Consider the following 57,671-nt stretch of genomic DNA (forward strand, 5'->3'; position numbering starts at 1 on the left):
CGTTCGGCGTCAGGCCGCGCCAACTGCGGACCGGGATGCCGTCGATCACGATCTCACCGCCGGACGGCGTCTCCAGGCCCACCAGCATGCGGGCGAGCGTGGTCTTCCCGGACCCGGATTCCCCGACGATCCCGACGCTCTCGCCTGCTCGGACGGAGATCGACACGTCATCGACGGCCCGGACGGTGCGGCCGCCGCTCTTGAAGACCTTCTGGATGTTCACAACGTCGATCAGCGCGTCGTCGGAGCGGCCGTCGGCCGGCCTGACTCCGCGCTCCTCGGCCTTGCTGAGCAGCGCGGCCATCTCGGCCTCGATCTCCGGCAGCCGGATGCAGCGGGATCGCCGATCGTCGCCGACCTCGGCCAGCGGCGGCTCCCCGTCCCGGCACACCTGCTGGGCCCAGCGGCAACGGGCGGCGAAGGAGCAGCTGCCCCGCACCTCGTTGGCAGACGGGACCGAGCCCGGGATGGCGACGAGCTGTCGCACCCGGCGGTCGGCCGGAGGCTCGGACAACAGCAGTCCCTGCGAATACGGGTGCAAGGGTCGCTCGCGCACGTCGTTCGCCCGGCCCACCTCGACCAGCGATCCGGCGTAGAGGACCTGGATACGGTCGCAGGTGGCGAAGGCGACGCGCAGGTCGTGGGTGATGAGGATCAGCGCCATCCCGCGCGCCTCCTGGATCCTCTTGATCAGGGCCAGTACCTCGCGCTGGGTGACCACGTCCAGCGCTGTCGAGGGTTCGTCCGCGATCAGCACCCGGGGGTCCCGCGCCAGCGCCGCGGCGATCGCGACGCGCTGCCGCATGCCGCCCGAGAGCTGGAACGGATACCGGTCGACGACCGTCTCGTCGGTGATGCCGACCTCGGCGAGACGCCGTATCGCTTCGGCACGCCGTTCGGCGCGGCTCAGGCGCCGCTCCGCGAGCAGGGACTCCTCCAGGATGCGTCCGCACCGCATCACCGGGTTCAGCATGGTGAACGGGTCCTGCATGACCATGCCGATCTGGCGGCCGCGGATCGTTCGCCATTGCCGTTCGGGCAGGTCGAGCAGGTTCTCGCCGTCGAACCGGGCGCTGCCCTTCGCGACGACCCCTTCGGGGAGGAGCCCGATGAGGGCCTTCGCGCTCATCGACTTGCCGCTGCCGGACTCGCCGACGATTCCGACGCTCTGGCCCGCGGCCAGTTGCAGGTCGAGCGCGGTGACGATCGGGTCGCCGGTGCCGGCCCGCTCGATCCGCATGCCCTCGACGTCGAGGACCAGGCGCTCGGAGGTGAGCGTTCGCTCGGTGGGTGAACTCAACGGCCTGCTCCTCGCCTCGACATCTTCTCGTAGATCCAGTCACCGATCAGGTTCACCGACGTGGCGGTGAGGGCGATGGCGATGCCCGGCGCGATGCTCGCCACCGGGTTCGTGAACAGCAGGGGTTGGTTCTCCGACAACATCTGGCCCCAGTCAGGGGTCCCGGGCGCGGCGCCCAGACCGAGGAAGGACAGGCCGGCGATGGAGACGAGGGATCCGGCGAAGATGATGACCGAGTTGGCGACGGCGGCCGCGGCGATGTTCGGCCAGATGTGCTGCACCATGATCCGGCCGTCCGAGACGCCCAGTGTCTTCGCCGCCTCGACGTACGGGCGAGGCACCTGCTCGAGCGTGGCGGCACGCATGACCCGGGCGTCCGTCGGGATCGTGAGAACGATCAGCAACCCGACCGCCAGCCAGTAACCTCCGCCCAGCGTGCCCGCCACCACGATGATGATGAGCAGCGACGGGATCGCCACCATCAGGTCGACCCAGCGCATCACCAACGAGTCGATGATCCCACCCCGGTACCCGGCGAGGAGCCCGAGCAGGTTGCCGCACACCATCGAGGCGAGGGCGATGACCAGCGGACCCAGGATCGCGGACTGGGCGCCGGCCAGCATCCGGGAGAAGACGTCTCGCCCCAGCCCGTCGGTGCCGAGCCAGTGTTCGGCGCTCGGGGGCGCCAGGCTGCCCAGCACGTCCTGCAGGGTTGGATCATGGGGCGCCAGCATCGGGCCGACGATCGCCGTGAGCAGGACGAAGGCCATGAATCCGAAGCACAGTCCGATCAGGACGGGAGGGCGGCGCCGCACGCGGCGCCTGGTCAAGAGCTGCGGCGTCGTGACGGCTGCTTCGGTCATGCGGACCGCCCTCCGAATCGGATACGTGGGTCGATCACCATGTAGGCGAGATCCGCGAGCAGGTTGGCGAGCACGATGAGCACCGCGATGAGGATGGCCAGAGCTTGGATCATCGGCATGTCGCTCGACTCGGCCGCCTGCACCAGCAGCTCACCGATGCCGCCCAGCGAGAACGTCGTCTCGACGAAGACGGCACCGGCGAAGAAGAATGCGAGCAGGGCGCCGGAGACCGTCACCACGGGTATCAGCGCATTCCGGAACGCGTAGCGGACCAGGACGCGCCGCCAGCTGAGTCCCCTGGCCCGGGCGAACATGATGTAGTCCTGATCCAGCACATTGATCATCGAGGCTCGGCTGTGCCGCAGGAGGAACGCCGCGACGCACAGGGCGAGTCCCAACGCCGGCAACGTCAGATGCCACAACTGGTCCAGGAACCCTTCGCCGAGACCCGCCGCCGGGAAGATCGGCACCAGGACCGCGAAGATGTACAGGAGCAGGATCCCCATGACGAACGGCGGCGTGCTCAGCGCTACGACCGCTCCCGCCACCAGTCCACGGTCGAGCATCTTCCGCTGGCGCAGCGCGGCGATGATGCCGGGGACCACCCCGAGGATGAGCGTCAGGAGATAGGCGTACACCGCCAGGAACGCCGAGGGCCCGAGGCGGGCAGCGATCTCGTCCGTCACCGGCAGCGTCGTCAGCGTGGACTCGCCGAAGTCGAAGACCAGCGCGCCTTGCAACCACAGCCAGTACTGGGTGAGGAACGGCTCGTCGAGGTGGTACCGCTCCGTCAGCGCCTGAACCAGCTCCGGGGTGGCCGGTTTACCGCCCAGGTAGGCGTCGACCGCCGTACCGGGCGCGATGTGAACGAGGGAGAACACGAGGAACGACAGGATCGCGATCAGCACCACCAACGCGACCAGACGCTTGCCGATCATCAGCAGGATCGCGCGGGCGCTCACGGGCGCGTCCTCATGGCGCCGCACCATACGGGGTTGGTCATGATTACCTCTCGAATCGTGTCACGCATCGCGGAAGCCTCGTCTCTCGCCACGACGTTCGACCAGCACCGGACCCTCTTTACCTGGGGACGACGTCGAGCACCCACGGCATGTTCGACCAGAAGCTGCTGAACTCGACGATGTCGTACTTGGTCGAGGCGTAGGTGTTGCCCTCGGCGTAGAGCGGCACGTAGGGAACGTCCTCACCCAGGTGCTTCAGCACCTTCGCGTAGATCGTCAAGCGCTGTTTCGGATCCTGCTCCAGCAGGCCGTCGGCCAGGAGCTTCTTCACCTCCGGCGAGGTGTACTCGGCAAAGTTCAGACCGATCGGCTTCCCGGCCTTGTCGGTGTTCAGGAACAATGCGGCCCAGCTGGGATCCGGCGCGCAGGGACCGGTCTCGAAATGCGTCAACGGCTTGTTCTTCGCACCGAGTTCGGAGAACCACGCGGTATCCGTGAGTACCTTGATCTCGATATTGATGCCGATTTTCTTCAGCTGAGCGGCGATCACCTGGGCGATGGACGCAGAGGAGGCGACCGTCTTGAACGGGAAGCTGAACCCGTTCGGGACCGACGACCGGGCCAGCTCGGCCTTGGCCGCGTTCAGGTCGTACGGATACCGCTCGACCCCGTCCAGCGCGGCCTGGACCTCCTTCTCGGAGCCCAGCGTCCGCAGCAGCAACGGAGACATGAGAGTGTCCACTGGACCGCCGGCCCGCCCCTGAGTCGCCGCGACGATGTCCTTGCGGTTGATCGCGTGCGCGACCGCCCGGCGTACATGGACGTCGTCCCAGGGCGCCTGCTGGACCGGCAGGCTGAGCAGGGATGTGGCGCAGGTCCCCACCGTGGTCACCGTGCCACCACCGGCGGCGGCGTCGAAGCCGGTCGGGCCGCCGACCGTGGGGGTGATGTCGATCTGACCGGCCCGCAGCGCCAGCGCCATGCTGTTGTCCTCGGCGAACGTCTTGACCGAGACCCGGTCGACCCGGGGCTTACCACCCCAGTAGCCTGCGTGTGCCGACAGCTCCATCCCAGTGGCCGGGTTGAGGCTGTCGAACTTCCACGGACCGGTGGCCACCAGCAACGTCCCCGGCCGGCCGAACTTGTCCCCGGCCGCTTCCGCGAACTTCTTCTGGAAGACGACCGAGTACCACATCGCCGGCGTGTACCGCCACGACGCGTCCGGCTGCTTCAGCGTCACCCGGACCGAGTACTTGCCGACGGCCTCGACGGTGTCGACCGGGGCGAAGTAGGCAGAGCGCCTGGAGTCGGTGGCACGGAGATAGTCCCAGGAGTACTTCACGTCCTCCGACGTCAGCTCCGTGCCGTCCCAGAACCTCACACCCTCGCGCAGCGTGTACTCGTAGACCGTGTCGCCGACCTGCTTCCACTCCGTCGCCAACCACGGCTGGAGCTTCCCCTCCGCGTTGATCCGCAGCAGCGGCTCCAGACCGAGCTGATTGACGAAGAGACCGCCGGCACCGATGTTCTCCGCCGGATCCACGACGGTCACCTGGCCTGCGATACCCACATTGAGGCGCGGGATGTGCTGGTCCGAGACCGGCTTGCCCGGGTCCACGGTTCGAGCCGTGGCGGCCTGCGGCGAACCCTTACCGGCCGGATCCTTCCGACCGGCCGGGCCGTTGCCGGCACACGCCGTGAGCAGCGTCACGGCAAGAGCGGCCAGAGTCAGGGCAAGGCGCCGCCGCCCTCGCCTCGGAACACTGTTCGTCTCGGACATCTCAACACCATTCGGTTGTCGTGGCAGGGGGGTCCGCGGCCCTCACGAGACTCCGAAGAGCCTGGTTCTCCGTTGAACCATGCCGCCTGTCGCAGCGACCTGACCTCCGGCTTCGGGGCCGTGTCCGACGGTCTATGTCTTGACGTGTGGCACAGCATTGTCTGGTTGCTTATGCGTGTCAAGGCCTAATCAAGTGGTTTAACTTAGCAACGAGGCGTGTGGTCGATTGCCCCGTCCCAGTACGGCAATCGGGCCGACCGAGCAACGGTCTCACCTGTTCAGCGCCTCTGTACCTCCGCCTCACGCGCGAGCTCGGTGAGCGCGGACGTCGACCGATGGGGGCGATACAGGTCAGGGAGCGACCGCGGCCTGCTCGCGGGTCCGGTGCACTCGCATCCACGACGGGCATGGTGCGCACCCAGCAGTTGGGGTAATATTCGCCCATTCAACTAGGTCAATAGGTGCGCCATGGCAACCAGGTACGGCGGTGCCTCGCTACGGCGGTGACCCGCCGTCCGCACTCGAGGAGTCGAGACGTTGAGCGACATCGACATTCTTCCCCTTCTGGCCGGCATAGAGGCCGATGCCGAGGAGTACCTGTCCACCCGGCCCGAGGGGACCCTCATGGTCGGGTTGTCCGTGCGCGGCGAGCGTCACGTCCGGAGCTTCCGGGCACCGGGGGCCGAGCACGCCCGGCTCCCCGACGCGGAGACGATCTACGAGATCGGCTCCGTCTCCAAGGTGTTCCTGACCACGGTCCTGGCCGTGCTGGAGGGTCAGGGTCTGATCAATCTCGAGGACCCGATCGCCGTGCACCTGCCAAAGGGCCTGCGGCTGCCACCTGAGATCGCCTCGATCACGATCCGGCAACTCGCCACACACAGCTCCGGTTTGGGCTCGGTCGGGAAGATCCACCAGCGGTTCATCGACGAGGAGCTCCGCGGAACCGAGCCGCCGTTCGGTACGTACACCCACTACCTGCGCTACAACAAGGAACATCTGTACGCCGACCTCGCGAACGCCGAGCTGACCTACCTCACCGGGCAGGGCTGGACCTACTCGGTCATCGGCATGGGCACGCTCGGCCACATCCTGGAGCTGGTGGCGGCGAAGCCGTACGAAGAACTCCTCAAGGAGACGGTCTGCGAGCCACTGGGCCTGTCGGACACCTGCTACTCGCTCTCCGAGGAGCAGCAGGGCCGGATGATGTACGCCTACGACAGAGCGGGGCAGCCGTGCCCGAACTGGTACCACGACGTCATGCTTCCGCAGGGCGGCCTGCGGTCGACGATGACCGACCTGCTCGCTTTCGTCGAGGCGAACCTGGAGGCCGGTGCCCACCAGGACGGGCCGAACCTGCTCCGGGCCATGCGCCGGGCCCGCGAGCAGTACTTCGCCGTGCCCGACGGGTTCACCATGCCCGACGACAGCGAGCTGCCCGACTTCGTCCAGGGCCTGGGCTGGAGAGGCCTGGACCGGCCCCAGGGCCTGGCCTGGTGGCACCCCGGGACGACGTTGTTCTACCTGGCGGGCGCCGGCGTCGATGACCGCGCCCGGGTCGGGCTCGTCGTCCTGTGCTCCTACCGCGCATGCCTGACGGACCGGGAGGTCCTGCACCCCCTCCAGCGGGAGTGGTTCCGCCGAGCCTGTCAGTAGCCGCCGCACGTCCCGCCGCTGCCCACGTCCTCGCGAGGAGCGATTGTCATGAGCGCCAGCCTGGCCGCCCGCTACGCCAAAGCAGAGGCACTGCTGCCCCACAATCAGAAGAAACTGGTCCACTCCGCGCAGGTGCGGCCGAACTGGATCCGCGACACCGAGACGTTCTGGTACCGGATCACGACGGCCGACGGCGTCCGGTTCGTGTTCGTCGACGCCGCGGCCGGCACCAAGCGGCCGGTGTTCGACCACGAGCGACTGGCCCGCGCGCTGGGCGGCGTCCTGGCCGAGGAAGTCGATCCGGCGGCCCTGCCTTTCCACAGGTTCGAGCCGGTCGACGGCGCGGTCCGGGTGGTCGTCGGGGAGCAGCGGATCGAGATCTCGCTCGACACCTACGTCGTGACGATCCTGGGATCGGCCCACCCCGCGGAGACGCCGTCGCCGGATGGCCGCTGGTCGGTGGGGCTGCGTGACCACAACCTCTACCTGCGCGACACCGCCACCGACGAGGTACGGCAGCTCACTACCGACGGCGTCGAGGCGTACGACTACGCGACGATGGCGGACTCCTGCGCCGAGCTGGTGATGCAGGAGAACCTCGGCTTCACCATGCCGCCGCTGGTGGCGTGGTCGCCGGACTCGACCAGGTTCGTCACCCACCGGCTCGACCAGCGCCAGGTCGGGCTCATGCACTTGCTGCGGTCGGCGCCGTCCGACGGCGGCCGCCCGGTTCCGATGACCTACCGCTACGCCGTCGTGGGCGACGCGAACCTCGCCACGTCGGAGTTCTTCGTGTTCGAGGCCGCGACGGGCCGGATGACGCGGGCCTTGGGCGAGCCGGTCCTCACCCCGCTCGTCCCCACCATCGCCAACGACTTCCTGTGGTGGAGCGTGGACGGGTCGAAGGTCTATTTCCTCTCCGGCGACCGCGCCGACCACACCGCCCGGCTGCACGAGCTGGACCCCACGAGCGGCGAGGTCACCCAACTCGTCGAGGAGACCAGCACGTCGTACATCACCCACGGCCCGCAGTACCTGAACCGCAACGTCGAGGTGCTGTCCACGGGCGAGACGCTGTGGTGGTCAGAGCGCAGCGGGCACGGCCACCTCTACCGGTACGGCCGCGACGGCTCGGTGACGGCGCTGACGTCGGGCGACTGGCTGTTCCGCGACATCGTGTCGATCGACGAGGACGCCCGCCGACTCGTGTTCACCGGCGCCGGTCGCCGGACGGGTTCCGATCCGTACCTGCGGGAGCTGTACTCGGTGTCGCTCGACGGCGGCGAGGTCACCACGATCACGTCCGACGGCCTCGACCACGACTGCGTCCCCTCGGAGTCGGGTCGGTTCTTTGTCGACGTCACCTCGCGGTACGACGTGCCGACCGTGTCCGTGCTCCGCGACGCCACCGGCGCGGTCGTGCTCGAGCTGGAACGGGCGGACGCGTCCGGTCTCCTCGCGGCCGGCTGGTCACCGCCTGAGCGCATCGTGGTGAAGGCGGCCGACGGCGTGACCGACCTCTACTGCGCCGTGTACAAGCCGCACGACTTCGATCCGTCGATGACGTACCCCGTGGTCGAGGAGATCTACCCCGGGCCGCACATCTCCACCGCCCCGCTGCGGTTTCCGCAGTCCGGCGGCGTCGTGACCCTGGAACGCTCCGGCGCGGTGTTCGCCGCGCTCGGCTTCGTCGTCGTGGTGGTCGACGGCCGCGGGTCGGCGCTGCGCAGCAAGGCCTTCCAGGACCACGCCCGCCGTGGCGGTGACGGCGAGTTCGTCGACGACCACGTCGCCGCGATCACACAGCTCGCGCGCACCCGCCCGTGGATGGACCTGGACCGGGTCGGCATTTTCGGGCACTCGGCGGGCGGCTACGCCTCGACCCGGAGCATGCTCCGGGCGCCGGACTTCTACAAGGTCGCGGTGTCCTCGGCCGGCAACCACGACAACCGCCTGAACCACGCCTGGTGGGCTGAGAAGTTCTTCGGCCTGCCCGGCGACTTCGACTTCGCCGACCAGTCCAACGGCGCGCACGTCGAGAAGCTGGCAGGCAAGTTGCTGCTGGTGCACGGCGAGATGGACGACAACGCCACGCCGCACGGCACGATGCGCCTGGTCGAAGCGCTCATCAAGGCGAACAAGGACTTCGACCTGCTCGTCGTCCCCAATGCGGACCACCGCCTGCTGATCGGCACCGGGTACTGGCTCCGGCGCCGCTGGGACTACTTCGTGAGGCACCTCATGGGCGAGACGCCACCCGGGTACCAGATCGCCGACATCCCGATCGACCCCGAACTGCTCCCGTCGTAACCCGTCATAACCCGTCGTCCACCGGAGGAGTGATTGCTTTGAACATCGACCTGGCCGCCCGTTACGCCAAGGCCGAGGCGCTGCTGGCCCACAATCTGAGGAACCTGGTCCGCTCTCCGCAGGTGCAGCCGAACTGGATCCACGACACCGAGACGTTCTGGTACCGGAATCGGACCGCCGAGGGCGTGCGGTTCGTCCTCGTCGACGCCGAGGCGGGCACCAGGCGGCCGGCGTTCGACCACGAGCGACTCGCCGGTGCGCTGGGCGCCGTCCTGGACGAGGACGTCGACGCCGCGAAGCTGCCGTTCTTCGGGATCGAGCTCGTCGACGACGTGGTGCGGGTGGTCGTCGGCGAGCAGCGTATCGAGGTCTCCCTCGACTCCTACGTCGCCACCATTCTGGGCCCCGCCCACGCGTCGGAGACGCGGTCGCCCGACGGGCGCTGGTCGGTGGGAGTTCGCGACCACAACCTCTACCTCCGGGACACCGCAACGGACGAGGAGCGGCAGCTCACTACAGACGGGGCGGAGGCGTACTCGTACGGGACACCGCCGGACTCCAGCGCGAACCGCGTGATGCAGGAGAACCTCGGCTTCACCGCGCCGCCGCTGGTCGTGTGGTCGCCGGACTCGACCCGGTTCGTGACGCACCGACTCGACCAACGCGATCTCGAGCTCATGCACCTGGTGCGGTCCGCGCCGACGGACGGCGGGCGGCCGACTGCGATGACCTACCGGTATGCGATGGTCGGCGACGAGAACGTCGCGACGGCGGACTTCTTCGTCTTCGAGGCGGAGACGGGCCAGGCGACCCAGGCGAAGTACGAGCCGGTTTCGATGGACTACCTCTCGGTGATCGCCTTGAACCATGTCTGGTGGAACGACGACGCCACGAAGGCCTACTGGCTGTCAGCCGACCGGGGCGGACGCACGGCCCGGCTGCACGAACTCGACCCGGCCACCGGCGAGGTCACCGTGCTCGTGGCGGAGACGAGCACGTCGAACACCCTGCACGGCCCGCAGTACCACGACCGCAACGTGACGGTCCTGAACTCCGGTGAGGTGCTGTGGTGGTCCGAGCGCAGCGGCTGGGGTCACCTCTACCGGTACGCCCCGGACGGCACCGTCGGCACGGTGACGTCCGGCGACTGGCTGGTGCGCCGGATCGTCGGCGTCGACGAAGCGGCGCGCCGGGTCGTGTTCACCGCCGCCGGTCGTGAGCCGGGCTCGGACCTGTCCGTGCAAGAGCTGTGCTCGGTGTCGCTCGACGGCGGCGAGATCACCACCATCACCTCCGACGGCCTCGACCACGACCCGCGGCCGTCGCGGTCCGGACGGTACTTCGTCGACGTTACGTCACGGGTCGACGTCCCGGCCGTCTCGGTGCTGCGCGACGCCACCGGCGAGGTCGTGCTCGAACTGGAGCGGGCGGACGCCTCCGCTCTCTACGCGACCGGCTGGTCGCCCCCGGAGCGTGTCGTGGTGAAGGCGGCCGACGGCGTGACGGACATCTCCTGCGCGATCTACCGGCCGCACGACTTCGATCCCGCCGCGACGTATCCCGTCCTCGACGAGATCTACCCCGGCCCGCAGGTCTCCACCACTCCGGTCCGCTTCCCGCTGTCCGGCGGGCCGCTGACCGCCGAGCGGCACGCGGCGACGTTCGCCGCCCTGGGATTCGTCGTCGTCGCGGTCGACGCACGGGGGACGGCGATGCGGGAGCGGACGTTCCGGAACCACGCCCGCCTCGGCGGCGACGGCGACTTCGTCGACGACCACGTCGCCGCGATCAGGCAGCTGGCGCGGACCCGTCCGTGGATGGACCTGGACCGGGTCGGCATTTACGGCCATTCCGGCGGCGGCTACGCCTCGACCCGGTGCCTGCTGCAGGCCCCCGGCTTCTACAAGGTCGCGGTGTCGTCCGCCGGTGACCACGACGACCGGATCTACCACGCCTGGTGGGGTGAGCGGTTCTTCGGCCTGGCCGACGAGTTCGACTTCGACACGCACGCCAACGTCGCGCTCGCTGACAACCTCGAGGGCAAGCTCCTGCTGGCGCACGGCGGCATGGACGACAACGTCACGCCGCACCTGACGATGCGCCTGGCGGACGCTCTGATCGACGCCAACAAGGACTTCGACCTGTTCATCGTCCCGAATGCCGATCACAGCATGTTCCACCAGCAGGCGTATTGGTTCCGGCGGCGCTGGGACTACTTCGTGCGGCACCTCATGGGCCAGACGCCACCTGCCTACCGCATCGCCGACATCCCGGCCGACCCCGAACTGATCGCCGCGTACACGGGAGGCTGAGCAGCGATGACGGAGGACACCGGGGAGCGCGGTGGCGACTTTGACGCCGCGCCACGGTTTGGTCGATTTGCTCAAATGGCTGAATCGCCCGATTTGGCCATGGGTCTTGGCTGGCCGTAATGTGGTGTTACGAATGGGCTGATGATTGTGCTGCAGTAATATGCTCAACAATGATCCCGAGCACCCTGAACAAATGGTGTACTTGACCTAAGACACGACGATTCTTCCGCCGATGGGAGCGAGCAGTGGTCGACAAGATCCAGGTGAGCCTGCATTCCGACGTGCCCATCTACCGACAGATCGTCACCCAGATGTCGTTCATGATCGAGACCGGCGACCTCGAGCCCGGCCAAGCCCTGCCCAGTGCCCGCCTGCTGGCCGACAACCTCCACATCAACCGCAACACCGTGGCACGTGCCTATGCCGACCTCAGTGAGCTGGGCCTGGTCGAGGGACGTGGGCGCAGCGGGACGATCGTCGTCGGCCCGAGCCTCGAACGTGACGGCTCGCTGGCCCGCGACCAGGCACGGCAGGTGCTGGAGAGGGCCACCCGTGAGTGCATCGAGCTCGGCCTGTCCGCGGCCGAGATCCAGTCCCTGGTGATGAGCCTGGCGGTACGGGCGGAGGACGACCTGCTCAAGGTCTCGTTCGTCGAGTGCAATGTCGATCGTGCCAAGTACTTCGCCAGCGAGTTGGAGGACAAGGTCGGGGTCAAGGTGAAGCCCCTGGTGCTCGGCACGTTCGAGCCCGACGAAGAGCGCGCCGACCTCGTCCTCACGACGTTCTTCCACCTCGCGGAGGTTCGCGCCCTCATGCGCCGGCCGAAGACGGAGGTCGTCGCCATCGTCGTCGCACCGCATATCCAGACACTCGTGCAGATCGCATCCGTCGCCAAGAACGGCACCGTGGGCATCTGGTACCGCACCGACGATCAGGCGATCACCGTTCGCGACTCGCTGCGGGACTCCGGGATCAAGAACATCGAGGTGCTCGACGGCATCGAGGACGCGGACATCGAGGGCATCGACCTGGTGGTGATCCCGGACGAAATGACCGGGATAAAGGCGCAACTCGAGGAAAAGGTCAAGGTCATCCAGTTCGGAAACGTCCTCGACGCCGCCTCGATCCGCATGGTCAACGACGTCGTCCGGGACATGCAGGCCGCCAAGAGAGGCGATCGGAGCCTCCTGGAGGTCTGACGGATCCCCCAGGGCGCCACGTTGGGCCGGCCGGTCGCCCTGGTGCGGCGACAGCGGCGCGTCCGGCGCCGTCGAGGCGGTGGAAGCGCGCGAAGACCGGCGACCGCCAGACCGCGAGTTCGCACCCGTTCCGTCCCCTCGCGGCCCGCCGGCCCGGGCGATGTCGAGGCGCTCGGCGTCACGTCAACCGCACGCGCCGGGCGTGCTGGGAGATGTACTCGACGAGCCGCGCCGTGGGTGTGCCGGGACCGAACACCTCGTGGACGCCGAAGCCCTTGAGCGTCTCGGTGTCCTCGGGCGGGACGGTGCCGCCTACCACGAACAGGACGTCGTCACGGCCGTTCTCGCGCAGAAGCTCGCACAGTTCCTCGGCATATTCCAGGTGAGCGCCGGACAGGCTGGACAGGCCGAGCACGTCGGCATCCTCCTGGACGACCGCACGCAGGATCGACTCCGGCGTCTGGTAGATACCGGTGTAGACGACCTCCATGCCCGAGTCGCGCAGCGCTCGTGCGACGATCTTGGCGCCGCGGTCGTGCCCGTCCAGGCCGGGTTTGGCGATCACCACCTTGAGCGGCGTCCGGCGATCACTGGCGGATGTCATTGTCGGTTGTCCTTCCCTCTAGAACACGGTCCCCCTAAACAGAGGTCCCTCTAAAACACGGTGGACGGCTGGTGGTGACCCCACACACCGCGCAGCACATCGCAGATCTCTCCCACCGTGGCGCGCGCCCGCACGGCATCCTCGATCAACGGCATGAGGTTGTGACGCAGATCGGGCGCGGCCTTCTCGATCGCACGAAGCGTCGCCGTCACCTGCCGGTCCGCACGCGCCCGCTTCACCTCGGCGAGCCGCTCCAACTGGCGCTCCATCACGCCCGGCACCGGCCGGTCGATCTCGATGTCCTGGGTCTCGTTCTCGTCGACGTAGTCGTTCACGCCTACGGTGATCGTTTCGTCACTTTCGGACTTGACCTGCTGCTCCCACGCCGAGTCGGAGATGAGCTGGACCGCGTAGCCGGACTGGACGGCCTCGATCATTCCGCCCATCGCGTCGATACGCTCGATCAGCGCCAACGCGTCCGCCTCGATCTGGGACGTGAGCGACTCCACGTAGTACGAGCCGGCCAATGGATCGACGACGTCGGCGACGCCCGTCTCGTGCAGGATGATGGCCTGCGTCCGCACGGCGATCTTGATCGCGCTCTCCGACGGGATGGACAACGCCTCGTCCAGCGAGTTCGTGTGCAGCGACTGGGTGCCACCCAGGACGGCGGCCAGGGCCTGGATCGCAGTCCGGGCAACGTTGTTGTACGGCTGCTGCGCGGTGAGCGAGACGCCGGCGGTCTGACAGTGCGCCCGCATCAGCCACGATCGTGGGTCCTTGGCACCCAGCCGCTCCCGCGTGAGCCGTGCCCACAGCCGGCGCGCCGCGCGGAGCTTGGCCGCCTCTTCGAAGAAGTTGTTGTGCACGTCCCAGAAGAACGACACCCGCGGCGCCAGCCGGTCGACGTCGATCCCCCGCTCGATCGCGTGCTCCAGATAGCACAGGGCATTGCTGAGAGTGAGCCCGAGCTCTTCGACCGCTGTCGCCCCCGCGTCGCGGATGTGGTACCCGCAGACGTTGAGCGGATTGAAGCGCGGCATGACATTCGCGCCGTACTCCATCGTGTCGACCACGAGTTGCACGGAGGGCAGCGGCGGGAAAATGAACTCGTTCTGGGCGATGTACTCCTTCAGGATGTCGTTCTGGGTGGTCCCCGTGAGGACATGGCCCGGGATGCCCCGCTCGTCGGCCACCACCCGATACATGGCGAGGAGCACGGCCGCCGACGGGTTGATCGTCATCGACGTGGAGATCTGGTCGAGCGGGATGCCGTCGAAGAGAGCGTGCATGTCGACGACCGTGTCGATCGCGACACCGATTCGCCCGACCTCTCGCCGGTAGACCTCATGGTCGGAGTCGTAACCCAGCAACGTCGGCAGGTCGAAGTCCGTGGAGAGTCCGGTCTGGCCGGTCTTGAGCAGGTACTTGTACCGGTTGTTGGTGTCCTCCGCCTGGCCGAAGCCGGCCACCTGCCGGATGGTCCACGGTCGTCCGCGGTACATCGTGGCGTGCACACCGCGTGTGTACGGATACTCGCCTGGGAGCCCGATGTCCTCGCTGGGACTCAGGTGCCGGATGTCCGCGCTGGTGTAGATGTCCTTGATGGGAGCGCCCGACATGGTCGTGTACTCGGGGCGCCGCGGCGGGATCCGCTCGTAGTCGGCAGCCACCCGCTCCCGTCGCCACGCCTCGACACGCTCATCCCAGCGCTGGTCCTCCTCTGTCATCGGGTCGTCCATCGGCTCGACGCCTCCTTCAAGATCTGGTCGACGGAGTTCTGCATGGTCGCGTGGGGATCCAGGGTCATCGAGCCGGCACAGTCGGCGACCCAGGCCTCCGCCACCAGGGCCGCGTCCGAGCCCCACTTCTCCAGACGCCGCGCCTCGAGCCGGCCGTCGTCGAGCAGCGATCGCCACCGCTCGTACAGTCCGTCGCGCACCTTGTCCACGCCCGTGCCGTCGATGGCGACCGTCTTGTAGACGGCGTCGACCCGCCCGGCGGCCAGCCGCAGGTGGCGCGCCGTCTCGGCCGCGCCGGGCCGGTCGGCCATGTTCACGATGAAGGCGTCCGCGACTTCCATGAGACCTGCCTTGATCGTCTGCACCGCGTCCCCGAGACCCGGAACGGTGACGAGCAGGACGGTGTCGGCGACCTCGACGATCGCGACCTCCGTCTGCCCCGCGCCGACCGTCTCGATGAGCACGACGTCGAACAGCCCTGACAGTTCCAGCAGCCGGGCGATGTTCCGCGTGGACCCGGCCACCGCGCCATGGGAGCCGCGGCTGGCCAGGCTCCGGACGAACACGCCAGGCCGGCCGTTCAGGTAGGTCTCCATCCGCACCCGGTCGCCGAGGACGGCGCCGCCGCTGAGCGGGCTCGACGGGTCGATGGCGAGGACCGCCACGCGTTGCCCGCCGTCGGCGAGGGACTCGATCAGCCGCCCCGTGAGGGTGCTCTTGCCGGCGCCGGGTGGTCCGGTGATCCCCACGAGGTGGCATGGCCGCGCCGCCCGCGGGATCGACACCTCCCACGGTGGGCAGTTCTCGACGACCGTCACCGCCCGGGCCAGCGGCGCCCAGTGCCCCTGGCGTGCTTTCTCGACCAGCGCAGCGATCTCGTCAGATTCGAACAAGGGTGATCTCCCCGTCCGCGATCATCTTCCTCACCGCATCCTTGGCGGCCTTGCCGATACCGGTGGTCGGGAGGATGTCGATCAGGCCCGCCCCGGTCGGTCGCTTGTAGGAGGTCAGCAGTGACCGGCAATGGGCCAGCAGATCGTCCGCGGTCAATGCGCTGCCACGACGCGGGACGGCGACCACGACGGGGGTCTCCCCCCACCGATCGCTGGGCACGCCGACCACGATCGCCCGCTCGACCGCCGGGTGCTGCGCGGCGACGGCCTCGATCTCCACGGGTGCGATGTTGATGCCCCCGGAGATGATGATGTCCTTGCTACGCCCGGTCAGGAAGACCATTCCGCGCTCGTCGATCCGGCCGAGATCGCCCGTCCGCATGGCGCCGTCGGCGTCGAGTGCCGCCTTGGTGGCGATCTCGTCCTTGTAGTAGCCCTTCATCAGGGACGGGCTGGCGCCGAGGAGTTCCCGCCCGCCGTCGGGTCCGACGGGATGCCCCGGATCGACACCGAGCCGGGTGGTCGGGAAGGCCCGCCCGACGCTGGACGGCTCCTGACGCAGCAGGCGGTGCGGCGCCGCTGTCAGCGGCAGGACCTCCGTCATTCCGTATAACTGGTGCATCTCCACCCCGGGCAACTCGTCCCACCAGCGGCGAAGGAGTGGCTCCGGCATGGGCTCGGACGCGAACAGCACCCATCTCAGATGCGCGAGCTTGTCCAGCGGAGCGTGCTCGATGAGCCGGCTCAGGATCGTCGGCACCGCGTCGAACGTCGTCGCGTGCGCACAGGCATCGGCGACCCGGTCCACGTCGAACCGGGGCAGGATCTCCAGTGCGCCTCCCGTGCACAACACCGGGAGCACCTGCTCGGGTATGCACGCGTAGAGCGGGAGGAACACCACCGACCGGTCGTCGGGACGGAACGGGAACGCCGAGGTCAGTTGCAGGCAGGCGTGCAGCATCGTGTGCTGGGTGTGGACGACGCCCTTCGGATGGCCGGTGGAGCCGCTGGTCAGCATGATCGCGGCGGGCGAGTCGGGCCTGACCACGGGGAGCCGGCCGCGACGTGGCACCGATTCGACCGGGTCCATGGAAAAGATCTGGAAGGACTCGGCCAGTTGGTCTCGGACGCCGGCGGCCACCCGGCCCACGAACACGCGCGCGGCGTCGACCGAGGCCAGCAGGCGACTCGCGGACGTCCCGTCGAGCATGCCGTTGACCGGAACCGCGGTTCCGCCCGCGCGCATGATCCCGAGGTAGTTCACCACGTACGCCGGCTCGTTCGTACCTATGAGACCGACGGCGTCCCCGGGACGCAGGCCCGTGGTCAGCAGGTGGCGGGCGACGACCTCGGCACGAGACCACAGGTCGCGGTAGCTCCAGGTGACGCCCTCGTGGATCAGAGCCGGCCGCGCACCCTGGGCACGCGTGACCGCGTCGATCCAGGTGACGACCGAGTAAGGGTTGAGGGCCACGTCACGTGCCCCCGGCCTCGCCGCCGGCGCCCACGACGATCGTGGCCACGGCCGTGGCCGCGAGGACCGGCTCGGCCTTGTCGAGCCTGCCGCGTTCGTCGACACCGATGACCTTGAAGATCCGGGCCTCGATCGTGCGGCTGCGCCTTCCCCGCCGGACGACGCGCGCAATGCCCTCGACGTAGTCGCCCACACGCAACGGAGCGAGGAACTCGACCGACTCGTACGCGGCGCACAGTCCCTCGTCGCCGCCTTCTCGGAGGGCGAGTTCGGTCTCGAGATCGGCGAAGATCTCCATCGCCTTCGACCCAGGAACGAGGTTCCCGGCGTACCGCGCGTCGCCGGGTGCCAGGCGAAGGCGGATCATCGCTTGGTCGTCGAACGGCCTCGGCTCCACCATCAGACTCCTCCCTGATCGGGCCATGGGCCCAGTGCAGACAGAGTAGAACATTTCTACCTATACGAATAGGTCATATATGCGATGGATCCGACAAGCCGTATCCCGCGCTGGGCGCAGGAAGCACCGCCCATAGTCTGATGGCGATGAGCGACGGCAACGTCCTACCGCGCGCCGGAAGCGCCTCGATTCGCCTAAGGCACGGCTGTTAGTGCCCATCCAACTAGATAGAACAAGGTGTAGGCCACCAGCCATCCGGCGGGCCGGGCGGAGGACCTCTGGTGGATGCGGCATCGGCATCGCAACGGCTCGCAGATCCGCCGCCCCGCCCGAGTTCCCGCCTGACTCTCGTGTCACGGCCAACCTCCGGTCGGCTGTCTCCGCGCAGCGTCAGGCCTGCTCGCCGACGCCCATCACGGCGTCGAGCACCCGCATGGCGTTGGCGCCGAGGACCTTGGTGACATCGGCCTCCGAGAAGCCCCGGGCGAGCATCTCCTCGGTGATCTTCGGAAGGTCGGACGGCCGCCGGATCTCGGCATCCACGAACTCCTGGTCCACACCCACGATGACCATGCGGCCGCCGTGGACCTCCGCGTAGTAGTCGTCGACGAAGTCCGGTCCCAAGGCCACGGCGTCGATCGAGGTGATCGACGCGATGTGCTCGATGTGATCCACGACCCGCGCGGCCGTGGGCCGCGCAGGATCGATGAACGGCGGGATCGCCGCCGCCACACCGATCACGCCGCCAAGGCCGACGATGCCCTTGATCTGGTCGTCGGTGAGGTTCCGGTGCATGTCCGTGATGGCCCGGCACCCTGAGTGGGACGCGAGGATGGGACGGGTCGCCCGGGACAGCACGTCATCGACGCCGGCCATGCCGAGATGGCTGATGTCGAAGACGATCCCGAGCCGTTCCATCTCGGCGAGGACCTCGAACCCCTGAGAGGTGAGGCCGCCGCGCGAGGTGTCGTCGAACCCGCTGCCGTCCGCCAGATACGTGCGACCCAGGTGGGCGAGGGACACCACACGAGCCCCGACGCGGTACATCGTGCCGATCAGCGCCGGGTCCTGGCCGAGGGCATGCGCACCCTCCAGCCCGATCACGAACGCGATCCGGCCGGCGGACACGGCCGCGGTGATCTCCGCGCCGGTCAGGCAGACCGCCACCTCGGGGTGTCGCGATGCCAGCCGGTGGATCCTCTCGATGAGGAGCAGGGTCCGCCGCAGGGCTCCCTCGGACTGGAACTGCGCCTCGACGAACACGGGAAGGACCTGGACGTTCACGCCGCCCGCGCGCAACTCGGGCAGCCAGAACTCGGAGAAGTGCTCCGGCCGGCCGCGGTGGTCGAAGTGGTCGACCAGCAGGATCAGGTCGTTGTGCAGGTCGACGATCACGGCCTCGTCGTTCGGCGTCGCCATCGTTGCCGCCGCCCTACCTGGTCCCGCCGAGCACATGACGATCACCGCTGGACGGCGTTCCGCGACGAGCTGGGCGATGGCTGATATGCCTACTCTTATAGGTCAAATAACGTCGCTTTATCATAGGCCGATCATGGGGGCAGATGACTGCCTGACGCAAGAGTTCGACGCAATCCTCCCGCCGTTCCGGAGTGCGTCGAGACCGGTCCCATGACGATCCTCGCGGGAACCGTGCCCTCGATGACCGATCGCGGATACTCCGAGATCAGGCGATCACGATCGTCGACGGCCGGGCGGACGCTCGGCTACCTGGTGCAGCGCACCGCCGATGCCATAGTCCGGATCACCGGCGTCGTCCTCGGCGAGTACACCGTGGTGGCGCCCATGGCAGAGCCGGCCCGTCGCCGCACGTACGCCTGGAGTGTGTCCGAGCTCCCCGGCACCGAGCCCAGGGACAGCCGGGTGTGTCCACGACCACTCTCCCCACACCTTGCCAGGACCAAAACGGCCTAGTTGAATAGGCCATAATCGCCGTAGATCACATTCCCTCCGGGCCGACGAGCCCCGCTACGACTCAGGAGATTGCCATGAACACGGACACATTTTGGGCCGATGTAGAGGATCACCTGGTCCGATACATCCCGGCGTTCACGCCGCGGATCATCGAACGCGCGGCCGGTTCGTACGTGTACGACAGCGACGGGAACGCCATCCTCGATTTCACCTCAGGCCAGATGAGTGCGGTGCTCGGCCACTCGCATCCGGCGATCGTGAAGGCAGTCTCGGAGTGCGTAAGCTCGTTGGACCACCTGTTCAGTGGGATGCTGAGCCGACCGGTCGTGGAGCTGGCGAAGCGACTCTCGCAGACGTTGCCCGACAACCTCACCAAGATGCTGCTTCTTTCCACGGGCGCGGAGTCGAACGAAGCCGCGATCAAGATGGCCAAGCTCTTCACCGGCAGGTACGAGATCGTCTCGTTCGACCGTTCATGGCACGGTATGACGTCAGGCGCAGCTGCGGCTACGTTCTCCGCGGGGCGACGTGGATACGGCCCGACGATGCCCGGCAACTTCATCCTCCCGACGCCGAACGCTTACCGCTCCAGCTTCCGCAAGCAAGACGGGTCGTACGACTGGGAGTCCGAACTGGAGTACGGGTTCGCCATGGTCGACACCCAGTCCAATGGTTCGCTGGCCGCCTGCCTCGTCGAACCGATCCTCTCCTCGGGGGGCGTCATCGAGCTCCCCGTGGGCTATCTCGCCCGGCTCAAGGAGATGTGTGAGGCGCGCGAGATGCTCCTGATTCTCGACGAGGCGCAGACCGGCCTCGGGCGAACCGGCCACATGTACGCGTTCGAGCGTGACGGCGTCGCCCCCGACATCCTGACGCTCTCGAAGACACTCGGAGCCGGGCTGCCCGTTGCCGCGGTGATGACGAGTGCCGAGATCGAGCAGGTCTGCGCCGAACGGAGATACCTCTTCTACACGACCCACGTCTCCGACCCACTCGCGGCGGTGATCGCGTCGACGGTCCTCGACGTCATCGAGCAGGACTGCCTCGTCGAACGTGCCGCCAGGCTGGGACGCCAACTCACTGATCGCCTCGTGGCCCTTCGTGACGCCCATGAGGTCGTGGGTGACATCCGGGGTCGGGGCCTGCTCCAGGGCCTCGAGATCGTGGCCGACAAGGCGAGCAAAGCGCCAGCGGACGCTCTGGGCGCAGCCGTCACCGCGGCATGCCTGGATCGAGGCCTGCACATGAACATCGTGCAACTGCCCGGCATGGGCGGGATCTTCCGTATCGCTCCGCCGCTCACCATCAGCGAGGACGAGCTTCACGCTGGCATGGACATCCTCAGCGATGCTCTCGTCGCAGTCACCAAGTCCAGCGCCTGAGCGTCGAACGGCCGGATCCAGAGCATGCTCGGCGTCACCGGCGAGACGCTCGCGCCATGGCTCGACCTCAACAGGCCCACCGCGCCGCTCGCCAGAGGCGATTGGGCGGACGTCGCCCCCGCCCGCCTCGGTGTCGTGGGATTGAGTAGGGGCTACTCAGGTGAGCCGGGTCCGCCTGGCCGACACTCGCGGTCATGCGGACTCTTCTCGCCCTGCTTCTGATCGCCGCGGCCGGCTTATCCGGCGTGCCCGCCGCCCACGCCGCCGCCGGACCGGTCAGCGCGGCCTGCACGTTCCTGGACTCCTCCCCTGTCGCCGTCAGGGAGGGGGAGGGACCGCGGATCCGGATCACGTACCTGAACAGCAGCGACGAAAGCGCCTGGTTCGAGTCGATGGTGGAGGCGAACTTCCACTACTGGCATCCCACCGTCTTCCACCGCCAACTGCTGGCCAAGGAGACGGGACTGGTGCAGGCCGAGATCAACCTGCCCCCGGCGTACGGCCAGGGGCCGGGCGAGACGTCGGGGCTGCGCGTGAAGATCACCTCGTCACAGACCGGCGACACAACGATCGGGACCTGCGGGACGATGATGCGCGTACGGCAGGCCCCGGACGGCGATCAGGACGGGCTGCTGGACTCCTGGGAGCGCGACGGCATCGACTACGACGGTGACGGCACCGTCGACCTGGCGCTGAACGCGGCGCCGTACAACGCGGACCCCGGCCGCAAGGACATCTTCGTCGAGCTGGATTGGATGCGCTGCGAGGCGACGTTCTGCAAGCGCCCGCGCGAGCTGTCGGACACGGCAATCAAGCAGGTCGTCGACGCGTTCGCCTGGCGGGGAATCGCCCTGCACGTCCACAAGAGCGAGCAGATCCCAGAGGCGGAGGGCATCGCGTTCGACACCAAGGCTCCGGGGAGCTGGGACGACTTCGACGACATCAGGACCGGCTACGAGGAGTACAAGTGCGACGGTGCCTTCGGTGACGTGCTCGACCGGATCTCGCGCAACTGCGAGAACATTCTTGGCGCCAAGCGGCTGGTCTTCCGTTACGCCGTCTCGGCGCACGGGGTGACCGGCAAGGGTACCCAGTCGGGGCAGGCCGAGGTCGGCGACGACTCCCTCGACACGGTGAACGGCTCCGCCCTGGCCAACATCGCGCTGCCCGGCGGCAACGACTTCGCGATCACCCTGGGCACCTGGGACGGCACGGACATCAACGATCGGGAAGGCCAGGTCTCGGTGGAGGCCGGGACCTTCATGCATGAGCTCGGCCACACGCTGGGCCTGCAGCATGGCGGCGTCGACAGCTTCAACTGCAAGCCGAACTACCTCAGCGTGATGAACTACACCCACCAGTTCGCCAACGCCAACAATCCGGGCAGGCCCCTGGACTACCAGGAACACGAGCACGCCAATCTTGAGGAGAACGGAGGGCTGGACGAGACGAGCGCCGCCGTCCCCGGCACCGGCAACCGCACAGTCATCTATGGCGTGGCAGGCGCGCTGAAGACCACAGACGGCGGCCTCGCGGTCGACTGGAACGGCGATGGCAAGAAGGAGAAGGGTGCGACCGGCGACGTCAACCACATCAATCTCAAGGACGACACGACCTCCTGCCCCGCCTCACCCGGCCAGCGGCTGCGCGCGTGGAACGACTGGGAACACCTGAACCTCGACTTCCGCAAGAGCCCGATGTTCCCCGACGGCGCGCACAAGGGCGTGCTCGGCAATGGCGCCACGGAGATCACCGAGGAAGCCGCCGAGGCACTCAACCCGCACGTCGACCTGACCGCCGCCAAGACCGTCGACAAGGAGCAGGCCGCCCCGGGCGAAACCCTCACCTACACGGTCACCGCCGGCAACAAGGGACCGGCGACGGCCACCCGGGTGTCGATCGACGACGCCATGCCCGACGGAACGCGCACCGCTCGCTCGGTCGCCGACCTGCCCACCGGCGGCTCGGCCAGGGAGAACTTCACGTACACCGTGCCGTGCACCGCGCCCGACGGGACCGTGCTGACCAACACGGCGACGGTCGCGGGCGTCAATGCCGCGGGCTATGCCGAGAGCGGGACGCTGGCCGACAACACCGCCACAGCCTCCACCACGGTCCGCCGCCCTGCCCTGACGCTGCAAGCCACCGCGACGGGAAGCGATCCCCTCACCTACACGATCAGCTATCGCAACACCGGAGGCGGACCCTCCTCGGGCGCGACGCTGACCGCCACGCTGCCCGCCGACCTCTACTACGGCACGGCGCAAGACACGCCGCCCGACGCCGTCACCCGCGACCCGGACGGCACCACCACGCTGCGCTGGAACGTCGGCGCGGTCGCTCCGGGAGCGTCCGGCACCATCACCTTCAGCGCCCGGCCCAGCCTGCTGCTGGAGGAGGGTACGACGCTGACCATGCCGGTCTCGCTCTCCTTCGGCGACGGCGGCGATTGCCCCTACGCCCCGGCACAGGCCACGGCGCAGACGCGCATCACGCTCCCGGCCGCCACTCGTGACCCCAGGCCGCTGGCCATCTGGACAATCTTCCCGTCGCTGCGCACTCCTGAGGCACTGGCCCGCGTTCAGGCGACCGACCAGCGCTATGACACCTCCCCCGCCGACGGGCAGCTGACGCAGGCGGAGTTCGCCAGCGCGGTCGGAGTGCCGCTGCTGCAGCCGCGCGCCCTGCGCGCCGAACTGCTGGCGACCTACCTGAACCTGGCCACCCGCCGGATCCACGCGAGCACCGCCATCCGTACGCCACAGTCCGTGGCGCTCGGGCTGGAGACCGTGGGCGACGCCGTACGGCACGCCCAGGCCACGCTGGCGCTGCCGGTGGGCGCCCGGCACATCGCAGCCACGGTGCTGCTCAAGGAGATCAACGCCGGGCTGGCCGAGCGCTGGTGAACATGACTGCTCCGTGATGCGGGCCGGTCGGATCGCGGCGACTCGAGTCGGCGCGACCGGGGCTGTGGGTGGCCCGCAAATGGCGGACCGTTAGCAGGGGGGCCAGCGCCATGACAGCGCTGGCCCCCTACTTGCGCCGCGTGACGTCAGCCCCGAAGCGCGGCGTTGAGGGTGCGCGGTCCAGCTACGCTCAATGAGTGAGCCGCCGCGGGCTCGGCCCTGTTTGCCATGATGCGTGACCAGCAGAGAGGAGTACACCCGTGACAGACGCGACGTCCCTCCTGCTCGAACGCCTGCACGCGGCCGGCCTGACCGACGTCGTCGCGGTCGAGCCGGCCACTGGAGGCCTCGCCGCGACCGCGGGGCTCGCGCGCCGCGGTGACGGCACGTCGGTGTTCGTCAAGGCGTTCGGCGAGCCGCCGTCGGACGACGCCTTCGCCGCGGAGGCCGAAGGGCTCACCGTGCTCCGCGAGGCGGGCGGCGCCGCCACGCCCGAGATCATCCTCGCGGACCGCGACCTGCTCGTGCTGTCCGTGCTGCAGCCCCGGCCGGGCACCGAGGCCTTCTGGGAGCAGCTCGCGCATGCGCTCGCCCACCTGCACACCACCACGCGGTACTCCCGATTCGGGTGGCATCGGGACAACTGGCTGGGCCGTCGTCGGCAGGTCAACACCTGGGATGACGACGGGTACGAGTTCTTCGCCCAGCACCGTCTGCTGCGCTGGCTCGGCGAGCGTCGCGTCCGGGAGGCGCTCGACGTCGCGGACCGGGCGGCGCTGGAGCGGCTGTGCGACCGGCTGCCCGAGCTGCTGCCGGTCAGGCCCGCGTGCCTGACGCACGGCGACCTGTGGGCGCTGAACGTCATGGCCGCCCCCGACGGGCGGCCCGCACTGATCGACCCGGCCGTGTCGTACACGTGGGCCGAGGTCGACCTGGCCCACCTGTGGACGACGGCGCCGCCGCCCGAGGCGCACGTGTTCTTCGAGCTGTATGCCGAGCTGACCGGGCTCGACCGCGACTGGCGCGAACGCATGCCGATCCTCCAGCTGCGCCAGCACCTGGCCGTGATCGCCCAGTTCGACCCCGACTGGGGCGCCGCCGATCTCGTGCGAGCCACGCTCGCCCCGTTCCGGCAGCGGCCCTGAGCTCAGCTCAGACCCACCTCATGACCTTTCCCGACAGCGAGGATCTCGCTGCCTACCGCGCGGACCCTCGGCGTTTAGCCGCTGCACCACTACTGGAATCGGCTGGGGCAGCGGTCGCACTGCTCCCGGTCCGCGACGTGTAGTGATGGGGTGCAGCATGAGGGGAAGGCAGACACAAGTTTCGTGATCATGGAGTTGACCGTGTTCAGGAAGACCGGATTTCTGGGCATGCCACCGAGCGACCGGCGGGCTTGTAGCGCGGCGTCAGGCGAGCGATGGGGACCTCACGGAACCGGGTCACTTCATGTCGTTCAGCCAGGGAAGCATGCTTGAGCAGTTGTTTCAGTAGAGCGGCTCGTTCGGTGTCGTTGCTCAGCATGGTGACGTCGGCAGGTACGTGCTGTCCGGCCAGTTCGACAGTCACGGCGGTGGCCGCGCGCAAAGCCGTCGGGAGGCCGACGTCGGCTTCGGTGGCCAGGACGATGTGGTCATCCCCGTCAGGAAGGTAACCCACGACCAGGGTCTGGCTGACCGGCGCGGCCGGTCCGGTGATGGTGAGGAGGACACATCTCGTGCCGAAGCGGTAGAGCACCAGGCGGCCTCCAGAGACCCAGAACGTCGCCTGGTTGACCCGGCCGAGGAGAGACAGCAGTGCCGTGTCGATGGCCTGACGCACAGCGTTCTCCTTCGCCGAGCCGGTGCGGGTAGACGTCAGTATTCCAGTGAGCGCGTGATGGAGAAGATCGTCTTCGGCGGGGATCCGGTCACCGATGCTTTCTCCGCCATCTCGGCGGCGATCTCCACGCCGCCGCGCAAGGACTCGGCGACCTGGCGAAGCAGAATCAGGTCTACATGCCCTGCCTAAGAGAACCGACGCCTCAGGTGCACCGTCACCTCGTCGCCGAGGTCCTTGCCGATGATCTTCCGGAATGGCGCTCGAAGCGGCATCATGTGTGTTCCTCCACCGACCGGCAGCATGGTTGCCTCATAAGCGTGCCCGTCCACGGTGCCTGCGACCTTCACGGCCTTCCCGGTGCCGAAGAAGTCCGCCGAGCCGGACATCTGCACGCAGGGCCAACCGCTGTTGGAATCGGCAACTATTGAGGCGGTGAACGTGACATCGATTTCGCGCGTCGTCGTTCTCTTGTCATCAACCATGGTGGAGTCCTCCGTTTCGGGTAAGGGCTGGGGCGCCCGGGCCCGTCAGCTCATTTGAGTCGATGGGCTGCCCGGACACGTGCGCGACCGGATAGTCCCGGCGGAGGCCGAGCGGGCGCCGGATGTCCTCTCCATGCACGAACACTTCGACAAGCCGGGTGACCTTCGGCACCGGGGCACTGGTAGCCCGGTGGCTCGCCGCAGGGAAAGAAGCGAGCGCGAGATGTGGGTCGCCGGCACTCTCCCGCGCGATTCCCGCGGGACATAGCGACGGCGTGGCCCAACGCTCGGCGGGAAGCGTCTCCAGGTCCCGGATCAACGCCGCGCGTTCAGCGTGGACCACGGCCCAGAACTCGTTCAGAGCCCGGCCTCGCGTACGTCTTCGGTGTTGTCCAGGTCCTGGCGGAGATGTTCCGGTCTCAGCGCTCGTGCAGGACATCGCGCAGCCGGGCGGCGAAGCGATCGGGGTCCTCTACGAAGCCGGTGTGGTCGCCGGGGAACAGGGTGGGCTCAAGGCCCAGTGCCGTGGCCAGCGCCCGAGAGGTGCGGTCGCACAGCTGCCTGCTCGAGTCGTCGCCGATGCCGACCATGATGTCGATCGGGGTCGCGCGCAGGACGTCCAGGTCAGGCTGCCATCGGGTCGTCGCCCGCAGCTCGTGGGCGAACCAGCGGCGTTCGTCGGCGACTTGCCGCGGATCGCGGTCCCCGCCGAACATCATCTGCAACGCGCCCTCGGGCATGATGATGTTGGCCTGGGCCATGACCTTTGCCCAGGCCCCGACGACGTCGCCGGCGAGATATGTGGCAATGAGGTCATCGGTTGTGGCGTGTAGCCGCTCACGATCTGCCAGCAGCTCGATCAACGGGGGTTCGTGGGCGATGACGGTGCGGACCTGCTCGGGATGGGTCTGCGCCAGAGCCAGGGCGGTGACCGCGCCGCCGCTGGAGCCCACGATCGTGGCCGGTCCGGCGTCCAGATGGGTGAGCAGCCGGGACAGGTCGTCGGCGCGCAGCGGCGGGGTCGAATCCTGGCCGGGGTCATTGAGTGGGCTGCGGTTGATGCCGCGCGGGTCGGTGGTGAGAACCGTGTGGTCGGAGGCCAGCAGGTCGGCCAGCGGCGCGAAGGAGGTGGCGTCCATCGGGGCGCCGAGAAGCGCCACGAGCGGACCCTGACCGCGCACCTCGTAATACAGGCGTCCGCCCGGGATCTCGATGATGTGGCTGGTGAAGGGAATGGTCGACGAATCGGTCATGGGAGTGAGTCCTTTCCGGTCACGGGGTGGAATTCCGGCCGGCGATGCGGCCGGCAGGTCAGTCATGTGGTGGAGCTGGGGGCATCGGCTCGACGGTGAGCGTTCGAGGTGGTGGTCTGGGTCCGGATGACCGCGGCGAACAGGGGCGGTGCCGCGGCCGCCACGACCAGGGCCAGGACCGCCGGGATCACCAGGGCCAGCGATAGCGTCGCCGCCGTGGCGACGTAGCCGATGAGCGCCGGTCCGGCCAGGCCTCCGCCGTAGCTGATGGTGGTGACCATGGAGAGCCGTTGAGCGCTCCCGTCGCCCGCTCCGAGCAGGCTGGTCACGATCGGCCACACCACCGCCATTCCGGCAGCCGCGAGGGCCCAACCGGCGATGGCGCACCCCACGCGCGTCGACGCGGCCGCAGGTAGTGCACCCGCCAGCAGCACCAGGCCATATCCGGCGGTAGCGGCGCCGCCGGCCAGCCGGATGGTGCGTACGGCGCCGAGCCGGGCACGTACGGCGTCTCCGGCGAAGCGCACCAGCGTCATCGCCGCGAAAAAGACCGTGTAGACCAGCGAGCCTGTTGCCAGATCGCCACCGAGTGTCCGGGTGGCGTGCACACCCGCCCAGTCCGTGGCGGCGCCCTCGGTGATGAAGGCGGCAGCACCGACCACCCCAAGGGCGATCATCAGCCCTGGGCGGAGCGGCGCCGACTTCTGTACGGTCCTGCCTTCCTCCCGGACGTCCGGGCTCGGCGGCGTCGGCTCGTCCAATGTGCCGCCGGCCGCCAGCATGGCCAGAGCCAGCGTGAGCGCACCGGCGGCCATCAGCAGCCGCACGTCCGTACCGACACGCAGAGCTGTCGTGACCACCGCGCCGCCCGCCACCGCACCCAGCGTCCAGGTGCCGTGCATCGTCGCCATGATGGGCCGCTCCAGCGCACGTTCGACGGCCACGGCTTGAACGCTCAACGCCACGTTGAGCACGCCCATCGACATTCCGAGTACGATCACGGCGATCATCAGCGACTCGACGGAGGCCGCGACGGCGGAGCCGGTCAGTGCGAACGACGCAGCTGGAGCGGCCGCCTTCAGCACGCGCCGCCCGCCCCACCGATCAGCCAGCCATCCGGCGACCGGCATCCCCGCGAGCGCCCCGGCGGCCAGGGCCATCAGGAGGCCGCCCAGCAGCCCTTCACCGAGGTCCAGTCGTGCGTTCGTGGCGGGGAGTGTGGCGCCCCACAACGCGTTCAGCACACCGGTCAGTCCGTAGTAGAGCGTGACCGTCCCTCGTGCGGCCATGGTCTCCTCCCTTCCACGGTGGATCTCGTGATGCGATCCTGGCCGACCTCACCGCACAGGGTCCAACACTTGTTCGAGTGATACTTACGCGCCAAGTGTGTTAATCGGGTAAAACGGAGCCGTGCCTGACGACGTGGAGATGCGGCTGCTGCGCAACTTCGTGGCCGTGGCGGAGGAGCTGCATTTCAGCCGTGCCGCCCAACGGCTCTTCCTGGCGCAGCAGGTCCTCAGCCGCGACATCCAGCGCCTGGAGGATCGGATGGGTGTCCGGTTGCTGGAGCGCACCACCCGCCGTGTCACGCTCACGTCGGCAGGCAGTCTGCTGCTGGGCCGGGCGCGAGAAATCCTGGCGCTCTATGACTCGACCGTGCTGGAACTACGCGGCCAGCCACGCTCATTGACCGTCGACGTCGTCGGCTCCGGCCTCACCCCCGCGTTGGTCCTGGCGGCAGCGCGTGCGCGGGCTCCAGGGGTGGAGTTCTTCGCCCGCTTCTACACCGGCACCGAGGCGGCTGTGCCGCTGGTGCTGTCCGAACGACTGGATGTCACGTTCGGCCGCCATCCAGGGCTGCTCAAGGGGGTGCGCCACCGCGTTGCCCGGTACGAGCCCATCGCTGTGCTGTTGCCCGAACACCACCCGCTGGCTCGGTTGGACGTCGTGTCACTGGAATCGCTGCGCGGCACCGGGGTGTGCATCCGCGCAGGCAACCACGCGACACCGGGCTGGGAGCACGCGGTCCTCCAGTTGCTGGCCCCCTTCGGGGTCGATCCGGCCATGGCACATCCACACGTCCAGGGCGTCGATGAGCTCGTCCAGCACATCCGCGACCGCAACGCACCCATCCTCACCATGACCACTCAGCCGGCCGTACCCGGCGCTGTCCTGCGTCCGCTCAACGACCCGGTCGCCCTGTTCCCCTGGACGATGGTGTGGCGCGCCGACCTCGATCACCCCGGCCTGCGCGCCCTCCACGAGGCAGTGGACGATCTGACCGCCACGCACGACTGGCTGTCGGCACCGGACGACGCCTGGGTCCCCGAACCCGAAGCAAGCCGGCCGACCGGGTTGAGATGACCATCGGTCCCCTCTGCGGGGATGCGAGTCGTCGAACACCGGTAGCGCCACACGACGCACCACGTCGGCGGGCCTGGCACGCAGGCGCGGCCCATGGTCGGGTCCGGTGACGGCAGCCGCTTCACGTCTCCGTTTTCTGCTCGGCGATCAGGGCCTCTATACCGTCCAGAATCCGGTTCAGCCCGAATTCGACGTCGCCCTGGGGCAGCTCGTCCTCGATGTAGGCCAGATTCATCATCAGCGTGGCCGCTCTCGGATAGCCGCGATCGCCCAGCAGCGGCAGCAGGAACTCGAGCGTCGCCGCTGACGCCTCCGCCTGCGCGGTTTCCTTCATGCTGTGCGCCAGACGCGCGACGCTGCGCGCGTAACCGTCGAGGAGCAGGGCGCAGCCGAGCGTGTCCTGCTCGTTCAGCCCGGAATCGGCCATGCCCTCCAGGAAGGCTTCCAGCCATCCCACCAGATGAGGCGTCACGGGGGCGGTGTGGACGGGCACGTCCAGCACCCATGGGTGCACCTGCGCGCGGCCGATCATGGCGCGGGTCCACTCGGCGGCCGCGTCGCGCCAGTTTCCGGCCTGCCGTACGGATTCGGGAGGCGGCCCCCAACCGGCCTCGGCCAGCAGGACGACCAGCTCTTCCTTTGAGCGGATATAGCGGTAGAGGGCGTTGGCGGTGACGCCCAGTCGCCCGGCGATCTTGGGCATCGAAAGCCCGGCGAAGCCCTCCGCGTCGGCGACCTCGACGGCGACCGCGACGATCCGCTCGACGCTGAAGGCCGGCTTGGGCCCGCGCCGTCCCGCGGACGGCGTGAAGCCCCACGCCAGCGCGATACCGGGCGGCAGCTCCGCCTCCCTCTTGTCATCCACCACGGAGCATCATCCCACGACAAGAAAACTGTTCATGCCTTACACTAATTCTTCTGGACCAGAATGAGGAGGCTGAAAGTGAGCGAGTCGGACAGCGCGGAGACGTTAGTGGGGCGCCTGCTCAGGCCCGGGCAAGTGCCTGTGTCGGCGGCGGAGCGGCAGGCGGCGGCCGACCGGCTCGACCGGGCCGAGTTCGCCGGATCGATCTCTGGTGAACAGGCGGACGAGCGGCGTGCCCGGTTGTCCGCCGCCAGGACGCGGAACGATCTGGGAGTGGCTCTGAGCGGCCTGTCCGGCTCGGAGCCGACGATTCTGCCGCGCCTGCTGAGCCTCGTCACGCTGGTGTGGTTCGGCGCGGTCCTCATCCAGCTCGCCGTCTGGTTGATGATCGGTTTCATCGGAGGGCAGTTCTCCGACCTGTGGTGGTTGTGGAGCGTGGTCGTCGGCGGTGCCGTGGTGGGCGCGCTGTGGCTCGTCGCCGAAGGTCAGTACCGCGCCTGGCTGTCGGGGGATTCCCGATGACGACGGCGAACGCGCCGGTCCACCTCGACCAGGTGCGCAAGACCTACGGAAGCGGCCAGAACGCGGTGACGGCGCTCGCCGGGGTGTCCATCGGCTTCCCCCCGGGCAGCTTCACCGCGGTCATGGGACCCTCCGGTTCGGGCAAGAGCACACTGCTCCACTGCGCCGCCGGTCTCGATGAGCCGACCTCCGGCACGGTCACCCTCGCCGGCCGGCCACTGGCCGGGATGAGCGAGACGGACCTGACCCTCCTGCGCCGTGATCACGTCGCCTTCGTCTTCCAGGCGTTCAACCTCATGCCCGCCCTCAACGTACGCGAGAACGTCACCCTGCCCGCCATGCTGGCCGGACGCGAGGCAGACCCGGCCTGGGTGTCGGAGGTCATCGCCAGGGTCGGTCTCCAGGACCGGGTCACGCACCGCCCCGGTGAGCTCTCCGGAGGCCAGCAGCAACGGGTCGCCATCGCCCGCGCGCTGGCGAGCAGAGCGTCGGTGCTCTTCGCGGACGAGCCGACGGGAGCGCTGGACAGCCACACGGCGGTCGAAGTGCTCACGCTGATCCGCGACCTCGCCCGCATGGGGCAGACGATCGTGATGGTCACCCACGATCCGGTCGCCGCGTCGTACGCCGACAACGTGATCTTCCTCCTGGACGGCCGGTTCGTGGCGGAGATCCCCTCCCCCACGGCCGCGGAGGTGGCCGATCGCCTGGCCCGGCTCGGCTCCCTGGCGAAGGCGTCCCCCGCGAAGAACCACGACAGCGCGGCACGAGGTCAGCGATGATCAGACTCTCTCTGGCCAGCCTGCGCTTCCGTGCCGCGCAGTCCCTCGCCACCTTCGCCGCCGTGCTGCTCGGCTGCTCGCTCCTCACCGCATGCGCCGGGCTCTTCGAGTCGGCCATCCGCCTCGAAGCACCGGCGCAACGGCTCGGCGGGGCCGCCGTCGTCATCGCCGGTTCAGCCGGTTTCCACCTGCCCGACGAGGAGTCGGAGACCGTGCCCTACGCCGAACGGCCGCGCGTGGATCCGGCTCTGGTGGCCCAGGTGGGCAGCATACCCGGCGTCGGCCGCGTGATCCCGGACGTATCCTTCCCCGCTGTCGTGGTCGCGAGGGGCCGACTGCTGGGAACGCCGCTGACGGGGCACGCGTGGGAGTCCGCCGCGCTCACCCCGTACACGCTGAGCCGGGGTGCGGAGCCGCGCTCCGCCGGCCAGGTCGTGCTCGACGCCGCCCTGGCCGGCGCTGCCGGCAAGGGGCCGGGCGACAAGATGGACATCGTGGTCGGCGGGCAGCCGCAGTCCTTCACCGTAACCGGTGTCGCACAGACGCGACACCAGGTCGATGCCCCAGCGATCTTCTTCTCGGCCCCGGACGCGAAGCGGTTCTCCCCCCGCCCTGGCATGGCCGACGCCATCGGCGTGCTCCCCGCCGGCGACACCTCGGCCGAGGAACTGGCGCGGCGGCTGGAGGGCAGGCTTCCTGCGGATCTGACGATCCTCACGGGCGACGATCGGGGCACGGCCGAGTTCGCAGGCATCACCGCGAGCCGGTTGCCCCTGATCCTGCTGTCGAGCATCTTCGGCGGCCTGGTGCTCGTGGTCATGGCGCTCGTGGTGTCGGCCACGATCAGTCTCACCGTACGCGGGCGCCGGCGGGAGCTCGCACTGCTCAGAACCGGTGGGGCAACCCCTCGGCAGGTCCACCGCATGGTCGTGGCCGAGACGATGCTCGTGTCCGCGCTCGCGGCGCTCGCCGGAACGCCGCTCGGAGGGCTGCTCGGCCGCTCGATCTTCTCCCTGAGCGCGGAACGGGGTGTCGTGCCGCCGCAGCTGGAGTTCCGGCCGAGCATCATCGCGTTCGCCGCCGCACTCCTCCTGGCCCTGCTGATCCCCTGGCTGGCCGCCGTCCTCGCGGCACTACCCGCCGCCCGGGTACGGCCCATCCAGGCCCTGGCCGAGGCCGCGATCCCCCCAGCGGGCGTCGGGCCGACGCGCCGGCTCCTCGCCGTCGTGCTGGCCGGAGCCACCGTGATACTGGCCGCGACGACGATGTTCCTTGATCCGGACACCGCATCGGCAGTCGGGGGCCCGGCGGTCCTCACCGGAGGCGTCGCCGTCGCGCTGGTCGGCCCGGAGCTGCTCGACCGGCTGGTCGGCAGGGCAGCCGGCGTCATCGGCAAGTTCGGCGGGCCGGGCGGCGTACTCGCCGTCATCAACACCCGGGCCAGGGCCACGCACTTCTCGTCCGTGCTGACACCCCTCGTGCTGGCCACGGCCATCGCCCTGAGCAACGTGTACGCACAGACGACGCACGATGACGCCGCCGTACGGCGCCAGGTGGAGCAGTTCCAGGCGGACGCCGTCATCACCTCCGGCGCAGGCGGTGTCTCTGCCGCTCTCCTGGCGCAGATCCGCAGGACGCCCGATGTGGCCGGCGCGTCCGAGCTCGTGTCCAGCAGAGGCTGGATCGAGAAGCCCTACGACTCTCGCGGCAGCGACCCAGGCACCCTGCTGGGCATCGACACCCAGGACAAGGCATCGGTCCTGGCCACCCCGGTCGCCTCAGGCTCGCTGCGCGGCCTCACTGGAGAGACCGCCGCCCTGCCCGAGGCCCAGGCGGAGGAACTCGGCATCAAGCTGGGTGACCGGATCAGGGTACGGCTCGGGGACGGCACGCCCGCCGACGTAAAGGTCGTCGCCCTGCTCGACAGCCCTGCCGACCAGGGCCCCGTCGTGCTGCCCGCCAGGCTGCTCGCCCCGCACACGACCGCGGGCCTGCCGTCCGCGATCCTCGTACGCGCCGCCTCGAATCAGGACACGCTGGTCAGCGCGCTCGAGAAGCACACGGGAGCCCGGCCGGACATCGCTGTCGGCGACCGGAGCCGCCTGTCGGCGATGTTCTCCGCGGAGCTGGGCATGCAGGCCTGGATCAGCTACCTCCTCGCCGTGCTGGCGATCGCGTACGCCGCCATAGCCACCGTCAACACACTGGCCGTGTCCGTGTTGTCGCGGCGCCGGGAGTTCGCCGCGCAGCGCCTCGCCGGCGCCACTCGCCGGCAGGTACGGCGGATGTTGGTCGTCGAGGGTTCCATCGTGGCCGCGATCAGCGTAGCGGTGGGCACGGTGATCGCCGCGTTCACCGTCATCCCGATGGCCATCGCCGTTGGTTCGATCGTACCCACTGGCCCGATCTGGGTGCTTCTGGCGATGATCGCGGCGATCATGCTGATCGTGGTGCCGGTCACGCTCATCTCGGCCCGGCTCGCCATGCGGCGCGGACCCATGGAAGTAATCAGCTCCCCAGCCGTCTGAGCAAGGAATTCCCCGACTCACTCACCCCGCTGTCGTCACGACATTGAGGCATCCCATGAGAAACAGCCTTCGGGCAACCATGACCGTACTCCTCAGCCTTTTCACCGCACTCACCGCAGCCCCACTGGCGACAGCCGCGAGCCGTCAGGCCGGCGCGGATCCGGCGGTGGTCCGTACCGAAACGGGCCTCATCCGAGGCACGCTGCACAAGGACTACCGACTCTTTCAGGGCATCCCCTACGCGGCGCCGCCCGTGGGGGCGCTCAGGTGGGGATCGCCACGCCCCGCCGCCGGATGGACAGGAGTGCGCGACGCGACCCGGCCCGGTCCCTCATGCGCCCAGACCATGGACTTCATCGGGGACAAGCCGAGCACCACCGAGGACTGCCTGTACCTCAACGTGACCACACCAAGGCGATCCGACCCCTTTCGTACGAAGCAACTGCCCGTCATGGTGTGGATCCACGGCGGTGGTTTCCTGGGCGGCTCCGGAGCGATCTACGGCGCGGAGCGGCTGGCCGCCAAGGGCGACGTCATGGTGGTGACGTTCAACTACCGCCTCAATGCCCTCGGATTCCTGGCGCACCCCGCGCTGAACGGCGGCCCGGCCCGGCACGGGTCCGGCAACTTCGGGATCGAGGACCAGCAGGCGGTACTGCGGTGGGTGCGAGCGAACGCGGCGTCGTTCGGCGGCGATCCACGCAACGTCACCCTCTTCGGAGAATCCGCCGGCGGCATGTCGAGCTGCGTCCACCTGACGGCACCGGGATCTCGCGGCCTGTTCCAGCGCGTCATCATGCAGAGCGGACCGTGCACCCTGCGCTGGCCATGGGCCCCGAGCTCGGCGGGACCGGATGCGGAGACCTGGCGTCCCAAGCCGCGGGCGCAGGCCGAGAAGCAGGCCATCGAGATCGCCACCGCCGCGGGCTGCGCCGACCCGCGTACAGCCGCCGCGTGTCTGCGCTCCAAGTCCGTGTCCGTCCTGCTGAAGGCCGTCGGCCCGCGCGGGCTCGCACCGGCCTACGGCGGAGGAGTGCTCCCCCGAGATCCCGTACGCGAGCTCAGGTCCGGCACGTTCGCCCAGGTGCCGGTCATGCACGGCATCACCCGGGATGAGCACGTCACCTTCCAGGTCGGCTTCGACGCCGAGGCGGGCGGGCCGATCGCGCGGAAGGACTACCCGGCGGTGCTCGGCAAGTTCCTGGGGCTGAACGAGAAGCAGACCGCCAAGGTGATCCGCCGTTACCCGCTGAGCGACTACAGGGGCTCGACGAGCTGGGCGATGGCGAGCACGCTGACCGACTGGGCGTGGGCCTGTCCCGCGGTGGAGACGAACAAGCTGCTCGGCCGGCGTGTGCCCACCTACGCGTACGAATTCGCGGACCGGACGGCGCCGTGGTTCAAGGAGGCGCCGCCGCAGAGCTATCCGACGGGTGCCTACCATGCCGGGGAGCTCCAGTACCTGTTCTCCCGCGCGTACGCCGGCCATGCCCTGTCACCGGCGCAGCGGCAGCTCTCCGACGAGATGATCGGCTACTGGACCCGCTTCGCCCACGACGGCAACCCCAACGGCGATCAGGCAGCCGAGTGGTCGCCCTACAGCGCGTCCCGCGGCCAGGTGCTGTCGCTCGCCCCTGGCCAGGACGGGATCGCCGAGGTGAACCTCGCCCGCGAACACCGCTGCGCCTTCTGGAAGTCCCTGGCCTGAAGCCAAGGTCACGGTGCGGAACGGCACCAGACGATCGGCGGTAGGGAAACGACTCATGTCCGGCCCGATCTCCGCGATGCGGCTGAGGCCGTGACAGCCGCGGCTACGAGGGACCGGCCGCAAGCCGTTCACGAAACGACCGAGCAGAATCGGGCACCTTGACGGAGAGAAGAAAACCGACTGAAGGAGGCAATATTGCGGCGGAAATCAATCGCAGCGCTGACCGAATGCGTGGCCCGCGTCGACGACGAGCGGGACTATAACCATGTCCTCGATCCGGCGATGCGCAAACACGCCCTCCGCGTCGCCGCCGGACTCCGGGACGAGCGGCCCGACGTCGCGGGCTTTTGGGCTCTGGGCCGCTTCCACTGGTATCGCTACCGCGTTCTCGGCCCGAAAGGCCGCAAGGACAGAGAAATCGCGGTGTTCGCCTTCGCCCGGTGCCTGATCTACGGCGACGAACCTTTGCCGCATGAAGCCAGGCACGAGACGATTCCGATTTCCATTTAGCTGGCCCTTGATCTGTTGTAGCGGTGAAGCTGCGGAGTCCGGGGTTCGATGATGCAGATGCCGCCCGGTTCCGCCGCCCGTTCCCGCATCGAGGCATCCCTCGGGCAGGCCGACGCCGTCGTCGCTGACTCCCGCGACGGGCCCCGCTGCCTCGGAGACTCGCGGTGCCCTTGCACCCAAACGCTGGGGCATGGAGGCCGGTTCGTTCGACTGTGCCGCCCGGTTCCGGTTCGCGAGCACCGGAACCGGCGACGTCCCTGGACATCTCACTTGCCGAGGTAGGCCCGTGCGGGGTCGGCGGCGGGCAGGTCGGACGGCGTCAGCCGGACCGGGAGGATGCTGTGGTCCGGCAGCCGGCCGGGCCGGTCGACCACAGCCTGCTCCTCGATCAGGTACTCGTTGACGACCGTCCCGGCCTTCGCGCCGTCCTCGGCGTCCGGCAGCAGATCCTGGATCCCCATGAACGCGTGGGACACCGGGTCGAACAACATCCGCTGCCAGGGGTCGTCGCCCATGCCCCCGCCGCCGGCCCCGTCGATCGCGATCATCCGGCGGCCGCCCTGGACCGTGACCTCGCTCCTGGTCGCACCCGCCCGGCGCGACACGGCCTGGAACACCGCCTCACGCGCGGACGGCGGGATCAGCGCGAACACGTCCACCGCCTCCGGCTGGTTCCCCGGCCCGAACGCCCACGTGGGCGCCCGCAGCGCCGCCACCCGCCGCGGGTTGTCTCCCACGGCCGCCTGCTCGATCTGGGTCAGCCAGCCCTCGACCGACTCCACCGTTGCCGGGGTGGGCAGCGCCGGCACCGTGACACCCGGTGAAGCCATCCACGGCAACCGCACGTCCCCGCGCAGGTCCTGCCCGGCCTTCCCCGCCCGCATGTCGGGGCTGAGCTGGGTGGTCACGTGCCAACCGGGCTTCATCGCCGAATAGGAGGACTCCCCTGCCGGACGGCGCACCCCGTTGTGCTGGACGGCGGCGCCCCGGCCGTCGGCCGATGCCCAGCTCTCATCGATCCCGGTGCTCTCCACCCACCCCTTGTCGCCGCCGTGGACCCGCTCCACGAACCGGACCCGGGTGTAGACATACTGGGCGGCCGCCAGCGGCGGATCTGCTGTCGCCGGCCGCCCCGCCGTCGTGGCGGGCGGCGCAGCCGGCGACGTCCCGTCGTGCGCGCCCAACGGGAGCAGCCCATGCGCCGCCACCGCCACGACGGCGACCGCCGCGGCCGCTGCCAGCGGCACGCCCCACCGCAGCCTCCGGCCCACGACCCTCCCCCCGAGCCGAGCGCCCCGGCCGGTGCGGGCCCGTACCGCCGCCTCCACCTGCGCGCCGGGTACGACCTGCGTCGGCCCGAGCCGCTCACCCATCTGCCGCAACGCCGTCATCTCATCCATCTCCGCGTCCATGTCAGCTCTCCTTGGTCGTCGTCAGGGCGTCCCGCACCAGACGGCGGGCGCGGTGCAGGCGGGAGCGTACGGTCCCGAGCGGGATCCCCAGCGCCTCGGCGACCTCGGCGTACTCCAGCTCCGCCCAAGCCACCAGCAGCAGCACGTCCCGGTCACCCCGCCGCAGGGAGCGCAGCGCGGCGGCCAGCCCGACATCCACCGACCGGGCCAGCACGGCCTCGGACGCGTCCGGCACGCCGTGGCCGAGCGGAACCGCCTCCAGCGCCGCCAGCGTGCTGAGGTGAGCACGTTCGGCACGCCAGCGCCGCGAGATCTGGTGCACCGCGATCCCCATCAACCACGGACGGGCACTGTCCCGCTGCCGGTCGAACCGCCCCCGGATCCGGAACGCCGTCACGAACGTGTCCGCCGTCACGTCATCCGCGTGCTCGGTCCCCATCCGCCGCAACACGAAACCGTGCACCGCCGGCGCGTGCCGGCGGTACAGCTCCCCGAACACGTCCGGATCCGCCACCGACGCGGCCACCACGGCGGCGTCCGACCCCGCCACCATGCCGACGTCCGTGTCCGCCGCGTGGCCGGCTTCTGGCCCTGTTCGCATACCCCCGCCTCTCCCTCCCCCGGCGCCGCGGGCGCCCTACCATCCTTGTTGCCGAAAACCCGCGCCAAAAGTTCACGCCACACCGGGATGGAGGGCATCAGGCAGGCGCCGTCCCACAGCCACTGAGCCAAGCGCGGCGATGACTGAACACGGCCAGTCCGGAATCATGATGCCCTGGTCCCCGCTCCGCCCACCGACATGGCAGAGTCTGCCCTTCTTCGCGAGATTCGCCACAACTGATGAGCCCGCCCAATAGCCGAGCAGGGGAACTGCTCCGCCTGGCTCGAAAATTGGTGAGTTCGTAGGCAGGCGGCAGCGAACCTCGACCACGATCTCAGGTGAGGTTTCTGCGATGGGATTTAGTCAGGCAGCTGGTTGCACGGTCTTGCCGGTGAGGCGTTCGAGTTGGCTGATGAGATCGCGTTCGCGGCGCTGAGTGGCGATGCGGGACTGGTAGAAGTCGGGGTCGAGGTCATCGGAGCGGGCGTCGGGGTCGGAAGGGATGCCGGGCGTTCAAGCACCACCCGCAACTCCGCCGGGCCGCCCAGGGGCACTCGACCGACATGGCGGAGTACAACTACTCCGCGAACACCTCCCGCGACGGCCGATCCTGCACGGACCGCATCAAGGAGGTCGGCTTTACCGGCGGCACCAGCCTGGCGGAGAACATCGCCAAGGGCCCGCGCACCCCGGCCGCGGTCGTGCAGTCCTGGATGAGCAGCTCCGGAACCAAGGCCACCATCCTGAACTGCAGGTTCACCTTTATTGGGGTCGGTGCGGTCGAGGACTCCAACGGCGCGATCTCCTGGACCCAGGACTTCGCCGCCAAGTGACCCGCTTCATGGTGAGCCGCTGGAAGAAGATCGCAGGCAACCCTGTTTTGCCGGCTGTGGGAGCGCAGCCCGTCCCTCAGCCGATCGAACGCGTGCGAGGCTGCCTGGTCGTCCTCGCTGCCGGGCGGCCGTGGTAGAGCCCACGCTGTCCTGCCCGGTGGAGATCACCCTCGCCGCGCTGCGCGGCCGGTGGACGACGCTGGTGGTGCGCGAGCTGCTCAAGGGCGAGCACACGTTCACGGAGCTCGGGCGGGCGCTGCCGGCGCTGTCGGACAAGGTCGGGCCGGCCACCCCGCACCTCCTACCGCCTGACCCCGCACGGCCACCGCCTCGGCCCGGTCCTTCAAGCACTGTGGGACTGGGGTGCCGAGGAGGTCACAGCGCACGGCGGCACTGGCATGGTCAGTCGCAGCCGCGCTTGCGCGGCTTGGCCACCTTGCCGGCCGCCGGCCGGTCTTGCGCTGCGGTGTAGCCGCCCACTTCCAGACTGTCCTGGTAGACCTCCTCGGTGGTGGAGAGCTTGGCGATGAGTCGGGTGGCGCCGGTGGTGACGTTCATGGCGTACACGTAGGAGCCGACGACCGTGTCGGGCGTCTTGCCGGGGCGCTCGCGGCCCGCCGCCACGACGATCTCCTTCGCATTCAGCCAATCGATCACGTCGGCCCGGTAGACGTCGGCCCGCAGCCGCGGCTTGACCGTGGTCATCTTGCCCGTCCGGGTGGAGAAGACGGCCAGCCACACGGGCGTCATGTCCGGGCCGCACGCGGGCGGCTCCTTGGGCACCAGGTTGGCGGCCCGACCGTTGCGGGCGGCGAAAGCGCCCCAGATAAGGTGCTTGCCCGCTTTCTCCGCGATCTTGGCGGTGGTCTTGCGTTCGCCCTCGACGGTGAGGAACGCCCCGCGGACTTGCATCACCGGCTGATCGAGCAGCGTGAGACGCCCCGTCGCCGGGTCGGCGTCCAGCAGCCTCCAGCCCTTGGGCAGGCGCTGTACCGTACCGGCCTCCACCTGGACGAGCGTGTCGACCCCGGAGTCGCCCGCGAAGATGGTCAGCTGCCTGCCGTCCCGGACGAACCGCAGGCCGAACGGCGAGCCCAAGCCGGTCGGCACCTGGTAGGGGATCGTCCAGATCTTGCCTGAGGTCAGCTCGCGCACCACGATGCGACGGTCACGGGCCCGGTGATAGGCCACGCGCGTGCCGTCCGGGCTGATCGCGAAGGATCCCGGCTCCCCGCCCTCGTTGGGATCTTTGCTTTTCTCCCAGGCCACGGCCTCGGGGACAGTGAAGATCTTGCCGTGCGTGGTCACCAGCCGCCAGGTGTCGCACGGCCCCGTGGGCAACTTCTCGGGGTCCTTCGGGTTGGCGCACAAATAGGCGAAGGCGGCGGGGCCGGATCCCGACTCCGGCAAGGCGGGTGGCCGGATGGGCGCGAGCGCCCCTGCGGCTGGAGTGGGCACGGCCAAGCCGGTCGCCACCAGAGTGATCACCGAGGCGGCCTGCAGACGTGCGGTGAAGTTCATTAGTTTCCCCGTTGCGAGTGATGATTCGTTGCCCATTGGAGTCTGTTGGGGCGGAGAAAGTTCGCGGCTGACGCGGCACCTGGTCATACTTCTAAAATTCGCGAAAAGTTCGCGCAGGCGGCGCATTCGAGTGATCTACGGACGCTGCTGCGGCCCGGGCGAACAAGGTCTTGTCATCCCTTGAAGACCGCTAACAAGGAATGAAGACACCTTCTTAAACAGTTGACTCGCCCTTCTCGACACAACACCCCGAAGTGGCGGCGATGCCGGCGCATCAATCAATTCTCGTTTCGTACAAGCACGGGTCTGGAACCACATGAACGAGCCGATCGTAGATCCCGCCGTTCCCGGCATACGACCGGCAACGCATCGTCGGCGCCCTCTCGCACCCGCGGAGCCGCGGTCAGGGTGAGAAGTCGGCGCGTCCATCGCGGGGGCTGGGGATTCGGCCGGCCCAGCACGTTCGCTGACGTCGTAACCGCTTGGCGGGTTCGACCCCGTAAAACAGTCTGACGCCCGGAGCCATTCTTCAGGGCTGCTCAATGGTGCTTCGAGCCCGCGGATCAGATTCCACCCGCCTCATGGCCCCTGCGAATGACCGGACCCAGGTAATTGCCGTCCTATCGTGGGAGCCAGCGATGCGCGAATCCCGGAGGCTGCACTGGCTACATCGTGTAGCCAGTGAGGTCTGCGGGACGTGAGGTGTCCACGTAACAACATGGCCGTGGGAGTCCACATAGTTGCCCTCGACCTTCATCGTGGTGCCGTGCCGTACCGCACCCTCGATCATCGCGTGCACCTCCGAGGCCGAGGCACGCAACGTCTGGGAGTGCACGACCGTGGACCCGCGCTCGATGTGCCAGTAGATGAGGATGCCGCGACCTCCGTACCGCGAATGCCACTCGGTGAAGATGTTCTGGTCGTAGGCGCGCACGTGTGTGGAGTCGGAGGCGACGGTGGTCGTGCCCTCGCCCTACAACTCCACGTCCCAGACGGTGAACGTCGCGTTCGCGACGTCCTGGGCGATCTGCGTGGTCAGATAGCGGCGCCGCACGTAGGGGATGTCGTCCTCGCTATGGGCGTGGCCACCGAGGTGACGGGCTTCAGGCAGCCGGTGCGCAGCACCGCCTCCTTGACGTTCTCGGCCGGCCACACCGCGAGCTTCGTCGCGTCCACCGTCGTGCAGGTGCGAAAGCCCAGGTACGTGCGGATCCGACTGCGGTGGTATTCGATCGTGGCGCCGATCTCAGAGCGTCTCAGCAGTCGGCCCCGGGCATGTCGCACACTTTCACGGCCATCTTCCGCGCCTGCCCGACCAGGTCGCGGAAGTCCTTCAGCGGCAGGCTCTTGGACACTCGGCCAGTCTCTCCGACGATGTACAGCGTGGACCCGCGCCGCATCGCGACGTACCTGAAGGAGGTCTCGTGGTTCACCCTGCCGGCCCGCAGCGCCTCGTCGCCCGCGGTTGCGGGCTTGGCGAAGAAGCGCGAGCGGCGCAGGTAGCCCTTGTCCACGACCGCGCAGCGCGCCAGGCGCGTCCGTAATTGCCGCATCGCCCGCTCGGCGTACGCGACGTTCTTGTAGAGGACGAGCTGCTCGTCCTTCATGTCCATGTCGTCATCCGAGGTGTAGACCATTGTCCTGACCGCCACGCGGCCTGTGTCCCACGCCTTGCCGGTGTCGCACGGGTTCAGCCGCAGGGCCTTGCCTGTGGAGTCGCTCTTCTCGTATGCCTCCCCCGACTTGGCAGGTGGGTGCGACTCCATGAACAGCGTCCCCTTCGGCAGCCCGCTCAGGGTGCCGACGACCGCCGCCGTTGCCAGCGCGGCAATTCCCGTATGCAGCATCAAGCCTCCCTGTTGATCTAATAACGGGTACGACTCCGGCTGGCTCCGTTTTGTTCGCCTCTCTGTGAGGCTCCAAGAAACGGTAGTCACTTTCACGCACATGAGCTGCCAGCCGCTGCGGTGGAGCAGACAATCCCTTCCCCGAGACGATGTGCGACTCGCGCACGTTATCCAGTACATCCCGCGGACGTCGGTGTGAGCGCGGCTGCAGACCGGAAGGTCTCGCCCTGCGCTGCGGCGCTGTCGACCTCGCTGGGACCGCCCAGCAGTTCCTGTCGACGAACCGGATCAGCATCCGAACACGCATCGCGCGTGCAGCGATCGCGAACGGCTACGACGTCGTCATTGCCAATTCACCAGGACCCGAGACTTTGAAAAACCTCGCCGGAACCGGCGTCACTCGGCGATACAAAGACTCAAGGGCCAGCCTCCCAACCTCCCCCCGCTGCGGTGCATCCGACCGATCGAGTACTGGCTGTCCAGCCTTCCTGCCGATACCGACCCGGCCGACCTGGTCCGGTACGGCAAGATCCGCTGGCGGATCGAGCGTGATCATCGCGAACTGAAGACTGGCCTGGGACTGGACCATTTCGAAGGCCGGTCCTGGCCCGGCTGGGCGCCTCCAGCGGCGGGCCTACATCCGTACCGGCAAGTGACCCCAAGACCATCGAACTCGCTAGATTCTCTCCATGAGTTCTGCTCAGCCACGAAAGCGTCATGCCGGAGCGATCGAGGAGTCGGGGCAGCGTCTGGCGGCGCTGGCGGACACGGAGCTGGCGGGCCGTACTCAGGGGTTACGCGAACGGCGGGCCGCCGGCGAGTCCCTCGACGAGCTCCTGGCCGACGCATTCGCGCTCGCCCGGGAGGCGTCGTGGCGGGCCGAGGGGTACCGGCCCTCAGAGAACGAACTCGAGGCGGCGGCCGCGGTGCATCACGGGTCGATGGCCGAGGTCAAGGGCCGCGCAGCGGCGGCCGCGGTGGTGACCCTGGCGGCGTACCTGGGCGCGCTCGACGGGCGCGGCGTGCACGTGATCAGCGGGAACGGCGCTCCGCACACGGTCGCGGTCTGCCGATTCCTGGGGCTTGAGGTCGAGTGCCTGGACGGGCTGGAGCTGGACGCGCGGCAGGCGGCGTACGCGGCGGATGTGACGGTGGGCTCGGTGGGCGAGTTCAGTGGTGACCACCTGCGCGACAACCTGTGCACCGAGCCCGGCGAACAAGTCCAGCGCGACCCGCACCGCGCCATCGTGATCGACGCCGACCGCGTCCTGCTCGACAGCGGACTGGACGAGAGGTCGTTGGAGGTGGAGGGCGAACGGGTCGCGTTCATCACCGTTGGCGAGTACCTCCGGCTCTATGCGCATCTGTCCGGGGTGACCGCCACGGCGGCGACCGACGCCGACGAGTTCGCCCACCTCTATGGGCTGCCGGTCGAGGTCGTGCCGGCTGCTGCGCCTGCCGGCCGGCGCGATCACCCCGACTTGATGTTCGCCGACATGTTCGCCAAGTACGAGGCCCTGGTCGAGGCGGTGGCCGGCTACTACGACGCGGGCCGGCCGGTGATCATCGTGGCCGGTTCGGGAGTCACCGCCGCGTTACTGGCCGACGGGTTGACCCGCCGCGACCTGGCTCCGGGCCTCATGCCCCCGCAGCGCCCGCTCGGCCGCGCGGGCCGCCGCGGCGCGATCACCCTGCTGACCGAACCCGTCCCGGACATCGAGGTCATCCTGGGCGGCGACCTCGACTGGTTGGCCGAGGAGCGCGTGCTGGCCTCGGGTATGGACCCCGTGCTGAGCGCGAACGACGCCTGGGCCGAGGCAGTGGCCGCCGCGCGGCAGGAGTTGCTGCCGCGCTGGAGGCGGGACCGCGAGAACGTGATCAAGCTCGGCGGGCTCGTGGTGCTGGGCGCGGAGCGGCTGGCTCCCCGCCGGCTGGAGCTCCGGCTGCGGGAGCTGGCCGGCGAGTACGGCGAGACCCAGATGTACGTGTCGATGGACGACGACCTGGTCCGCTTGCGCGTGCCCACCCGGGCCAAGAAGAACCGGGCCCCGATCAGGGGATGGCTGATCGCCAGGGCCTTCGAGTCCCGCCGGAAGACGGCCGAACGGGAGGTCGCCGCCCGCCGGCGGCGGGGGTTCGCGTACGCGGCGGTCTACGCCGAGCATCGCGCCGCCTACTACGCCCAGCGCCGCGACGTGCTGACCGACCCTCTGGCTGCGGTGCTCGCCGTGGCCGGGCCCGACCATGAGCCGCTGCTCCGGGCCATGGGCACGGATCTGGTGCGCGGTGGCGCGCTGGGCTCGTTCGACGAGCAGTGGTTCCGCTACCTCGAAAGCCTCCGTGTCCTGTACGAAGGGCAGCGGGACGAGGGCTTCCCCGAGCATGAGCTGGCCTCGTACCGGGAGCGGGTGGAGGTGCGGTTCCAGATGATGCGCCGCGACCTGGCCACCACCATCGCCGAGCGGCTCAGCTCTTTCGACCCGGAACAACCCACCGGCTAGCCCCGTTTGCTGGTGCTTCGTCACGAAAACCAGGTACTCCGCCGCCAGTGGGCGGAAGTACTCCCGGTCACCCCAGCGACGATCCTGCGCCGGCACCGCAACCCCGTGGCGCGTAAATGGACCTTCACCGACAGACGGCGCCAAGGGCAGCCCTGCACCCGCCAACCGGCCAAGGCACTGATTGTTCGGATGCCCCGGGAGAACCCAACATGGGGGCACCGGAAAATCCAGGGCGAGTTGGCCCGCCTGGGCTGCAACATCGCGGCCTCTACGGTATGGGAGATCCTGCACAATGCCGATATCGATCCGGCGCCCCGCTGGGAGGGACCGACCTGGCGGCCGTTCCTGACCGCTCAAGCCCACGCGATCGTCGCGTGTGACTTCCTCGTGGTCGAGACGCTGCTCCTCAAGCGGTTGTATGTGCTGGTCTTCATCGAACACGGTACCCGGCGACTGCCGGCTCAGCTGTCGCCCGCGCGGAGTACCTCGCTCAGCCGTCGTCGGCGGCGTAGCGCCGATTCGACGGGCATCATGACGGCGACCGCCGCCAGGAACACGACCGCCACCAGGCCGAGCCCCCACCACGGCAACACCAGGGCCGGATCGGCGCCGGTGAGCAGGCGCAGGGCGAGCGAGCCGAACGTCAGGCGGGCGAGCAGCACCCCGAGCAGCGGACCGCCCACAGCGGCGACCACCACCGGCGGCAGCAGTTCTCCCGCGGCGACCCAGCGAGCCTCCCGGGGCCGCAGCCCGAGGGTGCGCAGCCGGGTCAGGGTCTGCCATCGCTCCGGCGCGCCGGCTGCCGTGCCGAGAGCGAGTCCCAGCAGGCCCAGAACCGGCAGGGTTACCGCCGAGACCCACGCCAACCGCAGGAGTCCCGAGGCCAGCGGCCCATCCGCAGTCCCGTGGCCGACAGCGGCACCAAAAGTGAGCGCGTACGAGGCCAAGGCCACGGAGGTCACGAGCACCAGCAGCGGTAGCACCCGGGCCGAGGTCGCCGCCGCCCTCGCGGCCCCGAACACCGCCAGCGGCCGGCTCGACCGCAGAAGCCGCTTGAGCACGAAGCGCATCACGAGGGGCAGCGCCCGCGCCAGCATGAGCGCGCCTGCGAGCGCGCAGAGGGCAGGCGCGCTCGCGGGCAGCACCCCGCCACCGATTCCACGCTGGTACAGAGCGACGGTGGCGCCGGACGCGGCCGCCAGCACCCCGGTCTCAAGGGCGGCCCGCCGCAGTCGTACGGTGTTACGCACCCACCGCCGCGCACTCCGGTTGGCCGGGACGCGGCGATCCCGGGTGGCGCGGGCGGCGGTGAGCGTGCCGAACGCCGGTCCGGCGGCGACGGCGGTGACCACCACGGGAGCCACCCACTCCCAGGAGACCCCCGGCGCGACGGCCCGGGCCAGACCGAGCCCGGCCGCCGCGGCCAGCAGCGCCATCAGGGCGGATTCGAGCAGCAGCTCGCCACCGATCACCGGTAGCGACATCCCTCTCTGCCGGGCGGCGGCCAGGGCGGGAGCACGGCGGTGTACCAGGAGGTCTGCGGCGAACAGCAGTACCAGGACCGCGACGGCGAGCAGGGTGATGAGCAGGGTGGACGCTTGCGCGGACGCGGCGTCGACCTGGGAGCTCACGTTCCGTAACACCCCGTCGAGCCGGGTCTCCCACTTCAGCGAGCCGTCCCGGGCGCCAGAGGAGCCGGAGGCCGCCTTGAGCGCGACCACCTTCGCGGCGACCGACGGGACCTCGTCCCAGGTGAGCCGGGTCGGTTCGGGCGTGAACCAGACGGTACGCCGCAACTCGTCCTGGCCGAAGGCGAGCCGGGCGTCGGGCAGCGAGTCGCGTGACAGCAGCCCGGCGAACCGGGTGCTTCCCGTGCCGTCCGCGCCGACGACGGGACTCAGCAGCGAGGGGAGGAGCCGCCAGGCGGGATCGGCGCTGTCCCCAGGCCGGAAGATGCCGCTGACCTGGACCTTCTTGACATTCCCCTGGTCGTCTGCCAGCGGGATGCGGGCGCCGGGACGGAGCTGGAGAGCGGCGGCGTCCGCCTCCGACAGGCCCACCTGCACCGGCCACGGCGGCGCGCCGTAGGTCACCTCCGCCGTCGCGGAGGCGGTGGGCCGGGGCGGGCCGCCCGCGATCCAGGTCACGTCGGGCCCACCGTCGCGAGCCACATAGGCGAGCTGGAACGTACGCAGCACGCTGCCATCGGTGATCTTGAGGGTGGGGCTGGTGACGGTGCCGACGGGTGGACGCAGGGCGGCGCGCAGGCCGGGGCCGAGTTCGTCCGTCGCCCTGGCTCGGAAGTCGTCGACGTCCTCGGCGAGGCGAGGGTGCCGGACGCGGCTGCCGTTCGGCCCGTCGTCGCCTTCCATGCGGGCGTGGACCTGGAGGTCGCCGCCGGTCCTGCGTACCGCGTCCCGTACGGCGGCGTCGGCGGTCGCGGACAGCGTCGGCGGCATCGCGCCGGCGAGCAGCGTGACGACCGCCACCACGACGGCGGCCAGGAGCAGCGGCCCGGCGTCCGCGCGGGCGCGGCCGACGACGCTGGGCCAGTGCGGTGCCGGGATCCTCACGACGCCACCCGCAGATACGCGGCATCGGCAAGCCGGGCCTGGACGACGACCACCGCGCTCACCGCCAGCGCGCACCCGGCCAGCAGCCCGGTGAGCAGGGCGGCCTCGGCGGCCCACGGCCAGACGGGCAGAACCTCGGGGACGGGAGCGGCGCCGGTATCGGAGCGGACGAGCAGAGGCGCGACGACGCGGGTGGCCAGCGCGCCGACGACCGCGCCCGCCGCGAGCAGCGGCAGCAGGATGCCGACGTGCTGGCCGAGCAGCACGGTACGGATCTCGCGCCGGGTCATCCCGAGACCCCGCAGGCGCGCCATCTCGACCGCGCGGGCCCGCAGGTCGAACGTCACGTGCAGGACGATTCCGGCGATCATCAGCAGCACTGCGGCCGGTACGAGCAGCCGGAGCACGGCCGGGAGCCCGGCCCGCAGCGGGCCGCCCGTGAGCCGGGCGGTCTCGGACGCGCGCGTGGTGACGCTGCCGAGGCGGAGATCGGCCGCATCACCTCCGGCGGGATGGCCGACCCACCACGCGTCCACGGGCACGTCGAAGTCGCCGCTGACGGCGAGGGCACGGGAGAGGGCGTCGAAGTCGGCCAGGATGGCCGCGGCACCCGGAGCGGACGGTACGGCCGGCAGCACCTCGGCCACGCTGACCTGTACGGGGGTGAGGCCGACGGTGAGGTCGAGCCGGGAGCCGCGCTGGGCGTCCACCTCGTCGGCGAAGCGGGCGGAGACGGCGACGGGCACCGGTCCCGGGGCCGGGAAAGCAGTGGCGACCAGGTTCCTGGCGGCGTCCGGCGGGCCCTTCAGCGCGACGGTCGTCGTCATCCTCAGCTCGGTACCCGCGGGGGTGCTGGTCAGGGCGACGGCCGGATTGCCGAGCTGCCCGGGGGCCGGCCCGGCTGAGGTGGCGGTCCAGGGCGATGCCCCAGAGGCTGTTCCCGCCACGGTGAGAGTCACGGCGACGCGGCTGTCCCCCGTCGGGGGGTCCGCCAGGGCATCGGAGTGGCCGGTGCCTACGTTCCCCGTCGCGATCGCGAACGGAAGGGACACCGCGACCAGCCGGAGCCCTTCGGCCGTCGCGCAGTCCGGCAGCGGATGCGCTTTGCCGTCGAGCGGGATGGGTTCACCGGTGCAAGGAGTACGCAGCCCTGTCGCATCCTGGAACAGCAGCCGGGGCGTCACGGTGAGCGGCGTCGTACCGGTTGCGTCAGCGACCAGGGAGAGCGCGGCTCCGGCCGGGACGGGAACACCGGCGGCGCGCGTCGGCGGCGCGAGACCGGCGCCCACAGCGTTCCAGGTGCGTCCGTCGTTCAGCCGTCCGCGCAGCAGCGCCCCGGCACGAGTGGTGTCCACGGCGATCAGCCGCGGCGGGTCACCGGCGCCACCGAGCCACTGCCCGACCGCGACGCCACGATCGGTGGCCGGGCTCACCTCTCCCCCGCTGGCCGCGCCGACCACCGGGCCCTGCCCGGCGGCGGGCGGGGCGGTGAGGGTGAGCGCGAGATCGGTGCCGACGGACAGATCGGCCTGGTCCTGCTGGGAGCGCTGCCACGTGGCGTCGAACCCGATCCCGTACGTGGCCGCCGCGCAGCCCAGCCCGATGAGCAACCCCGCCGCGACCGCTTGTGGCCTGCGGGCGGCTTCGAACGCGGCCAGCGGAACCATCAGCCCGCGAGCCCGGCCGGCCAGCCGTTCCACACCGCGCAACGCGGGCCACACCAGGCGCAACGCCACCGCGGATCCGGCGATGAGCAGCAGCGCGGGAGCGAGCACTCGTACGGCGTCGACGGGAGACCCTGAACCGGTCGGCTGGTCGCGTAACTGCCACCAGCCGACGGCGGCGAGCGCCACGAGCAGCAGGTCGGCGCCAGATCGGGCGAGCAGATCCCGCCGCCCGCGTACACCTCCGGAAGAGGTCCGCAGCGAGGGCACGACGAGCACCACCGCCAGCGTCAGCGCGCCGCCGGCGACGGACAGCACCTGTGCGGCGTTCACGCCGAAAGGCGTGGCGAGCCCGGCCCCGGCCATAGGCGGCAGCCGGGTCAGCCCGGCGTGCAGGGCGGACGACGCCGGGATCGCGACCGCGGTGGCGAGCACGGCGAGCGCGCCGGCCTCGACGAGCGCGGCGGTGGCGAGTTGACCGCGGCCGACGCCCAGCGCGGACAGCAGGGCGGTCTCGTCGCTGCGCACACCGGCGCTGAGCCGACCGGCGAGGGCGAGGGCGGTCGCGGTCAGGACGAGGCCGATGGCGGCGACGGCGAGCACGGCGGCCGTGGTGACCCGCTGCTGATCGTGGGCGGCCAGCAGGGTCGAGGGCAATCGGGAGGCGACTCGCTGGATCCGTACCCGGTCGCCGAGCGTCTGCCCCAGCCGGCGGTCGGCACCGAGCACGGCCTGAGTGACGGTGTCGAGGTCACGGCCGGCGGGGGCGGACAGGTCGGGGTGGGCGCTGATCTCGAGCCGGTCGAGGGTGGAGCCGCCGCCGAGCAGGTCGGCGAGGTCGACGATGAACGGCCCGTACGCGTGAACCGGCTGTGCGGAGCGGCCGTCGCGGTAGGCCAGATCGTATCCGGAGGCGGCGAGGGGGTCACGGTCCCAGCCGGTGCCCGGCAGCGGGCGTACGACCCCGACGACGCTCACCTCGATCCTCTGGTCAGGATCGTCGGCCAACTCTCTGCCGAGGCGGACCCGGCTGCCGACAGTCAGGCCGAGCTGCCGTGCGGTGCTTTCCAGGACAACGGCCTCCGTCGGCGCGACACCCGCCCGCGGCAGGCGTCCGGCGGCCAGTCGGGTGCGGGCCGGCAGGTCCTCCATCCCCGACAGGTACGCCACAGCCGGAACACCGGCGCTGGGGAGCGACCGCATCGCGGACGACGCGCGCGCGGCCGTCGTTGTCGCGAACGGAGCGAGGGCGGAGGTCAGCACGCCGACGGTGTCGTCGGCGACGGATCTCGCGTGCTCGCCGCGAATGGTGACGGTGTAGGCGGTGACGTCGATCTGGTCGGAGGTGGCGCGAGAGGCGGCAGTCTCCAGCGCCTGCTCGGCGGTACGGGTGAGCAGGAGGGCGCAGGTGCCCAGCAGCGTGGGGCCGACCACGGCGACGGCCAGGAGGGCTGCCAGCAATGGCCATTGCGCACGGGCTCGCCGGGCGACCAGTCTCAGCACGGACCGCTCTTACTGATCACGCATCGCCCCGACCGTTGGAGCGTCCGTCGAGCCGCCCATCAGAGCGCATGCCGGGATGCTCGTCGAGATGCCCGTCGTTGATGCGGATCACCCGATCCGCCAGCGCGAGCATCGTCGGATCATGCGTGGCGACCAGCGCCGTCACCCCCTCGGACTCCACCACCCCGCGCAGCAGTGCCATCACCGACAGACCGGTCTCGGCGTCCAGCTGCCCGGTCGGCTCGTCCGCGATCAGCAGCCGGGGCGAGGCGGCCAGCGCCCGGGCGATCGCCACCCGCTGCTGCTGCCCGCCGGACAGCTCAGCGGGTAGCTGCTCGGCATGGGCGGCCAGTCCGACCAGTTCCAGCAGCAGCGCGACCCGCCGCTCACGCTCCACCGGCGGTACGCGGGCCAGCCGCAGCGGGGCGCCCACGTTCTCCGCGGCCGACAGCACCGGGATCAGGCCGAAGGTCTGGAAGACGTACGAGACCTTCTCCCGCCGTAGCAGGGACAGGCCGTCCTCGTCGAGGGCGGTGATGTCCGTTCCGTCGACGAGGACCGTACCGGAGTCCGGGCGGTCCAGGCCGCCGATGATGTTGAGCAGCGTGGTCTTGCCGGAGCCGGACCGCCCGACGAGGGCGGTCATGGTGCCGGCCGCGAGCTCGAACGTCACATCCCGCAACGCGTGCACGGCGGTCGCCCCGCTGCCGTACCGGCGATGAACGCCACGCACGCTGACCAGGGACCCGCCGTTCATCCGGCCCCGCCGCCGTCGGGACGGATCGCGACGTGATCGGCTTCCAGCACCAGCCGGACCCGTCGCGTCAACGCCAGCGCCTCCCGGTAGTCGCGCGGCACCTGAATCCGCCCTGCCCGGTCCATCACCGCGTATTCCTCGGCGATCACCTGCGGGGCGCCGTCATCTCCGGTGGCGGTACGCCGCAACACTTCGCTGCTCGTGCGCCCGTCGCGAATCGCCACCGTCCGCTCCACCTGCCCACTGACCGCGGGATCGTGGGTCACGATGACGACGGTGACGCCCAGCCGCCGGTTGATCTCCCGCAACAGCCCGAACACCGCGGCCGACGTGGCGCTGTCCAGTTCCCCGGTCGGCTCATCGGCCAGCAGCACCCTGGGCTCGTTGGCAAGGGCCACCGCGATGGCCACCCGCATCTGCTGCCCGCCGGACAGCTGCGCAGGCCGCCGCTCGGCGCACTCGGCGACGCCGAGCAGGTCCAGCAACTCGGCAGCGCGCCTGCGGCGTACCCGGCCGGGAGTGCGGGCCGCTGTCATCGGCAGGTCGACCATCTGCCGCGCTGTCAGGTACGGGATGAGGTTGGCGGCCGTCTGCTGGCGTACGAGTCCCACGGTGTGCCGCCGATACCGGACACGATCGGCCCGAGACATGTCCAGCAGATTCCACTGATCGACCCGCACCCGCCCGGCGGTGGGAGCGTCGACCCCGGCCAGGATGGACAACAACGTCGACTTCCCCGACCCGGACGCTCCGACGACGGCCACCATCTCCCCGCTGTCCACGACCAGGTCCAGCCCCTGCAATGCCTGCACCTCGACCGACCCGGACTGGTAGATCCGCACCAGGCTCTCGCACACGATCAGCGCGTCTCGTCCGAACTCCGGCGCCTTCGCAGGAGGCTGCGGCAGGGATAAGGGCGTGATGGACATCCCCCTCCTCAACCCCGGCACGGCTCTGCCTCAGGGCCAGACTCTATCGTCCTCGCAAATCGGTCCCCAAGACTCTTTCACACCGCGGATCTCACCGTGCGCTCGCGTGAAGGGTGTCGATACTCCGTTCACGGTCGTGAGCTGCGGGTTTGCTTGACTTCCCGGTCGGAGCGGCGCGGGCCGCTGCGCCGCGGCGGCTTCGTCACTTGGGACGCCGCCAAGGACGAGCTCGGCCAGGTGCGCGACCTGCCCGCGCTGGCCGATCCGCGCGAGCCCGCCACCCGCACCCAGATCGCCGACCTGATCAAGCGCACCCTGACCGATACCGACGCCCTCCCGAACGCGGGAACGATCCGCCGCAAGATCACCCAGGAGATCACCGTCGAACAGTGGCTGGCCGAGTTCCTCAACCGTGAGCGGAAGATCTAGGAGACGTCCGCTGAGGCCAAGCTGGAGGCGGCCCTCGGGGTGATCGGCCCGGTCCCGCGCGGAGGCGGGGGCCGGGCCACATCCCATAGGACCAGCGCTTGAACTGCCGCGCGGTGTGTCTCCGTCGAATTCCTGCCAGTGCAGTGCCGAACTCGTAGGAGTCCCAATTCGATCGCTTCTGTGGTTGGTCGAGTCCGGCGCTGGCTGCAGCTGTGGTCCGTGGCTGGCCACGGACCACAGCATTTCCCTGGGTGGTTTCTGCGAGCGAAGAACTGGGATCAGGGCCGCATGTCCGGATGGAGGGCTCGGGCGCACAGCGTGAGCGCTTCCGCGAGTGTCGTGCGGTCCGGGTCGTCGATCTCGGCGAGCATGACGGCTTCGATGCTGTCGAGGGAGCGGTCGCATCGCCGGAGGGTGCTCAGGCCTTTCGGGGTAAGGCGGGTGCGCAGAGCGCGGCCGCCACGGGGATGCGGGTCGCGGCGAATGAGGCCGCGTTGTTCGAGATCGCGGATGACCAGGTTCATCGCCTGCGGGGTGACGAAGGCGATGCGGGCCAGGTCGGCCGAGGACGGGGCGTCGCGCAGGCGCAGCTCGCTGAGCGCCATGTACTCGGTGGTCGTCATGCCGTGCCGGGCGAGCGCTTCATCCAGGCAGGCGCGGATGCGGCGTTCCAGCCGGAACACCAGGTAGCTCACACGGGGCGGCGGTGCGTCCGGCGCAGCGGCCGCGGGGACACCCGGATCGGTCACCAGGAGACGATATCGCGCCCCGTCAGAACGGGCTCCAATGTAAGTTTCCCACACCCATATCAAGAATCTTGATAGCAAGTTACTTGATAACCAGGGAAAACGGCTTTCTGCCAGGTGAACTGGCGGGCATGCGCACCAAGCGTGCATTGACGGTGGATCGTGGCCCTTCTATTTTCCAGCGACCGACGTCAATACGCGGCGGACCGATCCGCGGCGCGCCGCGGATATGGAGAGGAGGAGCGCGGATGAGACGATTGACCACGGTGCTGGCTGGTGCCTGCGCCGCGGCGCTCTTTGCCGTCATGACCGTGGTACTCGGATCGCCGGCCGTCGCCGCCACCCTGGTGGAGGTGACCAGCTTCGGCAACAACCCGGGCAACATGCGGATGCACGTCTATGTGCCGGACTCGCACCCGGCCTCGCCGGCGATCGTGGTTGCGATGCATGGCTGCGGCGGCTCCGGTCCCGGCTTCTACCAGGGCAGTGAGTTCGCCTCGCTGGCGGATCGATACGGCTTCATCGTCATCTACCCGAGCGCCACCCAGTCGGCAGGGTTCGGCAACTGCTTCGACACCTGGTCGGACGCGGCCAAGCGGCGCGGCGGCGGCAGCGATCCGGTCTCGATCGCCTCAATGATCGACTATGTCGAGCGGAACTATCAGGGAGACCCGAACCGGGTCTACGCCACTGGAAGCTCGTCCGGCGGCATGATGACCCAGCACATGCTCGCCGTCTACCCGGACGTGTTCAAGGCAGGGGCCTCCTTCATGGGTGTGCCCTTCAACTGCTTCGCCGGCGCCTCCGACTATCCGCCCGGAAGCAGCAGGTGCACCGGCGGGAGCATGGACCGAACACCCCAGCAGTGGGGCGATGCGGTCCGCCAGGCGTACCCGGGATATTCCGGCCCCCGCCCGCGCATGCAGCTGTGGCACGGCACCAGCGACACCCTCGTGCCCTACTCGCTGCTGCGAGAGTCGATCGAGCAGTGGACCAATGTGTTTGGGCTGAGCCAGACCCCGACCAGCACCGACACCCCGCAGGCAAACTGGACCCGCAGCCGGTACGCCAATCTGTCCGGCACCGTGCAGGTGGAGGCGTACAGCATCCAGGGCGCCGGGCATGCTCTTCCGCAGAGCGGTATGGCCCTCTACGCCATCGAGTTCTTCGGCTTGACCACCAGTCCGACCGACACCACGCCGCCGAGCACGCCAGGCACCCCGGTCTCATCCAACGTGACCGCCTCCAGTGCCACCCTGACCTGGACCGCGTCCACCGACCAGGGCGGCTCCGGCTTGGCCGGCTACAACGTCTACCGGGAGCAGGGCGCCACCGACCCGCAGCTTGGCCAGTCCACCACCACCTCGATCACCTTGACCGGGCTGAGTGCCAACACCCAATACCAGGTGTACGTACGGGCGCGTGACGGCGCGGGCAACCTGTCGGGCAACTCCGCGCAGGCCACCTTCACCACGGCCGCCACCGGAGGCGACACCACGCCGCCGACCGCCCCGGCCGGGCTCACCGCCTCGGGCACCACCGCAACCGGCACCAGCCTGACCTGGACGGCCTCCACTGACGACACCGGTGTGACCGGCTATGAGATCCTGCGCGCTCCGGGCGCGATGGGCGGCACGTTCACCCAGATCGGCACCTCGGCCACGACCTCGTTCACCGACACGGGCCTGACTGCGAACACCACCTACCGCTACCAGGTCCGGGCGCGCGATGCCGCTGGTAACGTCTCACCGGTCTCCGACACCGTCCAGATCACCACACAGGGAGGCCCGACCGGTGCCTGCTCGGCCACCCCGACCGTGCAGTCCCAGTGGGGCACCGGGTATGTGATCCAGCCGCTGACCATCACCAACACCAGCACCTCGACGATCACCAGCTGGACCGTCACCTTCACCCTGCCGGCCGGGCACACCCTGACCGGCTCGTGGAACGCCACCGTCACCACCAGCGGCCAGACCGTCACGGTCAGAAGTGTCAGCCACAACGGCACGCTCGCGCCGGGAGCCAGCACCACCAGCTTCGGCTTCCAAGCGAGCAGGCCCAACGGCAACACCGCCCTGCCGTCCGGCTACACCTGCGCCTGACCATCAGCGCGCTTCCCTGATCACGGCCCCGTCATTGACAGGTGGGACCGGGCCGTGATCAAGGAATCCGCGCCGGAGAACCGCCATCGTGCTGTGGCAGGGCCGGGCGACCAAAATCCCGCGCGAGCCGGCTCGATCGCTCGATCACGAACACTCGCGCGACACAATGGGTTATGGGACGAAAGCCCCCGCGGCGTTCACCACTCTTGGGTGCGGCATCCCGCCCCTCCGCCTGTGCCTGACCCAGCGCCAGGACAGCAGTCCCTCACCGTCCGCCCTCGTCATGCGGCGGCTCATCAGGGACCGGACGGGCGAGCTGGTCAGCTGATGGCGCAGTGTTTACCACGTCACCGAAGGTGGGGCGGGGGATGGTGGCGCTGCGCGACGGCTGCCGGCCGTGGTCGGCCGTCCAGCGTGCCCTGCACGGTGATCAGCGGCTTGCCGATGCGGCCGGAGTGCGAGGCCCGCCGTACGGCGTCGTGCACGCTCTTCGGGCGAGTGTCGTAGTCGTAGTCGGCGTCACAGTTCGGGGTGCCGCTCCGGCAGTACGGGACGCCCGCGGCCAGGTCGCCGTCGAAGCCCGGGTCCACCTCCTCGCGGTAGCGCCGCTGGGTGCCGTCCCACAGGATGCGGTAGTTGAAGTCCCACAGGAACGCCGAACCGGGGGCGAAACCCGCCCGCAGCATCGCGGCGTGCGCCCGCTCGTCGCCGGAGGCCGCGTACTTGGGGTATTCGCGCAGCGCCACCGGCAGGTAGGTCAGCGCGTTCGGCCGGTTGCCCGGCGGCCAGTACGTGCCTTCCGAGTCGACGCCGCCGTCGTACAGCTCGGGGTGGTTCTCCAGCGCCCAGCGGACGAGCTGGCCGCCGTTGGAGATGCCCATCGCGTACGTCCTGCGCGGCTGCCTGCCGTAGTGACGGGCGATGGTGGCTCTGGCGGCGACGGTGACCTCGGTCATCCGGCGGTACCACTCCCGGATGGCGTCACCGGGCCGCTGGCCGTCGTGGTAGAACCCGGTGTCTACGCTGCCCTTGTCGGTGGAGGCGTAGACGTAGCCCTTGGCCAGCACGTAGTCCGAGATCGTGAAGTCGTTGGCGTACTGGCGGCGGTTGTGATCTGGACCGCCGGGACGGACGCCCCACTGGCAGGAAGCAGGACAGCCCCACCTCCCGCAGCGCGGCTTCGATCACGCTGTGTGCAGGGCTGGTGCATACGAGCGCACGCCGAGCACGGTGACCTGGTAATCCGTCCCACACAGATGGCTCATCAACGCGTTACCGCAGGTCAGCATCATGATTAGGGCATGTCGTGCGGAATTCGAACGCGGTAGCCATCGGATTAGGCAGTCGAAGGCCACAAAACTCGTGCGCGAGCCCTACCGAAGTTTGAGACAAGGCCATCCTTTAGTGCCGCGACGTGCCGTTGGGTGACGGTTCGTGCCACCTCAGCGCGTTTTGTGTGTCAGGCGGTGCCGGGTCCTGCCGGCGTGTGGCGGGGCGTACGAGCACGCACCGAGCACGGCGGACACCCTATTGATCATTGCATCGTGGCTGTGCAAAATGATCCCGCGCTCCAGCCCACAGGTAGAGGTGACGCCGCTGTGCTCGGCGCGCGCTCCCACGCCCGAACGGTCCCTCCGACGCCCCACGGGCAGGCCGCTGTCCGACCTGCCTTGAGGAGCGTCATGCCCTCCGTTCAAAGCCTGTCC

The 57,671-nt window shown here is 69.3% G+C and carries 44 protein-coding genes and 2 pseudogenes (1 of these 46 cut by a window edge); 19 read left to right on the top strand and 27 right to left on the bottom strand.

From position 1 onward, the window contains the following. The 4 genes from ACIHFD_RS10705 to ACIHFD_RS10720 all read right to left on the bottom strand — a co-directional run. Window positions 1–1,300 carry the 5' portion of a dipeptide ABC transporter ATP-binding protein gene (locus tag ACIHFD_RS10705; RefSeq protein ID WP_397366573.1) on the bottom strand. 602 nt of this gene lie to the left of the window's left edge, so only the first 1,300 of its 1,902 coding nucleotides appear in the window; the start codon lies at window positions 1,298–1,300; its stop codon lies off the left edge, out of view. Then, the gene (locus tag ACIHFD_RS10710; RefSeq protein WP_397366574.1) at window positions 1,297–2,163 is read right to left on the bottom strand and encodes an ABC transporter permease; all 867 of its coding nucleotides are present in this window, start codon (window positions 2,161–2,163) and stop codon (window positions 1,297–1,299) included. The genes ACIHFD_RS10705 and ACIHFD_RS10710 overlap by 4 nt, the downstream gene beginning before the upstream one ends. Beyond that, window positions 2,160–3,125 carry an ABC transporter permease gene (locus ACIHFD_RS10715; RefSeq protein WP_397366575.1) on the bottom strand — a complete coding sequence of 322 codons (966 nt, stop codon included), beginning with the start codon at window positions 3,123–3,125 and terminating at the stop codon, window positions 2,160–2,162. The genes ACIHFD_RS10710 and ACIHFD_RS10715 overlap by 4 nt, the downstream gene beginning before the upstream one ends. A 118-nt stretch (window positions 3,126–3,243) precedes the next feature. After that, window positions 3,244–4,905, bottom strand: coding sequence for an ABC transporter substrate-binding protein (locus tag ACIHFD_RS10720; RefSeq protein WP_397366576.1), 1,662 nt, complete (start codon window positions 4,903–4,905; stop codon window positions 3,244–3,246). A gap of 537 nt (window positions 4,906–5,442) precedes the next feature. Between ACIHFD_RS10720 and ACIHFD_RS10725 the strand changes: the two genes are divergently transcribed. From ACIHFD_RS10725 to ACIHFD_RS10740, 4 genes are all read left to right on the top strand, one after another. After that, complete coding sequence (locus ACIHFD_RS10725) at window positions 5,443–6,561, top strand: serine hydrolase domain-containing protein (protein ID WP_397366577.1); 1,119 nt, start codon at window positions 5,443–5,445, stop codon at window positions 6,559–6,561. A 48-nt stretch (window positions 6,562–6,609) separates the two neighbouring features. Continuing rightward, window positions 6,610–8,871 (top strand): DPP IV N-terminal domain-containing protein, encoded by a 2,262-nt coding sequence (locus tag ACIHFD_RS10730; RefSeq protein WP_397366578.1) that lies wholly within the window; start codon window positions 6,610–6,612, stop codon window positions 8,869–8,871. 38 nt (window positions 8,872–8,909) lie between these two features. Then, window positions 8,910–11,183: a DPP IV N-terminal domain-containing protein gene (locus tag ACIHFD_RS10735; RefSeq protein WP_397366579.1), complete on the top strand. Its 2,274-nt coding sequence runs from the start codon at window positions 8,910–8,912 to the stop codon at window positions 11,181–11,183. 245 nt (window positions 11,184–11,428) lie between these two features. Next, complete coding sequence (locus ACIHFD_RS10740) at window positions 11,429–12,382, top strand: GntR family transcriptional regulator (protein WP_397366580.1); 954 nt, start codon at window positions 11,429–11,431, stop codon at window positions 12,380–12,382. Window positions 12,383–12,560: 178 nt separating this feature from the next. Here ACIHFD_RS10740 and ACIHFD_RS10745 read toward each other — a convergent pair whose 3' ends face one another. From ACIHFD_RS10745 to ACIHFD_RS10770, 6 genes are all read right to left on the bottom strand, one after another. Further along, on the bottom strand, window positions 12,561–12,986 hold the full coding sequence (locus tag ACIHFD_RS10745; protein ID WP_397366581.1) for a cobalamin B12-binding domain-containing protein: 426 nt from the start codon (window positions 12,984–12,986) through the stop codon (window positions 12,561–12,563). A gap of 50 nt (window positions 12,987–13,036) precedes the next feature. After that, window positions 13,037–14,728: a methylmalonyl-CoA mutase gene (locus tag ACIHFD_RS10750; RefSeq protein ID WP_397366582.1), complete on the bottom strand. Its 1,692-nt coding sequence runs from the start codon at window positions 14,726–14,728 to the stop codon at window positions 13,037–13,039. Continuing rightward, a complete protein-coding gene (locus tag ACIHFD_RS10755; protein WP_397366583.1) occupies window positions 14,713–15,621 on the bottom strand; it encodes an ArgK/MeaB family GTPase in 909 nt (302 codons plus the stop codon). The genes ACIHFD_RS10750 and ACIHFD_RS10755 overlap by 16 nt, the downstream gene beginning before the upstream one ends. Continuing rightward, entirely contained in the window at window positions 15,608–17,095 is a 1,488-nt protein-coding gene (locus tag ACIHFD_RS10760; RefSeq protein ID WP_397366584.1) for a class I adenylate-forming enzyme family protein, read from the bottom strand. The genes ACIHFD_RS10755 and ACIHFD_RS10760 overlap by 14 nt, the downstream gene beginning before the upstream one ends. Before the next feature lies 1 nt (window position 17,096). Continuing rightward, window positions 17,097–17,495, bottom strand: a complete 399-nt coding sequence (locus ACIHFD_RS10765) for a hotdog domain-containing protein (RefSeq protein WP_397366586.1) — start codon at window positions 17,493–17,495, stop codon at window positions 17,097–17,099. 387 nt (window positions 17,496–17,882) lie between these two features. Then, a complete protein-coding gene (locus ACIHFD_RS10770; RefSeq protein WP_397366587.1) occupies window positions 17,883–18,911 on the bottom strand; it encodes a dipeptidase in 1,029 nt (342 codons plus the stop codon). Between the two features lie 240 nt (window positions 18,912–19,151). Here ACIHFD_RS10770 and ACIHFD_RS10775 point away from each other — a divergent pair, with 240 nt between their 5' ends. The 4 genes from ACIHFD_RS10775 (at window position 19,152) to ACIHFD_RS10790 (ending at window position 24,857) form a co-directional block, all read left to right on the top strand. After that, window positions 19,152–19,424, top strand: a complete 273-nt coding sequence (locus ACIHFD_RS10775; RefSeq protein WP_397366588.1) for a hypothetical protein — start codon at window positions 19,152–19,154, stop codon at window positions 19,422–19,424. A gap of 74 nt (window positions 19,425–19,498) precedes the next feature. Beyond that, window positions 19,499–20,806, top strand: a complete 1,308-nt coding sequence (locus ACIHFD_RS10780; protein ID WP_397366589.1) for an aspartate aminotransferase family protein — start codon at window positions 19,499–19,501, stop codon at window positions 20,804–20,806. Between the two features lie 194 nt (window positions 20,807–21,000). Then, window positions 21,001–23,712 carry a hypothetical protein gene (locus ACIHFD_RS10785; protein ID WP_397366590.1) on the top strand — a complete coding sequence of 904 codons (2,712 nt, stop codon included), beginning with the start codon at window positions 21,001–21,003 and terminating at the stop codon, window positions 23,710–23,712. 260 nt (window positions 23,713–23,972) lie between these two features. Then, the gene (locus ACIHFD_RS10790; protein WP_397366591.1) at window positions 23,973–24,857 is read left to right on the top strand and encodes a fructosamine kinase family protein; all 885 of its coding nucleotides are present in this window, start codon (window positions 23,973–23,975) and stop codon (window positions 24,855–24,857) included. Window positions 24,858–25,062: 205 nt separating this feature from the next. Here the strand turns inward: ACIHFD_RS10790 and ACIHFD_RS10795 are convergent, their stop codons facing one another. The 4 genes from ACIHFD_RS10795 to ACIHFD_RS10810 form a co-directional block, all read right to left on the bottom strand. Continuing rightward, window positions 25,063–25,533 (bottom strand): hypothetical protein, encoded by a 471-nt coding sequence (locus tag ACIHFD_RS10795; RefSeq protein ID WP_397366592.1) that lies wholly within the window; start codon window positions 25,531–25,533, stop codon window positions 25,063–25,065. A gap of 185 nt (window positions 25,534–25,718) precedes the next feature. After that, the gene (locus ACIHFD_RS10800) at window positions 25,719–26,015 is read right to left on the bottom strand and encodes a DUF1905 domain-containing protein (protein ID WP_350734243.1); all 297 of its coding nucleotides are present in this window, start codon (window positions 26,013–26,015) and stop codon (window positions 25,719–25,721) included. Window positions 26,016–26,434: 419 nt separating this feature from the next. After that, window positions 26,435–27,268, bottom strand: a complete 834-nt coding sequence (locus ACIHFD_RS10805) for an alpha/beta fold hydrolase (protein WP_397366593.1) — start codon at window positions 27,266–27,268, stop codon at window positions 26,435–26,437. 62 nt (window positions 27,269–27,330) lie between these two features. Then, window positions 27,331–28,557, bottom strand: a complete 1,227-nt coding sequence (locus ACIHFD_RS10810) for an MFS transporter (protein WP_397366594.1) — start codon at window positions 28,555–28,557, stop codon at window positions 27,331–27,333. 121 nt (window positions 28,558–28,678) lie between these two features. Between ACIHFD_RS10810 and ACIHFD_RS10815 the strand changes: the two genes are divergently transcribed. Next, complete coding sequence (locus ACIHFD_RS10815) at window positions 28,679–29,632, top strand: LysR family transcriptional regulator (protein WP_397366595.1); 954 nt, start codon at window positions 28,679–28,681, stop codon at window positions 29,630–29,632. A 121-nt stretch (window positions 29,633–29,753) separates the two neighbouring features. Here the strand turns inward: ACIHFD_RS10815 and ACIHFD_RS10820 are convergent, their stop codons facing one another. Continuing rightward, a complete protein-coding gene (locus ACIHFD_RS10820; protein WP_397366597.1) occupies window positions 29,754–30,497 on the bottom strand; it encodes a TetR/AcrR family transcriptional regulator in 744 nt (247 codons plus the stop codon). Window positions 30,498–30,575: 78 nt separating this feature from the next. Here ACIHFD_RS10820 and ACIHFD_RS10825 point away from each other — a divergent pair, with 78 nt between their 5' ends. The 5 genes from ACIHFD_RS10825 (at window position 30,576) to ACIHFD_RS10845 (ending at window position 36,547) form a co-directional block, all read left to right on the top strand. Beyond that, window positions 30,576–31,019 (top strand): DUF1707 domain-containing protein, encoded by a 444-nt coding sequence (locus ACIHFD_RS10825; protein ID WP_397366598.1) that lies wholly within the window; start codon window positions 30,576–30,578, stop codon window positions 31,017–31,019. Continuing rightward, window positions 31,016–31,801, top strand: a complete 786-nt coding sequence (locus tag ACIHFD_RS10830) for an ABC transporter ATP-binding protein (protein ID WP_397366599.1) — start codon at window positions 31,016–31,018, stop codon at window positions 31,799–31,801. Before ACIHFD_RS10825 ends, ACIHFD_RS10830 begins: the two co-directional genes overlap by 4 nt. Further along, the gene (locus tag ACIHFD_RS10835) at window positions 31,798–34,329 is read left to right on the top strand and encodes an FtsX-like permease family protein (protein ID WP_397366600.1); all 2,532 of its coding nucleotides are present in this window, start codon (window positions 31,798–31,800) and stop codon (window positions 34,327–34,329) included. The genes ACIHFD_RS10830 and ACIHFD_RS10835 overlap by 4 nt, the downstream gene beginning before the upstream one ends. Before the next feature lie 79 nt (window positions 34,330–34,408). Further along, window positions 34,409–36,037, top strand: coding sequence for a carboxylesterase/lipase family protein (locus ACIHFD_RS10840; protein WP_397366601.1), 1,629 nt, complete (start codon window positions 34,409–34,411; stop codon window positions 36,035–36,037). Window positions 36,038–36,232: 195 nt separating this feature from the next. After that, entirely contained in the window at window positions 36,233–36,547 is a 315-nt protein-coding gene (locus tag ACIHFD_RS10845; protein ID WP_397366602.1) for a hypothetical protein, read from the top strand. A 266-nt stretch (window positions 36,548–36,813) separates the two neighbouring features. Here the strand turns inward: ACIHFD_RS10845 and ACIHFD_RS10850 are convergent, their stop codons facing one another. Together ACIHFD_RS10850 and ACIHFD_RS10855 are read right to left on the bottom strand one after the other, a co-directional pair. Continuing rightward, window positions 36,814–37,959, bottom strand: coding sequence for a hypothetical protein (locus ACIHFD_RS10850; protein ID WP_397366604.1), 1,146 nt, complete (start codon window positions 37,957–37,959; stop codon window positions 36,814–36,816). A 1-nt stretch (window position 37,960) separates the two neighbouring features. Then, window positions 37,961–38,560, bottom strand: a complete 600-nt coding sequence (locus tag ACIHFD_RS10855) for an RNA polymerase sigma factor (protein ID WP_397366606.1) — start codon at window positions 38,558–38,560, stop codon at window positions 37,961–37,963. A gap of 500 nt (window positions 38,561–39,060) precedes the next feature. Here ACIHFD_RS10855 and ACIHFD_RS10860 point away from each other — a divergent pair. Further along, window positions 39,061–39,393, top strand: a pseudogene (locus tag ACIHFD_RS10860) (CAP domain-containing protein); the annotation flags it as partial. Window positions 39,394–39,795: 402 nt separating this feature from the next. On the opposite strand, the gene ACIHFD_RS10865 reads toward ACIHFD_RS10860, so the two are convergent. From ACIHFD_RS10865 to ACIHFD_RS10880, 4 genes are all read right to left on the bottom strand, one after another. Continuing rightward, a complete protein-coding gene (locus ACIHFD_RS10865) occupies window positions 39,796–40,914 on the bottom strand; it encodes a hypothetical protein (protein WP_397366607.1) in 1,119 nt (372 codons plus the stop codon). Window positions 40,915–41,443: 529 nt separating this feature from the next. Further along, window positions 41,444–41,848, bottom strand: a complete 405-nt coding sequence (locus ACIHFD_RS10870) for a Tn3 family transposase (protein ID WP_397366609.1) — start codon at window positions 41,846–41,848, stop codon at window positions 41,444–41,446. Between the two features lie 39 nt (window positions 41,849–41,887). After that, window positions 41,888–42,067, bottom strand: a complete 180-nt coding sequence (locus ACIHFD_RS10875; protein WP_397366610.1) for a hypothetical protein — start codon at window positions 42,065–42,067, stop codon at window positions 41,888–41,890. A 103-nt stretch (window positions 42,068–42,170) separates the two neighbouring features. Then, on the bottom strand, window positions 42,171–42,761 hold the full coding sequence (locus tag ACIHFD_RS10880) for a hypothetical protein (RefSeq protein WP_397366612.1): 591 nt from the start codon (window positions 42,759–42,761) through the stop codon (window positions 42,171–42,173). Window positions 42,762–42,993: 232 nt separating this feature from the next. Here ACIHFD_RS10880 and ACIHFD_RS10885 point away from each other — a divergent pair. Beyond that, a pseudogene (locus ACIHFD_RS10885) lies at window positions 42,994–43,377 on the top strand (transposase); the annotation flags it as partial. 73 nt (window positions 43,378–43,450) lie between these two features. Next, window positions 43,451–45,262 (top strand): hypothetical protein, encoded by a 1,812-nt coding sequence (locus ACIHFD_RS10890; protein WP_397366613.1) that lies wholly within the window; start codon window positions 43,451–43,453, stop codon window positions 45,260–45,262. A gap of 461 nt (window positions 45,263–45,723) precedes the next feature. Here ACIHFD_RS10890 and ACIHFD_RS10895 read toward each other — a convergent pair whose 3' ends face one another. Genes ACIHFD_RS10895 through ACIHFD_RS10910 form a run of 4 tightly spaced genes read right to left on the bottom strand, consistent with a single transcriptional unit; the run spans window position 45,724 to window position 52,688 of the window. Then, on the bottom strand, window positions 45,724–47,835 hold the full coding sequence (locus ACIHFD_RS10895) for an FtsX-like permease family protein (protein WP_397366616.1): 2,112 nt from the start codon (window positions 47,833–47,835) through the stop codon (window positions 45,724–45,726). Beyond that, the gene (locus ACIHFD_RS10900) at window positions 47,832–51,002 is read right to left on the bottom strand and encodes an FtsX-like permease family protein (RefSeq protein WP_397366617.1); all 3,171 of its coding nucleotides are present in this window, start codon (window positions 51,000–51,002) and stop codon (window positions 47,832–47,834) included. The genes ACIHFD_RS10895 and ACIHFD_RS10900 overlap by 4 nt, the downstream gene beginning before the upstream one ends. Before the next feature lie 16 nt (window positions 51,003–51,018). After that, on the bottom strand, window positions 51,019–51,735 hold the full coding sequence (locus ACIHFD_RS10905) for an ABC transporter ATP-binding protein (protein WP_397366618.1): 717 nt from the start codon (window positions 51,733–51,735) through the stop codon (window positions 51,019–51,021). A 20-nt stretch (window positions 51,736–51,755) separates the two neighbouring features. Then, complete coding sequence (locus ACIHFD_RS10910) at window positions 51,756–52,688, bottom strand: ABC transporter ATP-binding protein (protein ID WP_319709680.1); 933 nt, start codon at window positions 52,686–52,688, stop codon at window positions 51,756–51,758. A gap of 153 nt (window positions 52,689–52,841) precedes the next feature. Between ACIHFD_RS10910 and ACIHFD_RS10915 the strand changes: the two genes are divergently transcribed. Continuing rightward, a complete protein-coding gene (locus tag ACIHFD_RS10915) occupies window positions 52,842–53,117 on the top strand; it encodes a hypothetical protein (RefSeq protein WP_397366619.1) in 276 nt (91 codons plus the stop codon). Between the two features lie 278 nt (window positions 53,118–53,395). Here the strand turns inward: ACIHFD_RS10915 and ACIHFD_RS10920 are convergent, their stop codons facing one another. Further along, window positions 53,396–53,866 (bottom strand): MarR family transcriptional regulator, encoded by a 471-nt coding sequence (locus ACIHFD_RS10920; protein ID WP_349449740.1) that lies wholly within the window; start codon window positions 53,864–53,866, stop codon window positions 53,396–53,398. Between the two features lie 245 nt (window positions 53,867–54,111). Here ACIHFD_RS10920 and ACIHFD_RS10925 point away from each other — a divergent pair, with 245 nt between their 5' ends. After that, on the top strand, window positions 54,112–55,965 hold the full coding sequence (locus ACIHFD_RS10925) for a PHB depolymerase family esterase (protein WP_397366620.1): 1,854 nt from the start codon (window positions 54,112–54,114) through the stop codon (window positions 55,963–55,965). Window positions 55,966–56,312: 347 nt separating this feature from the next. Here ACIHFD_RS10925 and ACIHFD_RS10930 read toward each other — a convergent pair whose 3' ends face one another. Further along, complete coding sequence (locus ACIHFD_RS10930; RefSeq protein WP_397366621.1) at window positions 56,313–57,032, bottom strand: tannase/feruloyl esterase family alpha/beta hydrolase; 720 nt, start codon at window positions 57,030–57,032, stop codon at window positions 56,313–56,315. Window positions 57,033–57,671 lie beyond the last annotated feature (639 nt).

The sequence above is a fragment of the Nonomuraea sp. NPDC051941 genome (assembly GCF_044593615.1).

Coding starts and splice junctions, on each gene's coding strand:
- ACIHFD_RS10710 (WP_397366574.1), bottom strand. CDS start 2,163: ATGACCGAAGCAGCCGTCACGACGCCGCAGCTCTTGACCAGGCGCCGC.
- ACIHFD_RS10720 (WP_397366576.1), bottom strand. CDS start 4,905: ATGTCCGAGACGAACAGTGTTCCGAGGCGAGGGCGGCGGCGCCTTGCC.
- ACIHFD_RS10730 (WP_397366578.1), top strand. CDS start 6,610: ATGAGCGCCAGCCTGGCCGCCCGCTACGCCAAAGCAGAGGCACTGCTG.
- ACIHFD_RS10745 (WP_397366581.1), bottom strand. CDS start 12,986: ATGACATCCGCCAGTGATCGCCGGACGCCGCTCAAGGTGGTGATCGCC.
- ACIHFD_RS10750 (WP_397366582.1), bottom strand. CDS start 14,728: ATGGACGACCCGATGACAGAGGAGGACCAGCGCTGGGATGAGCGTGTC.
- ACIHFD_RS10765 (WP_397366586.1), bottom strand. CDS start 17,495: ATGGTGGAGCCGAGGCCGTTCGACGACCAAGCGATGATCCGCCTTCGC.
- ACIHFD_RS10770 (WP_397366587.1), bottom strand. CDS start 18,911: ATGGCGACGCCGAACGACGAGGCCGTGATCGTCGACCTGCACAACGAC.
- ACIHFD_RS10775 (WP_397366588.1), top strand. CDS start 19,152: ATGACCGATCGCGGATACTCCGAGATCAGGCGATCACGATCGTCGACG.
- ACIHFD_RS10780 (WP_397366589.1), top strand. CDS start 19,499: ATGAACACGGACACATTTTGGGCCGATGTAGAGGATCACCTGGTCCGA.
- ACIHFD_RS10785 (WP_397366590.1), top strand. CDS start 21,001: ATGCGGACTCTTCTCGCCCTGCTTCTGATCGCCGCGGCCGGCTTATCC.
- ACIHFD_RS10800 (WP_350734243.1), bottom strand. CDS start 26,015: ATGGTTGATGACAAGAGAACGACGACGCGCGAAATCGATGTCACGTTC.
- ACIHFD_RS10805 (WP_397366593.1), bottom strand. CDS start 27,268: ATGACCGATTCGTCGACCATTCCCTTCACCAGCCACATCATCGAGATC.
- ACIHFD_RS10810 (WP_397366594.1), bottom strand. CDS start 28,557: ATGGCCGCACGAGGGACGGTCACGCTCTACTACGGACTGACCGGTGTG.
- ACIHFD_RS10830 (WP_397366599.1), top strand. CDS start 31,016: ATGACGACGGCGAACGCGCCGGTCCACCTCGACCAGGTGCGCAAGACC.
- ACIHFD_RS10835 (WP_397366600.1), top strand. CDS start 31,798: ATGATCAGACTCTCTCTGGCCAGCCTGCGCTTCCGTGCCGCGCAGTCC.
- ACIHFD_RS10840 (WP_397366601.1), top strand. CDS start 34,409: ATGACCGTACTCCTCAGCCTTTTCACCGCACTCACCGCAGCCCCACTG.
- ACIHFD_RS10850 (WP_397366604.1), bottom strand. CDS start 37,959: ATGGACGCGGAGATGGATGAGATGACGGCGTTGCGGCAGATGGGTGAG.
- ACIHFD_RS10855 (WP_397366606.1), bottom strand. CDS start 38,560: ATGCGAACAGGGCCAGAAGCCGGCCACGCGGCGGACACGGACGTCGGC.
- ACIHFD_RS10865 (WP_397366607.1), bottom strand. CDS start 40,914: ATGAACTTCACCGCACGTCTGCAGGCCGCCTCGGTGATCACTCTGGTG.
- ACIHFD_RS10880 (WP_397366612.1), bottom strand. CDS start 42,761: ATGCTGCATACGGGAATTGCCGCGCTGGCAACGGCGGCGGTCGTCGGC.
- ACIHFD_RS10890 (WP_397366613.1), top strand. CDS start 43,451: ATGAGTTCTGCTCAGCCACGAAAGCGTCATGCCGGAGCGATCGAGGAG.
- ACIHFD_RS10910 (WP_319709680.1), bottom strand. CDS start 52,688: ATGTCCATCACGCCCTTATCCCTGCCGCAGCCTCCTGCGAAGGCGCCG.
- ACIHFD_RS10925 (WP_397366620.1), top strand. CDS start 54,112: ATGAGACGATTGACCACGGTGCTGGCTGGTGCCTGCGCCGCGGCGCTC.